The organism is Paenibacillus sp. MER 180, from assembly GCF_023713665.1.
In the GTDB taxonomy this organism is placed as follows: domain Bacteria; phylum Bacillota; class Bacilli; order Paenibacillales; family Paenibacillaceae; genus Paenibacillus_B; species Paenibacillus_B suaedae.
This window is the reverse complement of sequence record NZ_JAMAVT010000004.1, coordinates 346030-403700: the sequence shown is the minus strand read 5'-3', so window position 1 is coordinate 403700 and position 57671 is coordinate 346030. Positions and strand designations below refer to the sequence as shown.

Genomic DNA, 57671 nt, shown 5'->3' with positions numbered 1-57671 from the left:
CGCAAACGGAATGAATCAGCACCTGAAGTGGTGTACGGACAAGGCGATGTGTTCTTCAAAAATGAAGGCAGGTACAAGATTGGCTACACGATGCTGGAAGTGGACGGTCTGCCTGAAGAGTGGGTGCGTCAGTGCAACCGCATGAATGAAGTGTGGGTGCCATCCAGCTTCAATGTAGAAACCTTCCGCAACAGCGGCGTTCATGTTCCGATTCATGTTATCCCATTAGGGGTTGATCCTAACTATTTCAACCCGGATATTCGTGCTTTCCGGTTCTCTGAGAAGTTTACATTCTTAAGTGTATTCGAGTGGGGGGAACGCAAAGCACCGGAGGAAATGCTGCGAACGTTCGCCAATGAATTCGCCTTCGATGATGTGGTGCTCGTCTGCAAAATTACGAACAAAGACCCGGAAGTGAACGTGCGCGCCGAGATTCGCAAGCTGAATCTGAAGCATGCCGAGTCCAAAATCATTATTATCGAAAATCAGACTATTCCTTCCTATTTGCTCGGCAGCTTGTATCGTTCAGCGGATTGCTTTGTGCTGCCTACAAGGGGAGAAGGCTGGGGAATGCCAATTCTGGAATCGATGGCTTGCGGCATTCCTGTTATCGCGACGGATTGGAGTGCGCAGCGGGATTTCTTGAACATCCAAACGGGCTTCCCTATTCAAGTGAAGCGACTGATTCCGGCCGTGGCGAAATGTCCGTATTATACAGGGTTTCAATGGGCGGAGCCGGATTTTGAGCATCTAGCTCATGTCATGCGTTTTGTGTACGAGAATCAAGAAGTGGTGAAAGAGCGAAGTCTGGCGGTATCCAAGCTTGTGTTGTCGCACTGGACGTGGGAGAACTCGGCGAAGAAAATAGCGGAGCGGATTCGCTATCTATAAAGGTATAAGGAAAGCTTAATGAATTTGTATATGAGGAGTGATCAGCATTGCGTTACGTTGTGGGAATTCCGTACGTGAACCGTAAGGATCTGCTGTTTCAGGCTTTGGACAGTATCGAACTGTATTGGAAGCATACTTACGTATTGGATAACTCTCCAGCTCGCGAGTTGAGATACGATTCCGAATTGTCTCGGCGCGTAACCGTATATGAGCCTCCTGTACCGCTGACATTTACCCAATCTATGAATTGGTTCCAGAGAGTGGCTCTCGATCAGGGGGCCGATTCTGTGTTCTATATGCATAACGATGCCGAAGCTCATCCGGGTACGCCTGAAGCGTTCCTGGGAGTGCTTGAGGAGCTGAAGAACAGTGGGCGGAAGTGGGGGCTAGCCTTAACGAACTTCGATGCGCTTGCCGCTTACAATATGGAGGCGTGTAGAGCAGCGGGATCATGGGATACGGTATTCAGCAGTTATTTTGCCGATATAGACTATCATCGCAGGCTTAGGTTGGCAGGCTATGACGAAGTGTTCACGGGTTTGCCCGTTGATCATCATGGAAGCTCAACGAGGAAGTCGGATGCTCATTACAATTTTATCATTGATACGACTTGGCCCTTGTACGAGCGGTATTATGAGCTGAAGTGGGGCGGAAAAATGGCCGAGGAAACCTATAGGATACCGTTCAACCTTACGTAGCGGAGGAGATTGCCTTGCGATTGTCTGATGTAAAAGGCGTATACGATGCCATGTTCAGCCTGGGGTCGAACTGTTATCCGGCTCAACGGCTGGAACGCTATGGCTTGCGGCCGTACAGTGGTGTCGTGGATTGGATGTACACCAATTGGACACCTGGCGTAAGCTTATTGCTTCGCAATCGATTTGCCAAGTTCATGCATCCAGATCATTTAGTGGTGGAGAGCATCGTATTTAATGGTCATAATTACTGCGTGTTAGATCGGGTTTATCGTGCTCAATCTGTCCATGATTTTTTGTACGCGGAACGTCGGAGAGGGATTGCGTTGAAATATCCGAAATTCATTGAGACCATACATCGGAGAATTCATCGGTTTCTAGATAAGGCAGAATATAGCAAGCGTATCTTCTACTTCCGGTTGAACGCATCTTATGACGAGGCGGCGGAACTGGAAGCTACCTTGGCATCTCTTGTGAAGCATCAATTCAGCTTGCTGGTTGTAAATCCTGGAGCCGAGCATCGGATCATCGACAAGGAGTGGCCGCTAGCGAATACATGCGGATTAGAGCTGCCCATTGGATGGGATGCTGCGTGCGATCAAGTATGGAATGAAGTATTTGCCGGCATTCACTATCAAGTGGGAATAAGGAATTAGGATATGCTGCACATAAAGTAAGCCCCGCTCCGAGGTTCGGAGGGGGCTTATTTCATATGCATTCACTGCTGCAATTGAGGCGACACGGCGTGAAATACCGTAAGCAGATTATGCATCACACGCGGCCAATTATAGTGCTGCACTGTTGTCATGGCATTCGTCGTGAGATACGCGGCGAATTGCGGATCGGTTAATATACGCAGGATCCCTTGTGCAACTCCAGCAACATCTCCTTTGTCTACAAGAATGCAATTCCATTCATTATGGCAGAATTCTTCATTTCCTTCCGCCTTCGTGGTCACGACAGGGGCGCCACAAGCCATAGCTTCCAATATCGGAAGCCCAAAGCCTTCGTGATAGGAGGTTTGGACAAATACTCCGCAGTTGGCATATAAGTAGGCAACATGGTGGTCATCAGGGTGAGAGAAATGACCATGAGGAATGCCATGCAGATGGGGAGGCTCCACGCCAAAGGTGACCATAGATGCTTGTGGCAGTCTGGAGCACACATCATTCGCGGCTTGAACCGTGATGTCGAATCCCTTCAAGTGCTGGCTGCGGCGACTGCAGGCAAGGATACGGAATGGGTCATAGTCATGAGTGCGATTCGGCTTATATAGGTCGAAATCAACAGCAATGGAAATGTTGCTTGCATGCTTCTGGAACCGCTCCAGCAATTGTCTGGTCGTCCAATCCGCTATCGTCAGCATATGCACGGGCACACGGTACGTATTACGTACTCGTTCCTGCATATCATTCCAGTTCGGGTAATAGCTCTCCTCAATATCCTGCACCAGATATACCGGAACGCCGTTGCCGCCGCGCTTGCGGTCGCAGCTATGCCATACGGCAGCAAGCGTCTTCCACCAAGTGGCGACCTTAATACAGTTCATTGGCGTCAGGGCACGCATCAAGGCTGGATAATTGCCGAAGCGCCGTACGGGCACCTTGAGCGGGAACCAATTAGGCTGCTTATCGAGTGCGAATAGTTGTACGTTGACCCCCATATCATGCAGGCGGTTGACCTGTTCGAATACGTTGCGGATGCCGCCAGACAATCCGGTCAGTTCAAGCACATATACGACTTCCAGAGGAGCTGTCATCGGATGATTTTCCCTCCCCATTTCATCCAGAATTTTTTTCGAGCTTCCATTTCTTTTTGTCTCCAATATGGATTCTTGTTCGCTTTTGTCGTACCGCGGGTATACCCTTCCGCATGGATGGCACTAGCCGTTCCGCAATACACGACACGGGAGCCGTGCACCTTGGCGCGATAACAGAGGTCAACATCCTCGAAGGCAATGAAGAATTCCTCGGACAATGGCCCAATCTGGTCGAGGAGCTGCTTGCGTATTAGCATTAATGCACCGGTTACGGCATTCATATCTTCTACGGCTAATGCAGGCTCATAATCAGCTGACTGTCGGCGGTAGCGGTGGTCAAAATGCCCCTTCGCTGTCGGGATAACACCGCCATGCTGTATGGTCATATCAGGATAGAGGAGTCTCGCTCCTACGATGCCGATTGCTGCATCACTGTTCATGGTTGCAACCATATGATGGAGCCACCCGGGCTCGTGGAAGAACACGTCATTGTTGACGAGCAGAATATATTGTCCCTTGGCATGCTGGATGCCAGCGTTGACAGTATGGCTGAATCCATGATTATGAGGCTTTGCAATGAATTGCACCTGGAGCGGAGCAGCCCATCGTGCCAGTTCTTCTTGAACCGCGGCAGGACTGCCATCATCGACAACGATGATCTCGTAGGGCAGCTCATGTACGGTATGGATGAAGCTGTGCACACAATGTTTAACCAGATCAGTGTGATGGATCGTAGGAACAATGACGCTGATCATAGCGTTGCCATCTCCCTTTTTAACGCGCGGCTATTTCCGTCAAGCGATGAAGCATGCGGGCTGCGCTTGCTTGCCATGTGAATTGCTCCTTTACTGTGTTTCGACCGAGGGCAGCCTTAGCGGCTGCTTCATCCCGGTTCATATATACATGCCTCATCAGCTGTCTTAGATGCATAGTGTCTGGAATTGCCCACAGCATTCTGGAATTCGTGGGGTGGGCGGGAGCGAACTTTTGGACGGAGATGAGGTATCCGTTCGCATCGTTGACGAAATCAAGATGAGCTGACCAACGCGTTGTAATGACAGGGAGACCGGAGGCCATTGCCTCCATTACGGTTAAGCTCCATCCTTCTCCACGTGTAGGAAGCACATAGCTGTCTGCACTGTTATAGAGCATAGCTAACTGCTGCTCGCTCCAACTGTGAATCGCTGAGATGAGAATGACAGATGAGCGAGACTTTCCGGCTGTCTTGAAGGCGATAGCGTCAATATAGGCTTGCTGTCTGCCGATTTCCTCTTCAGTGGTTGCACGCGTTTTGATAATGAGGCATACATCCTCGGACTCCGCGAACTCTTCAAGGAAGGCGGTAAGTAAGATATCAATGCCTTTGCGGTCATCGAAGGAACAGACGGATAAGAAGGTATAGCTTCGTTGGCCCGGAATAGGGAATGGGGGGTGACCGGGAGCAAACAAGTTCGAATCAATTCCGTAAGGCATGACGTGAATTTTGTGCAGCGGGACTCCAGACCGGTGGAAGGTATCTCGATTGAAGGTGGACGGTACCCATACTTCATCCATATTGCTGCATCTTCGAGACCACATGAACGGCAGTCGGCTGCATTCGTACATCGTCATTCCGATTGAGTAATGGCGAATGTCCTTCACAAATTGGATCGCAGGGTAATGCGTAAATACGATATGGGGCTCTGGCAATGGAGTGTGCGATATCGCCTGCAAGGCCGCCTCGATATCGGGGGTCATGGGAACCCTGACTGTTTCGGAATGAACTGGTGTATAGTGAAACTGCACCCCCAGCTTCATCAATTCAAGCACGACATGACGATTGGCCTTTGCATATCCTGTTGGTTCGTAGATGGTACCGATATTATGAAGAAACATCGAGTCGTATCCACCTTTCTATAAGAACGTGTCGTATCCGCGCTGCTTCAAGTGCTGCACCATCTTTTTTATATCCTGTGTTCGTTCTTTCGGACAGACGAGAACCACATCATCCGTGGCGACGATCACGATGTCTTCAATGCCTACCGTCGCGATTAATTGCTTTGTTGCACCGTAGATAATGCTTCTCTCCGTATCGATCCCCTCATGACGCCCATGAACAATATTCAGGAGCTCATCGGTCTGGTGTATGCGCTCAAGTGCATTCCAGTTGCCGAGATCGTCCCAGCCGTAATGGACAGGAATCATGTAGATGGATTCACATTTTTCGATAACGCCATAATCAATGGATTGCTTCTTGAGACTACTGTATGCGGCTGCGAGCTGTTGTTGACCGTTATGTGAATCGTTTAAGAGTGTCTTCATTTCAAACAAGGAACGATACAGGTCAGGCAGGTGCAGATGGATCAGATGCATGATGGTTGAAGCTTTCCAAATGAACGTCCCTGTATTCCAATAGTGGCAGCCATCAGCAAAAATATTGGTTGCAACAGACAGTTCTGGCTTCTCGATGAATTTCTCAACTGGGGTAAGAGGAGTGTATATATCGGTTGCTTCATTTCCGTTAGTAGGGGTAGGGCTGTTCTGTTGGATACGGATATATCCGTATCCCGTCTCAGGCCGTGTTGGCTTCACCCCCAAAGTAACGACACATCGTTCCTGATCTGCACGATAGACGGCGGTGCGCAGTGCCTCGTGAAAAGCATCAGGATCCGAAATATAATGATCGGAAGGTAAGGTAATCAGAATGGGATCTTCATCGTCTGCACTTAATTGAAGCGCGGAAAGACCGATGCATGCGGCGGTATCTCTCGCCATCGGCTCCACAATAATGTTCTGCAGCGGGAAGGCAGGAAGCTGCTTTCGGATAATAGGGATGTATTCTTCAAGGGATACGATATATATATGATCCAGCGGTAAATATTGAAGCATTCGCTGCACCGTGTCAGCAAGCATCGATTGTTGATGAAGAATCGGCAAAAATTGCTTCGGGTAATCTGCGCGGCTGAAAGGCCAGAAACGAGTTCCAGTTCCGCCAGCTAATATAACTGCCTTAACGGTCGTGATGTGAAACACCTCCTGGGAAACAGACAATGATGACAATCATGGGTTATTACTACATATGTACCTAACGTAAAAAAGGGCACGGCGATTGTCAGAGTGGATTTCTTGGACGGAATGCTATAGTCTTAACAATAGTTCGATATCACGAGAAATTTGTTGCGTGTGATCATGAGATTGTAAGAGACAACAAGAGGTGAGAGGTATGCACGATATTTCATTAGAGCAGTGTATGGCATTGCGGGACAAGGAGGCAACGCTTGTTGATGTGCGTTCGCCAGGAGAATTCGAGGAATTCCGAATACCGGGAAGCATCAATATTCCTTTGTTCACGAATGAAGAACGGGCGGAGATCGGAACGATATACAAGCAAGTAAGTGTAGAAGCGGCCAAGGAACGTGGGTTAGAGATCGCGTCAGCCAAGCTTCCATCATTATATAAGCAGTTCAAGGAGCTCCGAGGGACGACCATCATCTACTGCTGGCGGGGCGGCATGCGAAGCCGTACGATGGCAACTGTGATGTCTTTAATGGGATTGAAGCCATACCGATTGTCAGGGGGAATACGCACCTATCGACAATGGATACAAGAGTCGCTTGTGAACTATGACTGGCGAATACCGTGCATTGTCCTGTCCGGACATACGGGGACAGGGAAGACAGATATGCTTCGGCAGCTTCAAGCGGAAGGGTATCCCGTCCTTGATCTTGAGGAGATGGCGGGACATCGAGGCTCTGTATTTGGGCATATTGGACAAGTCCCGAACAATCAGAAGATGTTCGATGCGATGCTATTCGAGAAGCTGGAGGAGTTAAAGTCTGCGAGAGTTCCATGCCTCCTGTTGGAAGCGGAGAGTCGGCGAATTGGCAAGGTCGTACTGCCAGAATTCTTGATGAATGCGAAGAAGGCGGGAACAGTGCTTGATATCCAGCTGCCGATACAGGTACGGGTTAGAAATATTGTGAAGGAATATGAGCCCTCCAAGCACCCGACTGCGATCCGTGAAGCATTCGCCCGCATTCAGCGGCGCATGCATACCCCGCATGCGAACGCAATTGCAGAAGCACTTCGCCTGGAGAACTATGGAGAAGCGGTGTCGCTCATGCTGGAGCATTACTATGATTCCAGGTATGATCATGCTTCGATGGGCTATGAAGGCCAGATCTATTCCATTAAAGCTGAACATCTGGAAGACGCATTGAAGCAGATTAGGGCACATCTCGGAAGACCGGAGTAATAAAGGTAATAAAATGTGCGGGCATCACCTTCTAGGTAAAGGTGAAGCCCGTTGTACGTGATAGGGCAGTAATGAGATCCTGAGCTGCCTTATCAGGTGAAAAATGAGTGAGCGTATGGTGCATTGCAATTTGACCCTTGTTAGACGCTTCCGCATAATTGGTGACGACATGCCGCATCTGGCTGCGCAGGGCGTCTACAGATGCCTCAGCCCACAGCTGATCACGCTGGTACCCTTGATAATAAGGCTGAGGCCTTACGGGTACGAGGTGGTAGGGGATTAAGTAACTGTTATAATCATTCAAGAAATCAAGATGTCCACCCCAGCCGGTTACAATGATAGGCACTCCTCTCATAGCGGCTTCCAATACGGGATAGCCAACACCTTCTCCACGGCTCGGCAGCACAAATGCATGACTGCTTCGATATAAGGCATCCATCTCCATCTCGCTGCGCAGTTCTAAATCAATATAGACCTGAGCGGGATGATGTGTCAGCTGCAGTTCTCTCTTCCAATGCTCCATCATGTGATATACCTCTGCGGTACCTGCTGTTTTAATAATGAGACATACCGGATCAGCCGCCGTAAATTCACTCCAGAAGGCTTTGAGCAAGATGTCGATTCCTTTGCGATCAATCCAAGAACATACGGACAAAAATCGGAATGGCGGTAAATGATTCACGTACTGCGGTGTATGCTCAGGAGAAGGAGGATGATAGGGTTCGGAGAGACAGGGCCGAACGTAATGCAGCGGTACATTAACGCCGGATTGGCGAAAAACATTGATATTATGAATGCTGGGCAGCAGGATGCCGCTCATTTGATTTGCTTGTTTAATCCAATTATCTGGTATCTTTGACGTTTCCCAGTAGGTAAATCCGAATGAAGCCCGAAGCTTTCTCCGCCAGAGATCCGGAATATAGTGGTATACACTAACGCGCCGGCCGGCGTTGCGACGCTTTCTCAGCAAGTGCTCCAGTACAGAACGTTGATCTGGGGGAAGTCCTACTTGCGGCAGTCCTTGGTAGGTTTCAAGGCTTACATCTACGCCGGCAGCATGCAATGCGAGTACATATTCTCTGGTTGCCTTAGCATATCCAGTGGAATCGAATACTGTGCCATGCCATATAACTTGCGCCATTCTAAATTTCCCCTCCAATCTAGCTATCGTTATTGTACTCGGAAGTATGCTTCATGCGTCACGGCTATTCCCACGAATCTTACTGCGGAATACAGCATAATGATTAACTGATTGCTGCATGCAACGAGATGCTGCTTCCAAGGGAGTGTGGAATATGAGAATAATGATATGGTGCGCAAATTTAATATCGGCGGGCGGTGGAGCGAGATTATTATCCAATATGCTGCCTGCGATGGCTCGGCAGGTGGATATTGATCTCGTCCGATTAGTCATTGCACCTGACACGAAGTTCAAAGAGAGAATCGATACGGTCAGCTACCCGAATATCGACATTGTGTATTTTAACGGAAGCATTCAATCGCCAGAAGCGAGGGTGCTGTTAGCAGATTGCCATGTTGTGTATTTCTTCTGGCCGCATGGGCCTGCTTATGTGAAGGTAGATCTTCCGACGATATGCACCTTTCATGATGCAACTGTCTTTGACTTTGTACCGCCTTATGTGTCAGGCGCCGTTATTGAGCAGGCTTGGCGGGAAGCGAAGGAATGGCTCAGCAACATGACCTCAATTGTCGTATCCTCACGCCATGTACAGACTAGGCTGCTCCATCATTTCGGAGAGGTAGGCAACAGCGCCACCATTATTCCTCACGCCATACTGCCGGCAGATCCGACAAGTCATCTCGTCAGTGATAACGTGAGCCCTGATGTGGCCGTCCGTCTCCCGCCGCAATATGTGGTCTACCCAAGTAATATATCTCCGCACAAAAATCACTATAATCTGCTGTTGGGATATTCCAGGTGCACCGCAGATGGCAAAGTCCCCCTCGTACTGTTTGGACATCATACAGAATTGCTGCGAGTTGTCCCTCCACAATGGCCGGAACAAATGTATGTGCCTACGCTGATTTCTTTATTATCAAGGACAGGGCTTCGCTTGGATGCAGACATCTATCCAATGGGGTTCATTCATGACTCTAATGTGATTCCTCTAGTTCGCAACGCGCAAGCACTTATTATGCCGAGCATGTCGGAGGGGGGAGGAAGCTACCCCGTAGAAGAAGCGCTGCGTCTTGGCGTACCGGTGCTGTGCTCGGATATTCCTGTGATGAGAGAGCATATGGCAAGACATAGCGCGGAGATCATCTGGTTCGATCCAGAATCCCCTGATTCCATCGCACAAGCACTGGATTTATTTTTTGAACATTCTAGTCATTACAAATCGTCTGCCATGCAAGGCATGAATGATCCAACAGATACGTGGGATCATATTGCAAGCCAATATATCCATGTCTTCCGCGTTGCTTATATGAAATATTACGGCATGATTTAGAAGATGAAATGTAAGTTGAAATGCTTGTGCAATCAGGGGATTTAGACTGGGTTCGATATGACATGTTGGAGAAGGGCGTAGTATTCGTTCGCAACATCCGACCAGCTCCGCTGCATTGCTTCTTGAATCACTGCCTGTTGTCCTGGCACTAAGGTATGGCGATATACCCATAGAGCGCGAAGACTGGCTTCGATCTCGTCCACGGAGTAGGGATTGAAGGCCAGGAAGGCGCTCATATTGGGAATAATTTCGTTCGTCACCTCTAAATTGGCTGCAGCGACAGGCGTTCCTACCGTTAAAGATTCAAGAATAGGGAAAGGACAGCTGCCTTCAAACAAGGTAGGCACGATTGTGCCGATTGCATATTTGTAGAGAGAAGGCATGTCGGAGGTCGGAATTCTGCCGATGAACATGAGACTATTTAAAATTTCAGGATCTTGAACATGATGCAGCATGCGCATGACATCGGCTTCTTTTGGACTGCTGGACAATTGATCAGTGAAGACGAGTCGCAGACGCGAATGGTATCCGTCTATCGTTAATCGGAATTGAATAAATGCAGCAAGAAGCCGCTCGAAATTTTTGTGAAGGCGAAGTACGGTTGGAAATACGATATATTCATGATGAAGCTGATATTTCGCTCTAAAATGCTGCTGATCCATAAATGAAAAGGTTTGATACTCGTCACTAGGTGGAGCAAGTCGGATGACATGCGTTTTGTGTGCAGGCAGCCCAGCAATGCCGATTGCATGGTGAGTTCGTACATAATTCGAGTTCGATACAACCGCCGCGGCTTTATGCAAAATATAATAGCCATTTCGATCCACACGGTGACAAAATTCTGGGTAGGTAGAGAAATAAAGCTCTTTAAACTGATGATGAACGAGATCATGCAGACATAAAATATACGGCTTTTTTAAAAACATGGCCAAATCGAGCGAGATAATGGGGACGATCCATATCTCAGCGGGTACATTCGTATTGAAATGCTCTACATTATTGGAATGGTGGATATGAACTCTGCCTGGAAACATGAGTCTTAACGTTGAGAAAGACTGTTCTGCATCGGCGTAATTATAGCCAGTAGCAGCAATATGAATGTGCACATGTCGAAAGTTGGACAACATTCCTCGCGTAAGCCGGTAGAGGAAGCGGCCAATTCCTTCACCATCCATGGCAAGCGGGTGCGGATAAGCTAAGAAAATCCCGATATGCTGAACAGTTCGCGGGGATGCTGTCAGACTGGGAGAAGCGTTGGGATCCGATTTCAACGGTGGATGCGGATGTGCAAGCAATTGTTGAAATTCTGTGGTATTCAAAAATTGCCGAAGCATTAGTTTCTTGCTATGTTTGGCCATTAATCCCTTTAGATGACCTTGCAAGCCCAGTGAGTCTGGATTGCGGCATAACAGTTCATCATATAAGGAATGGATGAAGAAAAAAGGCTCCGCGGCGTAAAAACGCCGAATGAGACCAGCAGCGGAAGTAGCTTCAGTAGGAATAAAACTTGTAGGGGGCCTAAGGTAGTTCTGCTCTGCCTCCTCACTGCACATGACTTGCTCAATAATACTTAGTTTGGTCTGCCGAGAAGTCAACAGTCTCATATAGTGCTGACTCTCTACCGCTCCTGGTTCGCGGTTAAGGAACTGTCGAAACAGCTCGGTGATGAAATGTTGACCATCCTGCCTCCAGATTGCTTGTATGAAATGGATGAGTCGAAATTGCAGATCCAATAATGTCTCCTCCTAACAGCTCATTTGTTCGTCACAGTATATCTTGCAAGGATTGGCAGATATACTGAATATCCTGTTTGGTTAATTCGCCGTGGCTGGGAAGATTCATACCTTGCGATGCAATTCGGTTGGCGATCGGATATTCTTCATATAGCTGACCATCGCGATAGGGAGGAAGGATGTGCATCGGATAGAAGAATGGCCGGGTTTCAATTCCTTTGTCCTTCAGTTGCTGCATGACATGATCTCGCTGCTGCTCGGAACGGCCGTTCAACACAATACTGAACATCCAGAATACATTTTTGGCCCATATTCGTTGTACAGGCAGTGTCAGTCTGCTGTCATGCTGCAAGTAATCATAATAATGCATTGCTACCCGAATTCGCTCTCGAATATGCCACTCAACCTTCTCCAGTTGGGCGCATCCGATAGCGGCTTGAATATTCGTCATCCGATAGTTGTAACCGATGACCGGATGCCAATACTTTTTGTTCTTATCTATCCCTTGGCCTCGCAGCAATCTTATTTTCTCCGCAATGGCTTCGTTATCTGTGGTGACAACACCGCCTTCCCCAGTTGTAATGACTTTATTGCCGAATAGGCTGAATGTCGCTGTATGTCCCAGCGCTCCCGCCATTCTCCCTTTGTACTGCGCCCCAATCGCTTCAGCAGCATCTTCAATGACAAACAGATCATATTTGTGAGCAATCTCCATGATTGGATCCATGTCGGCGGGATGCCCATATAGATGTACCGCGATAATGCCCTTCGTACGGGAAGTGATTTTTTGCTCGATTGCTCGAATGTCCATGTTCCACGTATCGGCTTCAACGTCAACGAATACAGGTAGTGCGCCGCAATACGTCACCGCATTTGCTGTCGCAACGAACGTAAGTGTAGGTACGATGACTTCGTCGCCTGGCCCGACATCATGAGCAAGCAGGGCAAGATGCAGTGCAGTTGTTCCATTGCTGCAGGCGATTGCATGCTTCGATTGGCAGAAGACAGCGAATTGCTGCTCGAATTGATCCAGATATGGGCCGTTGGAAGAGATCCACGTCGTATTCAAACAATCCAGAACATATTTCGTTTCATTTCCATTCAAGACAGGGGTTGCTATAGGGTAGTATTTATTCATGTTATTTCCCTCCAACATTCATGTCTGCAATTAGCTCGATTTAAATGTGAATCTGCTTAATGACGCGAGCTGGAACCCCAACAGCAACACAGGATTCTGGAATATTGCGAATGGCAACAGAACCAGCCCCCAAAATAGACCATGCCCCAATGGTAACCCCGTCGATTACTTTGGAGCCTGTGCCGAGAAAGCTTCCTTCTTTTACATGTACATTCCCAGAGAGTGTGGTGCCAGGAGCAATATGACACGCTCGCTCTATTACGGATTCATGATCGATTGTGGCACCTGTGTTAATGACTGCGTAGTGATGGACTTGAGCTTCTGCATTTATGACTGCGTTGTGCATGATCGCAATTCCTGATCCTAACTGTGAAGAGGGGGCTACATAAGCGAACGGGCTGATGGCATTGATCAGGGTAAAGCCCAGCTTCTCTACTTGAACTGCTATTTTGTAACGCAGCTTGTTGTCTCCGATTGCTACAAAGGCATGGCGTATGTCATCCGCGAATAAAGTAGGCAAGATAGAGTCATCGCCTAATAGGGGAATCCCCATAATCTGCGGCTTCTCCGATTTGTCCGCACATCCAATGATCTCTATCGATGAATCATGCTGCAAAATATCGATAATCACTTTTGCATGTCCGCCTGCACCAATAATTACAGTCTTGTGCTTACTTGACACGAAGCATTTCCTCCTGACCACAGTATCTGTACTGATACATTATGATGATTGTGAGGGGGACGACTTAGGCATAACAAATGATTGCGTCTAAAATGGGTGAAATGCAGACGTTCGCGCCAAAAGAGAGGTCGAGGAGTCTGGCTGCTTTCGACAGAAGGCTGTCCCTGCAAAATAAAGAAAGCCAGGGTTTTATATCCCGGCTAATTCAAGAGTTGTTTAAGCTGGCTATATTAACATCTCCTATTCGATTCCAGCCAGATGAAGCACGTGTCGCAGCTTATTCGCATCCACATACATGTTATCGGCACCTCCAACTGGCTTTGCAGGGTACTCAATGTCGCAGATGATTTCATAATAGTCAAGCCCTGCATGATTGCTTATCTTCCAAAAGTAATCGTCCTTAACGGTATGCGGCGTCAGTTCAATAACCTTCGTTCCGGGATTGCAGAAGGCAAAGTTAATGTTCCCGCTCCCGAAGGGGGCGACGACTGCTTGAGCAGAAGAGTATATCGCGATCTTCTCAGCAGTTGTTAGCGGAGTAAGCACAATTTTGGTAAATCCTTTGGAATGCAACAGTTCCAGCACCTCGTCTTCATTGATCACATAGCGAGCGAAAGCATCCTGTCTAGTGACGTAAATTCGTTCATACCCGCTGATAGGCTGAACCGGATGGTTGTCTTTCAGTTGTCTCCGTATATATTCATATGCCCAGCGAGGACTTTTGCCTGTCATCCATGGTACTGCCGGGACAAGAAGTCTCTCAGCCATGATATGGAATTCATTTCGATCGACCTGAATAAGCCGTTCAAGCGGGATACCCAGCATGTCCAGCGATTCATATTGGAAGGGATGGGTCAGCTTGCCGATCACATATTTGTCAATAGGTATTCCGCTCTGCTGGAGTAAGTGAAATCGCGGCAAAATATCGAAAAACCAATGTCCGAATATGGCTTGTGTGAATACGAGATCCGGAATATTCCATCCCCATACAACGGTAGCAATCGTCCCGGGGTAATATTCTGGCGGAGGCAGAGCTTGAGAAGCGTACGGATAATAATATTCCACGTCAAGCAGCCGTTTCTGATCTGGTGTGACGACATAGCAGCTTCCAGTTATGAGGCGTCCACCCGGAATTGCGGCGACAAAAGCCTCATCATAGCTGCATATAGTAGACCAGCGGATAGGATCGATGCCTTTTGGAGGACGCAGTGCGAGTGATTCTTTCGGATAAATGACTTGGTAAAAGAGTTCAAATGGTAGATGCTGTTGTGCCGCATAGGTGGCAGCCCAGTCACTTGTTTTCTCGTAAAATTGTTCTGGGATGGTTAACATATTCTCTTCCCTCCCTATTATAGATAGAGTTGTGTTCAATCAAGCATTTCCCTTCAGATTCCATTGCTAGCTTACGATATTCTATTCTATGTAGAGAGAGTGGCTTTGAGATACGGCGTATAGGACGGGAAAATTTTTTTCAACGAGTAACATAGAGAGAGCAGCGGTTCTGATACTTTGATAGTTATAGTTTTTACCTATAAAAACAATAGCTTTTATATCTTAGCCAACCTCGTTCATTTGTGATACAACAGGAATAACATTACTTGAACGAGGAGTGGCAGACATGGCAGAAGTGAAGAAGATAGCGATTGTTGCTGGCGATGGTATCGGACCGGAAGTCGTAAGAGAAGCGGAGAAGGTATTGAAGCGTACGGAGGAACTTTTCGGATATTCGTTCGAGACGAGTCATGGACTGTTCGGGGGAGTCGCGATAGACGAGAAGGGAACGCCGCTGCCTGAGGAGACGCTGGCTCTATGCAAGGATGCAGATGCGGTTCTTTTAGGAGCGGTTGGAGGACCGAAGTGGGACAACAATCCGAAGGAGCTTCGTCCTGAGACAGGATTGCTTGGCATTCGCAAGGCGCTTGGTTTATTCTCTAATATTCGCCCTGCAGTCGTATTTGACTGTTTGAAGGATGCATCCACATTGAAGCCTGAAGTGCTTGAAGGTACGGATCTAATTGTCGTACGTGAACTGACAGGCGGGATTTACTTCGGAGAGAAGTTCCGCCGCGAGGGCGAACATGGACAGGAAGCCGTTGATACTTGTGTCTACAATGTACAGGAAGTCGAGCGCATTGTACGCCAAGCATTCGAGGTTGCTCAGAAGCGCCGCAAGAAGCTGTCTTCGGTAGATAAGGCGAACGTGCTTGAGACTTCGCGCTTGTGGAGAGAGACGGTGAACCGCGTTGCACCTGAATATCCAGATGTGGAGCTGGAGCATGTATTGGTGGATAACTGCGCGATGCAGCTGTTGCGTCGTCCGGCTAGCTTCGACGTTATCGTCACCGAGAATATGTTCGGTGATATCTTAAGTGATGAAGCAGCCATGCTCACCGGTTCTATCGGCATGCTATCCTCTGCTTCCTTAGGGGAAGGCAGCTTCGGTCTGTATGAGCCCGTACATGGTTCGGCGCCGGATATTGCAGGGCAAGGAATTGCGAATCCAATTGCGACCATTCTATCGGTTGCTCTCATGTTCCGATTGACATTCGGTTATGAAGATGCGGCACAATCCATTGAAGATGCAGTGAAGGAAGTGCTGGATAGCGGACATCGGACAGGCGATATCGCTACAGATAAGTCTAAGGCGATCGGAACGGAAGCAATGGGCGATCTGATTGTGGCAGCTATGACAAAATAATGGGATGATGATAAGGCCAACTCTTAGAAGGATGAGTTGGCCTTTGCTTTGTTGCCAGTCATTTTGGACAGACATTCCTGGGAATGATCAGCTCTATATGATGACAATAGCTCCAGTAAGCCGTTGATTGCATGCAGGTTGGTTTGGGGCGTGTCATTTTTGAATCGAACGGGTAGAATGATATAATAAATGACAATTCAGTTAGTACTTAGGAGGAATTTAGCTTGGCAGAACGTTTGGTAGGCAGACCTGCTCCAGAATTCAATATGGAAACTGCAAAAGGTGACGGACAAGGATTTGGAGCAGCATCTTTGTCGGATTACCGGGAGAAATGGCTCGTATTTTTCTTTTACCCGCTCGATTTCACATTTGTATGCCCGACCGAGATAACGGCATTGAGCGAAGCTGCGGAAGAGTTCAAAGCATTGAACACGGAAATCTTAGGGGTATCCGTTGATTCCATCCACAGCCACAAAGCATGGATCAATACACCAAGAGAGCTGAATGGTCTTGGCAAAATCAACTTCCCGCTCGCCTCCGATATTACGAAGAATGTTGCACGCGACTATGGTGTCTTAATAGAAGAGGATGGCATTGCACTGCGTGGCTTGTTCATTATTGACCCAGAGGGCGAACTGAAATATCAAGTCGTGAACCATAACAATGTAGGGCGCAGCGTAGAGGAGACGCTTCGTGTGTTGCAGGCGCTGCAGTCCGGCGGATTGTGCCCAATCAATTGGAAGCCGGGAGATAAGAACTTGAACGCCTAGACGGTCTGCCAATTGGTATATAGCAAGGCAAATGAAAGGAAAGCCCCGCAGAAATCTGCGGGGCTTATTCGTGTATGAAAGAGAGATATCGAATTCATCAGCTAGAGGGAATCGAAATTAGAGGTTATTCAAGCTCTAAGTTCAAGATAAACAGGCTGCCTCCAATTGCTTGTATTTCTCAATATACTTCAGAACGGTATGAATGTATGTTGCATGTGACCAAGTTAAGGGTGCAACGGACAATGGTGAGCCATCGAATGGATCCAACTGCTCAGGAAGCAATCCGCTTGCCAGACTGTGTGCTTCCACCCAGCGCAAGGTATCATGTGCGGCTTGCAGTTCCTTCAGGCTGGAGGCGGTATCGATGTCATGGGCTGCGAACCAGAGGGTACAGATGATCCACGGATTTCCGGGAGCAAGGCCCGGATCATTGCTGCGCTGGAAGTAGTAATCCCGCCAGTAGCGCGCAATCCCCCCAGTTTGGCTGCGAATGGACAGCTTACTCTTCAATACGCGAACGGTTGACAGTACCCGCTCATCGTCAGCAGGAAGTACACCGAACATATAAATGGCTAGAATGCTGCTCTCGGGCGTACAATCCTGAGCCCATTTCCCTTCTTTCCGGTACAGTCCGCGTACGAAGCATCCGGCTTCTTCATTCCATAGATGGGCAAGCATCGCTGTCTTGATTTCCTCTGCGGCGCTGCGGAAGCGGTCAGCTCGTTCCTCATCCCCGAACAGAGATGCAAAGTTGGAAGCAGCTACTAAGCCGCTGTAAACAGCTGAAGCGGTGAAGGTGAATATTCCATACCGCTCCTCCCATAGATCATAGCTGGGCAGGGGGAGCTTCAATTCGGGATCGCGGTAGTGAATCATGAACTTGGCAGCCTTGCGGATTAAGGATTGATAGAGTGATTGAGGGAGCTCGATGTCTCGGTGATGTTCGTAATATCTCCACAGTGCCCACAGCACAAGTCCGGTCTCGTCCTCTTGGATCGGCAGTTGCGATTTGCCGTCGCGCAGATAGGGATGCCAGCTGGAACCGACGGTGCCGTCAGGATTATACTTGTGCAGCAAGTATCCTTCCGCAGTCAGCGCATCCGCACAGAAGCGGAAGAAGGGGGCTGTCATCCCATGGTATCCCGCAGCGGACATCGCTTCCGCGACAAGTGCGCCATCCCGAGGCCACATATAGCTGTAATGATCCCGATTGAATTGCATAATGTCCGTATCATTCGCTGCAATGATTGCCCCGTTCACGTCTGTCTGCGTGCGAATGATAAGCAGGCTGAGCTTAAATAGGCGTATCAGCTCGGGCTCCAGATCGGCGAAATCAAGCTGGTGCTGATTCGACCAACGCTTCCAGTAGGTGCTGACACGCTGGATCAGTTGTGCAGGGCCGCTGTCTCTTACATATCGATCAAGTTGTTTCACCTCATCAAGCCGATTACCAACACTGAGCCAATAATAGCTCTCCCGGCTGTCTGAGCCGGGGACGATCGTGCGCAAGCAGATCGTGCTGTCAACAGAGCCTTGGGCGATAGGATTTCCCATAAGATGCCCATCCTCTGCGTCCTTCCACGTTCCCTCTGCCTGATGAAATCGCTTGATGCCTGTCGTGTATTGGTGTATGCCTGCTATTTCACCATGATGCTGGGTGATGCAGCCATTGAACATGAAGTAGCGATCTTTTTTGTAATGAAATAACGTGCCATTGTCAGGGTAATATCCTGCTGTATCGCCAACTTCCGTTTCATTGATGGACAGATCCTGATGGAAAAATAAGCGTACTTCACGTGGGTTTGGATTACCATTCGAGATGACAATCCGCTTCAAGTAGATCGAATCCCGCTGGTGAACGGCATCATTCATATGAAGCACAATACCAAGCCCTTCGTGTGTGGCGGTTACATCGGTAACAAGCGAATCTTCTTGATAAGCCAGGCGAATGTTCCACTCTGGATCGCCTAGCCAGCTGAATTGACCTTCCACCCATACCCCGAGACGGCTGGGATAGCCGGCTGTATGATTCAGTTGACCAACATACGGATAATAGACATCCCTTACATAGGCGTGCTCGTCAAGGTTCACGAGAAATTTGCCATTTCCAACGACTAGATGGCGCGGCACGTCATCACTTCCTTAACGGGGACTGCGTCTGGATTAACCGTCCTGCATATTCATGAGCTAGAATTCGCGCTTTGGTCATACTGTCTGCTTGTGAAATAACGCGGAACAAAGGCTCTTCTTGATCCGGCTGAATAAGAATGGAGCCCTCAGGCGTCTCAATCTTAATTCCATCCAGAAATTCCGCGCGATAGGAGGACTGGCGAACCCACTCGGTCATCTCGCGCATGACACTGCCTTTGTCAGAACGGGGGCAGGTCACTTCTTCAATGGCGGTATGCAGGGTTGGAATATCCGCAACAAGTTCGTGCAGCGGCTGTCCGGTGTCTGCCATAAGCTGCAAAATCAGACTAATCGCATATAAGCGATGTGCCGCAGGCAACAAGGCGATGCCGCTCGTGGCTTCCATCTGGGAGCGAAGCGGCTCCTGCGTCCGTACGATCCTTACCCCGCTGCGACTGACAATTTGCTCTGCTGTAACAGGAGCGCTGATCGGCACCCCAATGCTCGCGTTGACGCCCGTTTGGACAAGCGCCTGCAGCAGCAGCGGAAGCAGATGATTATGATGCATGCTTGTGCCGTCACTCATATAAATGCGGAACCCTTCATCTTCGGTCAGCATGATGCCCATGTCAGCCTGAACATTTCGAATATGCTCAATAACGGCAGCTGGGGACGGCACATCAGATTGGGTATGCAGCAGGATGCCTCCGGTCAGGGAAGACCATTGTTGAACGAGTGCTGCTTCTGCACCTGAGCTCTGAACGATGAGCTTGAAGCTTGCAGATTGAATTAGATTGAAGTCAATGGCCTTGGATAGTGTTGTAAAATAGGAGGTTATCGCGTGTTCTTCGCTTCTTCTGCGCCCCATATATTCGATTGGTGTTCGCGCAAAGTCTTCTTGGAAGTAGGCATTTTCGATCTTACGCTCCAAACTTTTCGCGAATGGCATTCCTCTTGCATCCATCCAGCTCATCACCATTTGTTCGAACTTGGCATCCTCGCTAGCGGACAGTACCTTGAAATGAATGCCGCCATCGGCCTTCAGTGTGGTAACAGCATGCCGCAAGCATTCCAGCGGAGCGTCTCCGATATCAATGATATGAATGCCCTGTGATTGAAGTCCTGCTGCACAGGCATTCTTCATTATGGTGTCAAAAGGATGCGAAGATGCAGCCAGAACAATAGATGATTCCCGATTGAGGATCGATCCATAAGCACAGGCCAGCTTGCCGATAAATTCTGGGGTCAGCTCGCTATTCGGACTTCCGCATATTTTGCTGCCCTTGAACAGTGAGGCAGCTGCATTGCCCCAGATGAGCGTAGCATTCACGATGCTATGTGCTTCAACCTCTTTGTTCGGCCACAGTTTAACTTGAGAACGGATATGGGATTTATCGCCGATCGTACAGCCGCTTCCAATAACGGCGCCTTCTTGAATGTGTACATCACTGCCGATGTTCGTGCGGTGGAGCAGGATCGCATCTTCAATGTCGCAGTGCTTGGCAACGCGGTTTCCGTTCCACAAGATGGAGCGTGTAAGTGAGCTGTGCGGGAACACAATATTGCCGGAGCCGAGAATGGTATATGGTCCGATCGAGCAGGAAGGGTGGAGAATCGAATCTGATCCGATATAGGCAGGTCCGCTCAGTCTAATACGGGAAGGGAGCCTCACGCCTGACTCTACGAATAGACCTGGCATCGGTTCTGCTGCTTGAATGTGCACATCTACGCGGCGATCGAGCATATCGAATTGAGTCTGCCGATATTGCTGTAAGTTTCCAATATCTGACCAGTATCCGGAAGCAGTATATCCGTATAGTCGCTGCTGTTCTTGAAGCAGTCTTGGGAAGAGATGCAGACTGAAGTCATAGCTTTCCCGCTCCGGAATCCAATCTAATATTTCTGGCTCCAATATATAGATGCCAGTATTGACGGTGTCGCTGAATATTTCTCCGTAACTAGGCTTCTCAAGGAAGCGGGAGACCCGGCCCTCTTCATCGGTCATGACCACCCCATATTCGAGAGGCAAACTTACTTGCGTCAGTACCATCGTAGCGATTGCCTGCTTCTCCTTATGATAGTGGATGGCCTGGCGCAGATTGAAGTCGGTCAAGGCATCGCCGCTGATGACGATGAACGATTCATTAAGGAAGGACTCAGCATTCTTAATGCTGCCTGCCGTACCGAGAGGAGCGTCCTCCTCGAAATAATGCAGCTGCACGCCATATTTGGAGCCGTCACCGAAATGGTTGCGAATCACATCGGGCAAATATTGTACGGTAACGGCGATTTGATGAATGTCGTACCTCTTCAACAATTCAATAATGTATTCCATGCACGGACGATTCAATAGGGGAACCATTGGCTTGGGTGTGCCTAGTGTCAACGGGCGAAGCCGTGTACCTTTGCCGCCTGCCATAATCACTGCCTTCATCGAGCGATCACTCCTTCATATACTTGTCTCGTTGACACAGCTATCGTATTCCAGTCGTAGTGCGCTCGAACCTTCTGTTGTGCTTTTGCAGCCATTTGAGCAGCTCGCTCAGGATGGAGGAGGAGATCCGTTACATGCCATGCTAATGATTCAATATGTCCTGGGAGTGCTTTGTATCCATCTACAGCATGATCAATGATTTCAGCGAGTCCACCCGTGTCTGATACGACAACAGGTGTTCCGAACCGCATTGCTTCAAGCGCAACGATTCCGAAGGGTTCATATAGACTGGGGAATACACATACCGATGAGGCTGCAATCCACGCATCCCGTGCCTCATCCTGTACAAATCCAGCGAAGAGGATATGTTCTTGCAGTCCTAGCTGTGTGGCCTGAGCCTCTAATTGCTGTCTCATGGGTCCAGTACCGGCGATAATCAGCTTCGCTTGTGGAACAGACTGTATAATAAGTGGCATTGCCTCAATGAGAATATGGATGCCCTTCTCATAGACAAGGCGGCCAACATAGAAGAGAAGTTGGGAATCTACTAGATCAGTGCGATGTTCTAGGTTGTTGATCGAACCAGCTGGTATAGCTATGTCAATCGCGTCAACCCCATTTGGTATCATGGTAACGCGCTGCCGTGTAAGATCGAATAGAGATGCGACCTCCTGAACCATGGCATGGCTGCACACAATGGTATGGTCGGCCTCTGCTGTCAAGCTTGCTTCCATGTCATGGATTCGCTGCTGAAGCTCGCCGTGCAGCCGGCCATGATTGCGTCCATGCTCGGTGGCATGAATGGTAGCTACCAGCGGCCAATGGTAAGTCTGCTTCAAGTCTGCTGCGGCAGGGTAGACGAGCCAATCATGGGCGTGCATGAGGTCGAAGGTCAGACCGGCATCTATGAGATCATCAACGAGTGATGAAATGGCAGCGTTCATATGGAACACCCAATCCATGAACTCTAGTGGTGAAGCTGTCTGTATAAGTGGGACACGATAGACGTGAACCCCATCCATTAGCTCATAGTCAGGTGCGCCTGGCACTTCGCGAGTGACTACATGAATTTCGCATTGCTTCTTGCTTAAATGGCGGGAGAGATCATATACGGCTCGTGACAGCCCGCCTACAACGAGAGGCGGGAATTCCCAAGCTATCATTAAGATGCGTTTGTTGGAACGATATTGTGGATGATGTGCCAAAATAGGTTGGGGACAGTTGAATGGTATAGTTCGTTTGGTAGGGGGATAGGCTGCATTGAAATGGTACATTCGCTCGATTGAATGCCTAGCTCTGCTGGATAGAAGCCGATAATCAACTGTAGGGAAGCAAGGGTATTCTCCCTCCATCCGCTCGACAAGTACTTGGTCGTACACGCCCCGCTCAATCATGTCCAGCAGGTTGTGGCATCGCTCCAGATGCTGGGTCGTTCGCATCCCAGCATACTCGATCACCGTCCCTGCATCTACGATGAAAGCCCAATCGCTGCTCGCTGCGAGCATCCATTCGGTGATAGCTTGATTGATAATGCGCTCTTGCATGTCATGGAAGCTTGAAGGTGCCTCCTTATCGATATGGGATACAGTGTGCAGGATTCGATCTTCCGTCTCATGAAGACGTGGATACATCCAGTCATTTCCCTGTTGCAGCCAGACATCCGCATATCCGCCGCGTCCCCAACTGCAGAACGATAATTGGGCCTTTTCCTGCTTGGGGTATCGCGATAGGTAATCACTTGGTGTTACGAACTCAATGCGTTGTGTATGATGGCGGGTTCGTTCCGACTGCTCTCGGAATAATGCTTCTATCCATAGCGGGCCTTCGAACCACCAATGTCCGAATAGTTCTGCATCATAGGGGCTGATGGCAATCGGAAGGCGATCCCCATCTACTTGAGCCGCTTCAAGTTGAAGCTCTCTGTTGTTCAAGAAGTGACGTGCGTGTTCCCTAGCTTTGTGCAGGGCCCATTCTGGTCGGTATGGTTCTTTAGGAACGTCATGTACTCCGGTAATTCGATAATATTTGAGTCCTGTATTGATTCGTGCTTCATTATCCAGCAGGTGAGGACGAATATAATCCCATTCATCTGTACTGTTCCAGCCAAGATCGTAGCCGATGTCCCGATAATATTCTCGATAATCATGGTCACCCGGATACCCTTCGTGTGTGCTCCATACTTGTCTTGAGGAATCTGGATCGCGTGCGAAGGCGAATACCCCTCCTCCTGTGTCAATAGGAGCATAATGCATGGCTGTTGGCTGCGGCATTGCATTGACGAATCCATGGTGATCAACAATAAAATATTGAATCCCGCATTCCTGAAGAAGCGGGCTAAGTTCTGGTGCATAGGCGCACTCTGGCAGCCAGATTCCGTTAGGCCGTCTGCCGAGCAGCCGCTCGTGTTCCCGCATCCCCACCTCAATTTGCAGGTAAGCTAGGGATGGCTGCTTAATTAGAGGGAGGAAGGCATGAGTTGCAGCACATGTCATGCATTCCAAGTTCCCTTTTTGGACATAATGCCGATATCCATTAATGACATTGCCTTCGAGCCGAGCGTAGATGGACTTCAATTGATGCCACCGCTCCACATACATTGCAGCGACGTCCTGCAGGTCATTGCGGCCTGCCAATCTCTTTACTTCGGATTCAGCCAAGCCAATTGAACGCTGCAAGTGGGATTCAAACCGCACTTTCATCTCCGCATCGTCCATCATGGACAGCAAAGTCGGGGTTAACGTCATCGTAAGGCGAAACGGGATGTTGTCTCGCTCAAGCTGGCCGAAGGTATGAAGCAGTGGGAGGTACGTCTCCAACATGGCTTCGAAAAACCAGCGTTCTTCCAATGTGCGCTGTACATGCGGGTGGCGCACATAAGGCAAATGTGCATGCAGAACGAGGGATACTAATCCTTGCGTGTGCATGCTGGGATGAGAGCTTACTGGGACAAATGCGTTCATTCACAAACTCCTTCTCGATTTTCATATAACGTATAAGATGAGAATGATGGAAATGGCGATCCAGCTTCTGCTTGCTCCAAATGTATGGCTTGTAAGGCACCCATCTGCTCAGGGAATTCGCCATATGATTGCAAGTAGGGGGTATGAACGAATGTTGAACGTGCAAGTGGTACAAAGGATTGCGATGCCGGAATGATGCCATAATCAGCTATGTATGAACGATTCGGCTTAACAGGCTGCAGATATACGGAGCTCTCATGCGATTCCACGGGATGCAGTAATACTTGGTTAGATGCGCCTAGCTTGCAGTGAGGAAAATCGGCACGCGGTACTTCATACAGCTGTATCGCTTTGGTCATTTCGTTCCAGCCCATTCGATAGTGTCGCTCTACGGCTGCTTGTGTGCGTGCTGTGATGAACCAATAGGCGAATAGGGTAAAGGGGTCTTTAAGTAACAATTGCAAGGCAGAATGTTGACGATAGGATGATGGCGTCCGTGCATCGGCAGCAGGAATAAGCGCTCCTCCTTTCCTGGAAATCACTTCATGCTTCAACCTATACTATCCATGCAATCGGTGTTTCATGTCTGTTCCTTTTATGAATATTTGAAAAAAGGATTGGAACCTTTGAAAATGAAAATGCTTTTACATTTGATTTCAAACTTGGAAATATTGACGCTCACACATGTTCATGACGCTTCTTCAAGCTTCCATTTAACAGACCTTCCGAAAGTTTCATGACATCATCGTATTGATTGTCAGAATGCATTAACTGCTCGAACCAGCTTGACGATATGGATGAAAATGCGTCTTGCTTCCCATCTGCATAGTGCACAACCAATTTGAGGTTTGATTCGTCATAATGTACGTATTGAATTTGCTTCGAGGCGATGAACAGTACATTTGATTTCATAAGTATGCCTCCCGCTTCTTTGTATTATTTACATCTATATGCCCATGGGCACACAGTTATACGCGGGGAGCTTAAGGTAGGACGTTTGAAGGAAGTTTTATCAGAATTAAAGGAATTATTAGAGGGGCTATCGAATACACTACAATAATCTTAGCTTACCGCAGAGCGAGGAGGGAGAACATGAGCTTTTGTTGTGGAGCAAGCATGATCGGGACAACGGGTACCCTGCAGCATTATCGAACACGCATTCATAATGTTCCCCTGCTGCTGTGTCCGGTCTGTCATCGCATTGAAGTCCATTACTTAGTTGAAAGCGAATACGAAATACTGGCGGAATATTCATCAGATGACGGTGCGGAAGAAATTGACTTCCGTGACTATGTACACACGGATGATGAAGGTATGTTCGAGAACTGCATTAATCAAGAGCATGATGATCCGCTAGAACTAGTGAAGACACAAATCGATAATGCGCTTGATTTGCTTGCATTGGCCAAGCAGTGGAAAGATACACAATGGGAAGCGGAGCTGAAGCGTCGATTGGCCTTAATGAGTCGTCGCAGAGCGAAGCTGCTGAAGCAGAAATAGAAGCTGTCTGTCATATAGGATTAGAGGAAGAGGCGGCGGCCGATCGTCAAACAGCGTGCTCCGAGGTACGCTCCATCGTAGGGCGATAGGCGCATGGCGCCTCTTTGTCATGCAATGAGACAGGCATTTTAGCTTACTTTTAAGGGAAATGAGCTTATTTGTCCATTTTCGACATTATCTAGTGTTGACGATTTTGCCAAAAGTTTACTATGATGAAGCTGTTGGGACGAACCTGGATACGGTTACCGTACAAATGAGGTGAGCCACATTGACCACGGACTGCAAGCTGCAAGTGCGAAGTGAGAATGAGTGGATTCAAAGATATTGTAGAGGGCTGTGGAATTATATCATGAACGGGGACGAGAAGGATTTGCATGTAGCGAGGGAATTAGCCATGGAGCTACATTCACTGGAGCTGCAGCAGGATCTTCTTAGCTTGCACGAGGATGCAATGTTCACTGTTCTGGCCCATGTTGACTGGAATGATGGGGTCAAGGCACTTCATCGTTCGTTCCTATATTTCTTAGAGTGGATGATAGCTATAAAGACAGAAGAGAGAGGCAAGGAGGGGATTGCAGTGGCGCTGAACCCGATACGTGAGCCTTGGATTCAGTCCGCACAAGCTTTATTTTCCACCAAGAGCGTTCGTGACAAATACGAGAACGTGCTTCAGCATATGGATAGCGGAATCGTATTATTTGACTGTAGTGGCGTACTGTCTTTCATTAATGTGGAGACGGCCAAACTGCTGGATGTACCACGCAAAGCACTTGTAGGTTGTTCCTTGCGTGAAATGCTTTTTCATCCTTTACTCAAAAGGGACAAGCGTAAAATGCTCCTCCGTCTATATAAAGACACTATCCTCCAAAGAAAGCGCTATCACGAATTCTCCGATCGTCTGGATCGACATTATCTTGTCACCGTCACCTACGGGGATCAGATGGATGGCGATTATTTATTTAGCATTAAAGATGTATCTGACTTCAAGCGCATCGAACAAACGGCATATCAAAATGACAAGCTAGCTATTCTTGGTAAAATCGCCGCAGCTATTGCGCATGAAATACGCAACCCATTAACCTCGATTCGCGGCTTCATTCAATTGCTCAGGCCGCATCTGATGCAGCTTGGCAAGGAAGAGTATGCGAAGATTATTCTCGCAGAAATTGATCGTGCCAATGATATCATCTTTGAATTTCTGAATTCCTCCAAACCATCAGCTCCTATGACCTCAGAAGTTCCTGTCTCATCCCTTCTACGAGAGGTTGTCCTCCTAACCGAAAGCGATGCTGTTATGAAAGGCTGCGAGATCGAATTGGTCGACAACTCCGCTTCGGGCTCATTATTTGTATCCATTGATGTGAAGCAGATTAAGCAGGTTATATTGAATATGATACGCAATGCGATTGACGCGATTGATGATGTGGCCGCTGTACGGAAAGGGCATATCCGCATCGTGACGGAGCGGGACGGTCGGTTCGCGAAGATACATATTCGGGACAACGGAAGAGGGATGTCCCTGAAGACGATGGAGCGCTTATTCGATCCATTCTTCACAACGAAGGCCGATGGTACTGGACTCGGGTTGTCTGTCAGTTATCGAATTATTAAAAATCACGGCGGGTTAATTGAGGTGGATAGCCAAGAGGGAGAATGGACGCTGTTTACGATTCGATTGCCGCTCGCATAAATACTTGTAAGGGCAAGAAGCCTCACCAACGCAGCCGATGTCTGCCGTTATGAAGCCACAACGATCAGGGTTGTGGTACAATAAGGGAGACATTGGCATTCATCATTTTTTAATACAAAGGAATGATCACATTATGAAACTAGCAAATGCAACATGGATGAATGATGTACAAATTCAAGCTCAAGCACTTGCATCTGCTCAGATTGAGGCAGACGCTGTTGTAGTAATTGGTACAAAAGCTGAATTCGAGAATGCATCTGGATTCCCAGGGGCCGAAGCCTGTGCGGCAGCGGTTCGTAGCGGATTGTTCGAGGCAGATTGCTGCAAGGCTTATGTAGTAGCTACAGGAGAAGAGAAGACTCCTGTTCTGATTGCAGTAGGACGCAAGGAAGAAGCGTTGACAGAGAAGCAAGTACGTCTTAGTCTTGCTGAGGCTGCTCGTGTAGCGGTTAAGCATCGCCTGAGCCGTGTAGCGGTTATCGTACCGGAACAGCTTGTACAGGCTGATGCGGCAGCAGCGCAATCGTTCGCACATATGATGGTGGAAGGCTTCCTCTTGGGGGCTTATCAGCGCGTTACCTATAAGAAAGATGCGAAGCCAGCTCATACCTTTGCATCCCTGAATCTGTACGCAGCGGAACTGGCGACAGAAGCATGGAACGAAGGCATTAAGACGGGTCAAGCTTATGCGCTCGGTACAACGTATGCGCGTGACCTGACGAACTTGCCAGGGAACGTGCTAGTTCCCAGCACACTCGCAGAACAAGCGTTGGAACTGGCTGAACAGTTCGGCTTCGAAGCACATGTGCTCGATGAGAAGCAGATCGAAGAGAAGGGCATGGGGGGTCTGCTCGGCGTTGGCAAGGGCAGCGTGAATCCTCCACGCATGATTGTTCTGAAATACCAAGGCACGGACGAGTGGACAGATGTTTATGGCATCGTCGGCAAGGGGATTACGTTCGATACAGGCGGTATTTCCTTGAAGCCTTCTGCGAAAATGGATGAAATGATCTGTGATATGGGCGGCGCAGCTGCAATGCTCGGCACGATGTCCGTAATCGGACGTCTTCGTCCACAGAAGAACGTGATCTGCGTGATTGCTTCGGCGGAAAATATGCCTGCTGGCAATGCGTTGAAGCCAGGTGATGTGATTACATCCTACAGCGGACGTACCATTGAAGTGCTCAACACAGATGCGGAAGGACGCCTTGTACTGGCTGACGGCATGACGTATGCGAAGGAGCTTGGCGCAAGCAAGCTGATCGATGCAGCAACGTTGACTGGTGCTGTCGGGGTCGCGCTCGGTTCGATTACAACAGGTGTTGTAACGAATGATGATGCCTTCTACGATACGCTCAAAGCGGCTGCATCTCGTACGAATGAACTCGTATGGCAGCTTCCTTCCAATCAAGAGTATTGGGATATGCTGAAAAGCGACGTTGCAGATCTGCGCAATGCTATACCAGGTGGAGCAGGAACGATTACAGCTGGCTTGTTCGTCGGAACATTCGCTGACGAATTGCCTTGGATTCATTTGGATATTGCAGGAACTGCATTCCTAGCATCCAGCCGTGGCGTTGATCCGAAGGGCGGAACTGGAGTTATGGTTCGGACAATTGCTGAGACAATTCTGTCGTAATTTACAATTATTGTTATTTAAAGGTGTGCCGCTTGCGCGGTACACCTTTTTATTCGTTCGGGGCCTACGTTGGTTCGTGCAAAGGAATGGATTAACCTGTTGATGCATGGGAACGCTTCTTCGGAAGACGGCTTCGCAAATCGGCAGTTGATTTGGCTGTCTCAGTGTCCGCATCTTGCGATGCACGGCGGCTCAACAGATTGTTCACGATTAGAGCGCTGACGATAAGCAGTGTGCCGAACCACTCTGCTGACGATACCTCATAACCCTGTATGACGGAGATAATGAACGTCGTTGCAGGCACGAAGTTAATGAACAGCATGCCATTAATCGGCTTCAACAATTGAACCCCCTGAATCCAGCTCAGCAAGGCGAGCAGACCAGCTACGAGAATCATGAAGCTCATCTCCGGCGCAATCGATACAACCGTGCTCACAGATGGAGCATCGACGATGCCTAGAGCAGTCATGACGAGAACGATAGCCAGTGTTGTAAATCCGCCGTACAGCGAGCTCAAGGTAGAGAAACGAAGTGCAGACCATCCAGCGAACTGTCCGCTGCTAACGGTGTAAATGACCCACCCCGTAATCCCTGCAAATACAGACAAGAGTGGAAGCAGCTTCAGTCCTCCATTTGCAAGGGAGTGAAGATCGCCTTTCGTCACGACGAAGATAACTCCAATAAATGCGGTGATCACACAAGCAAGTGTTGACATCTTTGGCATTTTGCGCGTTACGAGCCATACGAACAGTACAGCCAGCATCGGCATGAACGATTCCATGATAGAGGCAAGCAGAACTCCTGATTTGCCGAGCTGCTGTTGTCCCCAGAATACGCCGAAGTTATAAATAGTGAACCCGAACAGACCAAGCAGCCATATTTTGAAGGTTTGTCCCTTTGTATTGAATGCTGCCTTGCCTTCCTTGAACAATAACAGTGCAGCTAGTAATAGGCCGACGATACTGTATCGAATTCCGGAGAACCAGAACGGATCGATATGATGCAGCGCACTCTCGGCAATCGGGAACATTGCCCCCCATGCTACTGCTGCAAAGAGGCAAAACATAGCTCCCTGCCAAAAATGTTTCTTACTCATGATGCCACTCACTCCCACTCCACACGATGCCAAGCGTTATCTGTATCTGTAATAGAGATTGCTTAACAATTCCGTTTATAGTAACGTTCGATAACAACTGAAATTCATATTATGACTTTTCTGATATCTTGTAAAATAATTGAAAGTGATTTAAGATATCACTAATAATGATATCTAACATAGAGTGTGAAGGAGTTATTAGGATGGACTTGAGTGACATTCATATTTTCATGTCCGTCGTAGAGCATGGAAGTGTCAGCCGTGCGGCTGAAGAGATGGGGTATGTGCAGTCGAACGTAACGGCTCGCATCCGTGCATTGGAGCAGGAGGTTGGGCATCCGCTGTTTCATCGCCATCGCAGGGGCATGACCTTGAATGCGGAAGGCCGCAAGCTGCTCTATTATGCAGAGCGGATGTCAATGCTCATGAGTGAAATGAGGAAGGCGTTCCAAGACAGTGAGGATCCTGTTGGCAACCTGCTGATCGGTTCAGTAGAGACGGTCGTGGGATTGCCTGATATATTAAGTCTGTTCTATCAGAAATATTCGAAGGTCGACCTGTCGCTAATGGCGGGGGTAACGGACAAGCTGACGGAAGAAGTGCTGGAATACAAGCTGGATGGGGCATTCGTATCCGGTCCGGTAACGGTATCGAACGTAGAACAGTACCCAGTGTTCGATGAGGAATTGGTGCTCGTATGCGGCAAATGTGCCGTAGACGGGAAGCAGCCGTTATTCCATGTGCGGGAATTGCTGCACCGCCCGCTGCTTGTCTTCCGCAAAGGCTGCGGATATCGAGCGAAACTGGAGCAGTGGATGCAGCTTGAGGGGATTTCGCCAACGAAGGTGATGGAATTCGGGACACTAGAGACGATTATCGGAACGGTTGTAGCTGGGCTCGGCATAACGGTTGTCCCTCGGGCCGCAGTAAGACGTCTAGAGAAAGAAGGCGAACTGCAAGTATTCGCCATACCGAAACCGTTCAATATGGTATCCGTTGTCTATATTCGCCGCAGTGATACGTATATGGGGGAAGCGGAGCGCCGCTTTATGGAAACAATGGAGGAAGTGCGCGAGAAGCGCCGGGTGTAGGAGCATTTGCCTGTATAAGAGTAGCTGGAAACTTGAAATTAGTAGTTTATTTCAATTGATTAGTGGCGGCAATCAGGTATAATATGTAATAAGAGCGATACAATAAATAAGGAACGGACTGCCATCCGTTCCCAGTACAAACATCTTGAGTGGATTTTCCCCTCCATAAATTTCATACGCTATAGAGAAGTAACCCACGGCGGCTAACCATGAGTGGTTACTTCTTTTTTCTATCCATGTACGTCAGTAGCGCGACGAGAAACGTAGCGAACATGATAACATCGGAGAAGGAGAAGTTCATAGACTCACCTCCTTTCCGGAGGGAGCCAACCACTCAAGGTGTGTTGTACATATCTATTATACAAGCTAGAGGAATAAATTGTAATCTATGATTGCGATGAAAATAAGAAAAGGGATGGTGCTATGGCACAATCCCTTTTCTTGATATACAAGGACATTTTGAAGCTGCTGCTCCAATCGGCACTCTGAATCAGCCTCGCAGATTTTTATCCGTACTGCTGCTTGTATGCAGTCGTCCTGCAATAAAGAATGGAAGATACAAGACAATGAACATTCCCAGTGCAACACCCTCGAGTGATAGAAGATACCACGGGTAAGGCCCCAGCACATCCAATAAGGAAGCAGTCTCCGGCTTGTGAGCCAAGAACATGTAGTTGCCGCCTGTTATATAGTTGACACCCCCAACTACAACGAGCAGAACGTTAAGGAACAGCATCGCATAACCGATTGATTTCCACGTAGGCCTCACATTTTCTATCCAGACCATATACAGCACCGCGAGGATGATTGCGATATGGGCAATGAAGAACTGGACGAATCGGAAATGGGGGAACGGATAGTCTAGAGCTGGCGTTAGCAGTGCCTGGAGCGCTCCCCCGATACCAGTAAAATAAACAATATGGAATATCTTCTTGCTTCGGAACAGGAGCATGAGCACACACATGTATAAGGAGATGCTGCATAGCTCGAACGGGAGTGTATCCGCCGCACGGAATATCCCTGTTGCCACATACCATATATTCAAGGTTACTTCAGATAGGACGAGCAAACTTATTAGGACGCATCTGCCGTATCGGTTATGTTTCTCCTGTCGAAACCAATGACGCCATCGATATAAGAGGAGCACTGTCACGATAAATAGAAACAGTGCCCCCATATGTGCAGATGAGAATGCCTTGAACGTGTCTGTTACCTGTGGAGAGAACCAAGACATGGAGATGCCATCCTCCTTTTCACATGGAATTCTTGCTAGATTTCTTTATGCTGATAAAGCATGAGTTGTGGTAGAGCCAGTTGTAAGTTGTGAGCAGTGAGAAGTGAGTAGAGCAATCCACTAGGAACTGATCAGTTCCTCCTTCGGTACTTCCCCCTTTGGTACTTCCTCCGTAGAGGACTGCTCGCCTTGCCAGAGCAGCTGCATTTCTGCACATGTTGCGAGCAGCTCATGCAGTGTCCCTTCTGCCTCGATTCGGCCATCCTTCATTACGATAATATGATCAGCCCTGCTTAAGGCAGCGCGGCGGTGCGACACGGCAATGCAGGTGACATCACGCTCGGTGAATAATCGCTCCCAGAGCAGCTGCTCGGTCTCCACATCAAGGGCGCTGGACAGATCGTCGAACAAATACAGATCAGATTGTGTCATCATCATCCTTGCAGTTGCCGCCCGTTGAATTTGTCCGCCGGAGAGCATTACCCCGCGAGGCCCTACATACGTATCAAGACCATTTTCAAGCTGTTCCATATCCCGCTCCATGACTGCTAGACGAATGGCGTGCTCCAATGCATCTTTCTCTCGATCATGACTGCCCATAATGATATTTTCCCGAAGCGGGTCGCTGAATAAGCGAGGCACCTGCGGCGTATAGGCCGCTTTGGGCGGGGTGAGAAATGATGCAGGATCAATCTCCTTCCCGTTCCAGCGTATCGTTCCTTCTGATTTTTTCAGCAGACCAAGCAATGTACGCATCAGCGTGGATTTCCCCGAACCGATCCTACCGGTAATGACGAGGAACTCGCCTCGATTCACGCGAAATTGAATATCGTGAATGCCATGTTCAGAATCCGGATAGGTGAATGATACCTGATCAACCTCCAAGGATTGCAGCCGTTCTGAATCATTAAGGGTGCGAACGGGTGGTGCCGGAGGATCTTCATCCAGATAAATCTGGCTGTGCTCCACGACACGATCCTCTTCTCCCGGCTGGAACAAGATGCGCATTCGATCGAGAGATACTTGTAGGCGCTTATGTTGAAAAACCATATAGCCGAACAAGGATATGCTAAAGGCAAAGTTCGTCAGGTAGGAGGTAAATAGGGCGAAGTCTCCTACAGAGAACCGTCCTGCCTGCATTTCTGTTGCGCACATCAACAGAATTCCGCCTGTGCTGATAGTAAGTACATGCTGATTCAACGACTTCATCCATTGCGTGAATAGCGTATCCTTAAGGGCAGCTTGACGACGATCCTCGTTCAACTTGACGAAGCGCTGGTGCACATGACGTTCAGCCTGCCCAAGCTTCAGTGCTTGCACTGCCCCGAATATCTCCGCGATGAAGCCCGTAATCTTCGATGTTGCTTCTCGATTCTGCTGACTATAGCGCCGTGCACGATTGCCCGACAGGTTGTTCAGCACGGTAACAGCAAGCAGTGGCAGGATTGCAACTACGGTAATTTGCCAATTGATGTTGGCCATAATGATGATGGATACGATGGTGAAGGCCAATCGCCCCCAGAAGTCGACCCATGATTCCACGTAATTCACGACTTCATTCACATCGTCGCGGAAGCGGCTGGCAGCATCTCCGGGGGAAGCCGGAAGATGGCGTCCCGGCCAGCGCATAATTCCTGCCAGCATGTTGGTGCGCAGTACTGCTTGGATATGGTAGATATAAGTGACCCACTGGTAGAATGCTGCAAAAAACACGCCAACCCGCAGTATGCGTACAAGTGCGATAACAATTAACGGAACCGCAAGCCACATATAATCATGAGATTGGGTAGTAGCGCGATCAAAAAACCACTGCATGCCGAGCCCGACGAGCAGGGGGATTGCGTGAAACATGCCCCACATGATTCCGTTTACAAGAAAGAGTATCGGTCGGAACTGGAACAAGCGAGTGATAAAGCGCGTTACGGTCATGCCAATTCCTCCTCCATTCCTGTTCGAAGCAGTCTCGCATAATGCGAGGAGGGGGTGTTTGCAAGCTCTTCGCGCAAGCCTAGCTCGACAATTCGTCCATGCTGTAACACCATGATCGTATCGACCTGTTCGAGCGTTGCCAAGCGATGGGCGATGACAATGCCCGTACACTGTTCCATCAGTTGATCGACTGCAACTTGCAGCATTGCTTCTGTTGCGGCATCCAGCCGTGATGAAGGCTCATCAAGCACAATAATGCTTGGATTGGTCAGAAATACACGTGTCAAGGCGAACAGTTGAGCTTCACCTGCAGACAACGAAGTTCCACCCGAGGACAAATGGGTATCGAGTCCATTAGACAGTCCATCGATCCATTGCCGCAGCCCGAGCCTCGCGGTTGTCTCCAAGATGCTCTCGTCCGAAACATTCGGATCGAATAAGGTTAGATTGTCGCGCAGCGTTCCGTCAAAGAGCTGCACGTCTTGCGTCACCATTCCTACGCGGCGGTACAGCGTCTCCAGCTTCAAGCTGCGAATATCCTCGCCGCCAATTTGGATTGTTCCGCTGTTGATGTTGTATAGACGAAGCAGCAGACGGCTGATGCTGGACTTGCCGCTTCCCGTACGGCCAATGATGCCCAGTCGCTGGCCTGGCTGAACGTCGAAAGTGATGTCGTGAAGCACGACTTTATCTTCGTTATAACCGAAGGTAACCTGTTTGAACTCCAGACCGAGTGCCCCATCCGGAAGTTGCGTCTTCGTTCCATCTTCAATCTCACTGCGAAGGGAGAGAAGTTCGCGAGCGCGAAGCATGCCGGATTTGGCCTTTTGGAATTCCTGAATTTGATCCCCCAGCTGCTCAATAGGTGTATTCAACATTTGCGTATATTGGAAAATGAGAAACAGCGTTCCGAGCGATATTTGACCGATTAAATAGTAATGGACGCCCAATAACAGTACAACCGTCACTGCGATCGAAAAGAGTACGACTGTGCTATTCCATGGAATAACCCGCAGCATCCAAGCTTTGCGGCCGGATAAGAATACCTTCCGCATCGCACCATGGAATCGATTCATGACATAGGGCACAGCCCCATTCGCTTGCACATCCTCGATACCCGCGATTCGTTCCTCAATCAAGCCGAATAAGGCGGCGCTTGCAGAACGTTCGTCCTTGGAGCTATTCACGCCCATGTTGCGAATAAATACCATAGAGCCGATGGAGAGAAGCGTAAATACAGTCATGACAGCTGCAATCGGCCAATTAACGGTGAACATGTAGCCAAGAATACCGATGAGCAGGATGAAGCTGCCGATGACTTGCGCAATGAACATGGCGAAGAAGTTGGACATGCCGGTTACATCGCCGTCTATTCGCTCAATCATCTCGCCAGGCGTCTTGCGGTTATGGAAATGCATATCCAATCCGAGGCAATGCCGCAAGAGATCTCCGCGCAATGTATTGGTTGCGCGCCATGAGATATCATTGCCAACATAGCTTATCGCAACCGTAATAAACTGGGTGAAAACAGCAATGAGCAGATAAATGCCTGCAAGTGTGAGAAGGGTGGATATTGCACCTTGAGCTGCGGCTGTATCGATGAATTGCTGCACAAGCTGAGGATTAATGAGCTGACATGCAGTGGATACGAGCAGCATAATCAGCAGCAGCAGCAGCCGGCCCCTTACCGGATATAGATACCGAAGCAGCCAAGTCATTGATATGGATGTGTTCTGGGACATAAGATGACCTCCGATCTGTGAACGACATGAGGCTTCTACGTCATGCGAAGGAAGAAGCGTCGAATGAAATAATTTCTATCATACACTAAATAATGGCAGCTGCAAGATAAAAAATGAATTAAGAAGTTTATTCTCTGACTATTCCGTAGGGGCGTCCGGGATTCGCATCGAGTAGAAGGTTTCAAATATAAGAAGACTACAAAAATGAACATGATTTTACCAGAAAAGGTAATGCGAAACCGCTTATGATGTAAGCGTTTTACCACTACAATGTGGAGGCAATCATTACTGTAACGAGAAGGTCAAAGGGGGGTGAACATACACACGTGAGTGCTATGCGTGTATCAGCGCATAGATCCTAAATTGTTCTCCTGAAAGGTGGTAATCGTAATGAGATACATCTTGCTGAGACCGTTGTCCATCTGGCTTGTTGCCGTTCTCCTTTTCTCCACGCTGCTGCAGGCCGTGCCTAATTATGCGCAGGCTGAGGCGGATCTGCCCCCAATCGAACAACTGCTTCTTCCATCGGCTGAGGCAGACCCTGTCACCATCGTCTCGCAGGATGCAACGCAGTCGCTTGTAATTAGCGATATTAATTCCCCCGGGGATTCATTAGCGAACAAAACCGATTACTTGGCCTTATATACGAGTGGAGCCGGTGTGACGAATACGGTGTACGGCAATGAAGTGTTCGTCAAAAAATATGATGTGGCCCTCGTGGTTAATCGTCACAGTGTTATAGAAGCTGTATATGGCCCTGATGCTGATCCTCCGGTGTCATGGGATGACGACATAAGTATTGCAATTCCAGAGGAGGGCTATATCGTGCTCTCTGGTGGAACCACTTGGGACTCTTCGATTTATCAAAAACCACTATTCCATCATTACAGCGTTGGAGATCACATTCGATTAATGAGAGGCGGCAAGGAAGTGACGGCAGCTGATTTCCGCAATCAGAAGCCTGAGCCTGAACTGAAGCCTGAACTGCATCTCATTACCCCTTCGGATTCAATGGTAACGGTACCCATGATTGCGGTCAAAGGCTATGTTGCGAATTATCGAGAGAACCAGAATATCCAGGTTGTCATCGGTGGGAAGCAGGCGAGTATTACCGCGAACGGCAGCTTTCTGCAGCAAGTGTATCTGACCTTAGGTGCTAACCTTATCACGGTGCGCTTGTTGCAAGGCGATACAGAGCTGGCAGTGTCCAACATCACCGCGACCTATGAACGCTCCGGGCAGGGCTCAGACTATATCGAGGTTGAGGCTGCTCCAATCGATGTCACAATCGAAATTCAAGGGCCTCGGCATAAAATTGATGCTGTTGACGAAGACATCGCCGCACACGGAAATGTAGTTGCCTTATTTACACGTGATTATGGCTCCTCGCTTGTCGTTCCTCAATACAATGTTGCTGTTCAAGTAGACGAACATAATCGTGTTCTTCGTGTCGTCAATCCTTCTATTAATGGCAAGCCTCCTGTCTGGACGGGGCCAACTACTCTGGAAATCCCAGATGGCGGTTATGTATTAATGGCACAGGACGACAGCTATGCGACGAACTTCATCAAACGGTATCTAGCGGTTCATTTCAAGGCGGGGGATCAAATCAAGCTTCGCAAAAACGGAGAGGTAGTCTCTGTTAAGGATGTGAGAAGCGGCAATGGAGCGATTGCAAGACTGATGCTTGATAATGAGTTGATGTATACCGTAACAGACAACCAGACGGTGGTTACTGGGCGGATTATGAATATCGATCATCCGGAATCGACGGCATTATTGATCCATGGGAAGCAGGAGACTTTCGCTGCGGATGGTACCTTCTCAGTTCCCGTTACGCTGAGCAGGGGTACGAACTATGTAGATATTGTGGTTATGAAAAACGGGAAGGAACAGGATAAGCGAAATATGGTCGTGTTCAGCAGACCGGGATTTGCACCTGAGAAGGACATCATTCTATGGGTCGATCAGGCAGCGAATGCTCGGAAGTTCCAATCCAGCGAGCAAGTGCTGGCCTTCCTGAAGAAGGCAAAGGACTTAGGCGTGACGACAGTCGTCTTCGATGTGAAAGGGGTAGAGGGGTTCGTATCCTATAAGAAGAACGATCTGACCGGAAGACCGTACGTGAGTGAGATAAAAGCGCCGGAGAAGGCAGGCTCGAATCCGAATCTCGACCTGCTGCAGGAATTTATTACGCATGGCCATGCGCTTGGCTTAAAGGTGCACGCATCCCTGAATGTATTCGCGGAAGGTTCGATCGCCCATAACGAATACGCAGTGCTCGATCAGCACTTGAATTGGGAGGAGCGTATCTACGTTCCAGAAAACAACGGGGAGATCAAACGTCTTCGGGAAAGCGCGAAAAAGGGGCTCGTTGCATTCGTCAATCCTTCAGACGATGAGGTGAGAGCATATCAATTAAAAACGTTCGAAGAAGTGATCAAAAACTACGATGTCGATGGAGTCGTCCATGATCGGGGGAGATATGATAACGAAACGGCTGATTTCAGTGACGTCACTCGGATCAAATTCGAGCAGTTCCTGCAAGCAAGGGGCAAGCAGTTGCAGAACTGGCCGGCCGATATTTACCGATATGAGCAGAACGTCCGGGTATACGGGCCATTGATTCAAGACTGGTGGGAATTCCGTTCCGGGACGATCAAGAGCTTCTTCGCTGAAGTGAAGTCGCTTGTCGATTCCTATGAAGCCTCGTCAGGTCGGACGATCCAAGTATCCTCCTATGTAGGCTCTTGGTATGAAACGTATTATTTAAACGGTGTCAATTGGGGGAGCCGTAATTTCCGCTATGACGCACGCTTAGGGCTGCCTGATCAATCTGTCTATACGCCGGAATATTATGATACAGGCTACATTGAATACTTAGACTTCTTAATGATCGGCGCCTATCAGACGACCAGCAAGGAAGTGAAGAAATACATTACGCTTGGCAATATTGTGACAAATGGTGAGATTCCGCTGTATGCGGGGATATCCCTTGTCAATGTGCAGACTCCGTCTGTACAGCGAGAGGTATTTCAGGCAGGATTGGCTACCACGAATGGCCTGATGTTGTTCGATGCCTCCCAGATCAACTGGCCTATTGCTTCGGCGGCCCTCCGGGATGAGGAATATGTGAAGGATTATCAGCTTGGCATCAGCTTGCCAGGCAGCCCGGATTCATTCATGGAAGGGAACTATTATAATGTGAACCGAGTCGAGGGCAATGTGAATGTGCTGACCGACGCGTTCGGTTATTCAACGGGCACAAATCAATTCGGGGTCGAGGTTGTTGTAGATGCCGGCGGTAAAGTGACGAATGTGGTCAATCGTAAACAAGCGATCCAATGGAACTGGGCTGTACCGGAGCAGAACAACAGTGTCATTCCGCAGGGGGGATTCGTCATTACAACCGTCGATCCTTCTGGGACGCGAACGCTGCGCCAGCTTGTGGCGAACGCGTATGACGTGGGTAACTCGATACGGGCAGCTGTGCTTAGCGGATGGCAAGACGATGAAGGGCGGCAGACATCGAACCGCGAGATAGTGGTGGAGGGTCAGGTTGAGGTGCTGGGCACAGGGACGGCTGAGGTGTTTTTGAATGGTAAGCCAGCGATCATTGATGCAAGCGGCGGCTTCAAATCCAACATCCCGCTATCGATTGGCCGCAACAGCGTAACGATTACTGTGTTTGTAGATAAATATAAGACGAACAGTCGGACGATTGACATCATCCGCACCGATTCAGGCGGCACGGGTTCGAATCCAGGAGGTTCGAATCCATCTAGCGGTTCGGGAGCTGTCTCGCAGCAGCCTGCGACACCGAACAAACTAGAGCGGCTGTCCATTGCTTATCGACAAGATCAGGATGGTCGTCAAGTGACCGCAGCGAAGGTAAATCTTGCTCCGATGCAGGAAGAGATCGAACAGTTCAAGAAACAAGCCTCATCATTGTCTAACCCTATTCTGAAATATTCGATTGCGAGTGTGCAGGATGTGCTTGAAATTAGCATTCCCGTGCTAGGCGTGGTGCAAGCTGCGGAGGAGCTTCCACAATCCAGCATTGCCATCGAATCGCCGCAAGGTGTCCTGAAGCTGCCGCTTCACGCGATGAAGTCCGCCCTGACAGGCATCAGTAATCAGAAGTCTGGGGAGCTTCAGATTCGTATCGGGACGTTGTTGCAAGAACAGGATAGAGCACTCCAGCAACGATTATTGCAGGATGGATCCAAGAAGATAGGGGCAGCGCTCGAAATTGGATTGGTCGTGAAGGAGGGGGAAGAAGAGAAGGCGATTGCATTCAAGGGGGAACGGGCGGAATATCGATTCAAGCTTCCAGCGATTGCAGCTGATCGAAATCGAATGACGGCAATCGATTATGATGGGAAGTCAGGAGGGTACGCGTTCATCCCTGCCTTATTTGAATCTCGTGAAGGGGATTTGGAAGTGCTGCTCAAGCTATCGGAGACGGGGATATACGGCACTGTAGAAGTGCAGCCCCCAATGTTCACGGACATACGGGGACACTGGGCAGAGCAAGATATCTTATTGCTTGCATCCAAGCTAATAGTGAAGGGAACGAGTGACACCCGCTTCTCTCCGGGAGCGACGTTGACGCGTGCCCAATTTACAGCGATGCTTGTGCGAGCGCTCGGCATGAAGGAGAAGGCAGGTGTGATGCCATTCGTCGATGTCCAGTCGCAAGATTGGTATGCGGGTGCAATAGGAGCAGCGGTAGAGCAGGGACTGATTCAAGGTACGGACAGCAGCCACTTCAGCCCGAATGCGCTGCTCACGCGTGAGCAGATGAGTGTACTCATTCTACGAGCTGCTGAGATTGCTGGGGTAAAGGATACCGATGTGAATACGGAGGCAGTTCTCCAATTCTTTAGGGATCAGAATGAGATTGCCGCATGGTCTAAGGATGCTGTAGCTGCGGTCGTGAGCAAAGGACTTATGGAAGGGCGCAATACAAACTCTTTTGTCCCGAATGGAACTGCTACGCGCGCTGAAGGCGTCGTTGTGCTGAAGAGACTGCTGCAGCAATCTGCATATATCAATCGTTTGTAATAGGGAATGAGTTAGGATCGATTCCTTCCCGAACCGTTTCATGATGTGGAATTGAAAAGGAGCCCTTCACCCTAGGTTGCAAATTAGCTGGTGTGGAGGGCTTTCATGGAGGGAATTCGAACCTCCAACAGGCGGCCTTTATAATCAATCTCGATTCGCAAGGAGGGAGGAATCGTAGTAGAATAACAGTATGCACAACTACCACTTTTGGGAAAAGGAGCGATGGACGAATGGCGAGGCAAGCAACGCGTATGAAACGATCAGAAGTCCCTCTGGAAGCGACATGGAGATTGGAGGATTTATTCGAATCCGAAGCAAAATGGCTTGAGGAATTGCAAGCGATTACAGCTGATTTGAGTTCAGTCACCCGCTTCACAGGCAAATTGCATGAGGGTGCTGGTACATTGCTGGCTTGTCTGGAAGCAATGGATGTCATTTGGAGCCGTGCGCAGTTATGCGGCAGTTATGCACATTTGCGGTTGACGGAAGACAGCACCAATCCAGTGAATCAGGGAAATAATAGCCGTGCGCAGGATATGATGGCTGAAGTGTCCGTTGCCCTATCCTTCTTCGAGTCTGAACTTAGTGACATGAGCGACGATGCATTGCCCGCATATTATGAAGAAGAACCTAAGCTTCTGGAGTTCAAGCCCTATTTGGATCAGATTGCAAGCAAGAAGCCATATCGGCTGAGCAGCGAGACGGAATTGACGCTCGCAGCACTTGACAACGTCTTAGGAGCTCCGTACAAAATTTATAATCAGATCAAGCTTTCGGACATGGCGTTTGAACCCGTTACCGATCAGGAGGGTAAGTCCTATCCCCTGTCTTTTGCTCTATTTGAGAATCGATATGTGGAGTCTCCGAATACATACTTGCGAAGAGAAGCGTTCCGATCATTTTCCGAAACGCTGCATGCATATCGCAACGGGGTTGCGGCTTCATATGCAACAGAAGTGAAGAAGCAGGTCGTGCTTGCGAAGCTTCGCGGATATGATCATGTAACCGATATGCTGCTGCATAAACAGCAAGTGACACAGCAGATGTATCACGCAATCCTAGATACAATTCAAGCCGAGCTGGCTCCACACATGCGGAAATGGGCAAAGCTCAAAAAGCGTGTTCTCGGTCTGGAGGAACTCCGCTTTAGTGATCTGAAGGCGCCATTCGACCCTGAATACGATCCGGAAGTTTCGTTCGAGACAGCAGCGCAGCAGGTAGTAGAGGCGCTGCAGGTCATGGGGCCGGAGTACACGGCAATTATGCAGGATGCCATCCAAAATCGTTGGATTGACTATGCGGATAATGTAGGCAAGTCAACAGGGGCATTCTGCTCATCAATTTATGATTCCCATTCCTACATATTGATGACATGGACGGGAAGCATGCGAGGGGCATTCACTCTAGCTCATGAGTTAGGCCATGCAGGGCACTTCATGCTGGCACATAAGCATCAGCGGATATCCAACACACGTCCATCGCTTTATTTTATCGAGGCTCCGTCCACAATGAATGAGATGCTGCTGGCAGACCACTTGTTCCGTCAATCGTCGAATGACCCTCGGATGAGACGCTGGATTATTACGCAGCTGCTGAATACGTATTATCATAATTTTGTAACGCATTTGCTCGAAGGTGAGATGCAGCGCAGGGTATATGAGCTTGCTTCACAGGGAGAGCCGCTTACCGCTGATCTGCTGTCACAGCTGAAGGGGCAAGTCCAGAGCGATTTCTGGGGCGATGCCGTTGTGATGGATCCAGGTTCGGAACTGACTTGGATGCGTCAGCCGCATTATTACATGTCCTTATATCCATACACGTACTCAGCAGGTTTAACAGCATCGACGGCAGCAGCCAAGCGCATCCGCGAGGAGGGACAGCCGGCAGTAGAACGTTGGCTGACGGCGCTGAAGGCAGGCGGCTCCCTGCCTCCATTGGAGCTGATGAAGCTGGCTGGTGTGGATATGTCTGATACGAATACGATCCGCGAAGCTGTAGGATATGTAGGCGAGCTCGTTGATGAATTGATAAGCTTGTACGAGTAATCGAGTTTTTATTGTGGTAGAGAGTAAGAATGGTAACAGCTATCTTCGCACGAGGTGTATGCTGCCGAATTGGGGGCTGGGCATGGAGCGAGGAGCATGCAGCAATTATAGATGTAAACAACAAAGAACAGTAGCACGAGGTTCATCTCGACTACTGTTCTTTTCATTTCAGCTATTAGTCAGCGTCAGCTTCATTTGGATGTGGTTGTGTGGAGCATCCGGATGAGCAGGAGCGGTTCAATGCGCATGAAGCACAAGCTCCTTGCTTCGACTTACGCACGTGGCGTACAACCATCCACAGTGCATACGCAAATATGATCATTACAATTCCAATTTCCGGCCACGACATGCGATTCACCACCTGTTCTATGAAAATCCGAGAAGTCTACCGACTCCCGTAATGATGAGAGCGACAACATAGGCGATAAGTAGGGCATAGCCGATGGAGAACCATGTCCAGCGCCACGATGCGGTTTCTTTCTTAATAATGCCCACCGTTGCAAGACAAGGGACATACAGCAGCACGAAGGCACAAAAGGCATACGCAGACAACGGGGTGAATGCCCCTGCGATCTGGGATTCAAGCATAGCTGTGTCTGGTGCGTGATAAATAATATTCATCGTGGACACAACGACTTCCTTGGCTAGAAACCCGGTAATTAGAGAAGCACCCGCTTGCCATGTGGCGAAGCCGAGCGGGGCGAACAATGGTGCAAGCACGCCGCCAATCATCGCCAGGAAGGAGTCGTCCATCTCAACTCCGAATCCGCCTGGCCCAGCATACGTCATGAGCCAGATGAGCACGGAGCCTCCAAGAATGAAGGTACCTGCTTTGCGTACGAATCCTTTCCCTTTCTCCCATGTACTGCGGAACAAAGTCTGCCATTGTGGCAGACGGTAAGGTGGCAGCTCAATAACGAAAATGCTCTGCTCCTCCTTCATCATCCGCTTGGTGAACAGCTTGGCTAGCAGCAGGGAGAGTACAATTCCCATCACATAGAGGGACAGCACGACAAGTGCTTGATGACTCTTGAAAAAGACACCGGCAAACAAGGCATAAACGGACAAGCGGGCAGAGCATGACATCAGTGGAACGAGCAAAGTAGTGACAAGCCGTTCGCGCGGCTGCTCAATCGTACGAGCGGCCATAATCCCAGGCACGTTGCACCCGAAGCCGATGACAAATGGAATGAATGCCTTGCCGTTCAGACCAACGGCTTCCATAAGCCGATCCATGACGATGGTCACACGAGCCATATATCCCGAATCCTCAATAAAGGAAATGAATAAGAACAGGATGAAGATTTGCGGGACGAATACGAGTACGCCGCCAACACCCGCAATAATCCCTTCTTCGATCAGCGCATGGGTAAATGGTGACACGCCAATCGCATTCAATATGGATGCTGCGCTGTCCGTTACGGGGCCGGAGAAGAAGGCATCCAATGCATCCGACGTTGGAGTTCCAATCCATTCGAATGTCGCCTTGAACATGAGGAACATAATGCCGAGAAAGATCGGAATGCCTAGCCAGCGATTTGTAACAATGGCATCGATGCGCTCCGTCAAGGTTACGGATTTCTCCTTCGTACTATTAACTGCTTCTGCACAGACCTCACGAATAAAGGCAGTGCGCACCGCACGAATGTGCTGTGCCATGTGCAGCGCGATGCCCTGCTGTTGTAGCTGCTGTTCTGCTGCACTGCATATATGCAGGAGCTTATCGTTCATCTCCTGATTCAATCCGCTGTGAACCCATTCACGAACGGTATTATTCTGTTCCAGATACTGCAGCGCAATCCATCTTGAAGGTACCCCATCTTTAGGTGGTAAGTACTCCGACATACGCTGAATAGCGAGTTCAGTAATTTCCCCATAGTCGAGTTGGAACGGATCTCCGTCTTCCCTCGCTGCTTCTTGGGCGGGGTGATTGATATGCTGCAAAATATCGTGAATTCCTTGCTTGCGTCTAGCATTGACGGGAAGTAAGGGGGCATGAAGTGCCTTGGACAGCTTCTGCGTATGAATGTGAATGCCGCGGCCCTGTGCCACGTCGTTCATATTCAGCGCAATGTGCACGGGAAGCCCATATTCCAGTAATTGTATGGTTAAATATAAGTTGCGTTCGAGCTGTGAAGCATCGACAACATTCAAGATCGTATCTGGCCGTTCGTGGAGCAGGTAGCTTACAGCGACGCTCTCGTCACGCGACATCGGCTGCAGCGAGTAGATGCCGGGAAGGTCGATGAGCGTGCCTGAATTGCGATGCAGGTGGCCGACCTTCTTCTCTACCGTTACGCCAGTCCAGTTGCCTACATATTCGTAAGAGCGGGTGAGAGCATTGAATAAGGAAGTCTTACCAGTATTCGGATTGCCTACGAGTGCGGTGGTACAAGTACTCATGCGCCATTCACCCCGATAGAGCGAGCCTCGTTTTGGCGAATGCCGAACAATTGGCCGTTAGCTTCTAGGGTAAGCGGACCGCCGAACAAGCTGGTACGCTTCAGCTCTACATGGGTTCCTTCTGTAATGCCCAGATCACGCAGGCGATGGCAGACCGATGCATGGACTTTGGACAAATCACAAATACATGCACGCTGCCCAGGCTTCAATTCGCATAAGGAGGTATTCTGTCCGAGCATCTCACAATTAGTTGGGCGCATGTTAATCCTTCTTTCTTCAACATATCAATTTCAGCTATGATTAACTATTAACTCGTTATGTTCTTATTTATAATGATAATCGGTATCAATTGGATTTACATTGAATGTAGCACAATGGAAGAAAAATTACATGTGATTTTTTTCATAGAAAAAGGATTAAATTGTAGATAATTTATCGAAATCTATGAAAACGACACGAAAATGAAGCTTTTTTGCTTTGCTTTATGAGTTTGTTTCCATTAGAATGGAGAGAAAACATTTGGCAAAGGAGATAGCGGAATGAAAACGAATCACTGCAAAATTGTCGACTGTACAATTCGCGATGGTGGTCTAGTAAACAATTGGGACTTCAGCGTCGAGTTCGTGCAAAGCTTATACGCATCATTGAATGATGCTGGCGTCGACTATATGGAAATCGGCTACAAAAATTCGCCTAAACTGCTCAAAGGCGCTGACGAAGCAGGCCCTTGGCGATTTTTGAATGACGATTTTTTACGTACTGTCATTCCGCAGAAGGGTACTACGAAGCTATCCGCACTTGTAGATATCGGCCGTGTGGATGAGAACGACATTCTACCGCGCAACGAGAGTATGTTGGACTTAATCCGGGTTGCTTGCTACATCAAGGATGTGGACAAGGCGCTGGATTTGGTACGCACGTTCCATGATCGCGGATATGAAACAACGATCAATATTATGGCGCTGTCAAATGTGATGGAGAATGACCTTATCGAAGCATTTGCGATGATCAAAGAGAGTGTCGTTGATGTGGTATACGTCGTAGATTCCTACGGCAGCCTTGATCATAATGATATTCATTTTCTCGTGAATAAATTTAAAGAGCATTTGCCGAACAAGCGAATCGGTGTTCATACGCATAATAATATGCAGCTTGCTTTCTCGAATACGCTTGTTGCTGCAGAGCTTGGGGTTGAAATGCTGGATGCTTCCATATACGGGATGGGGCGTGGAGCGGGCAACTGTCCGACAGAAGCTCTATTGACTCATTTGAAGAACAGCAAATACCAGCTTCGATCCGTACTTGGGTTCCTTGAGAAATACATGATTCCGATGCGTGAAAAGTGGGAATGGGGCTACCTGATTCCATACTTGATTACAGGTACGCTTGATGAACATCCTCGTTCTGCCATGGCGCTGCTTGCTTCTGATGATCGGGACAAATACCTGGACTTCTATGATCAAATGACGACACCTGAGGTATCGATTCATAAGAAAAATTCGTAAAGGAATGTGAGAGCTCCTTCACGATAAGAACATACAAAGACCGCTCCAGCTATGGCTGAGCGGTCTTTCTTATGTTGAAATGAATGAGGAACAGGCTACGATTGCATGCGAACGTACTTGCGTTCGCCTGTCTTCGGGTTGTAATACACTTGATATTTTAAACCATCTCTCGGATCGATAAAGATCTCTTTCGTTGGCATAAAGTCGCCTGAGACACCGATGGCATCCAACGGATTATCGTATTGCTTATAGCGCTTGTCGAAATATTTCTTGCCGATCACGATCAGGATGACAAGGCCGATCAGGGGCAGGCCGTACACCACAAGAGCGATTTTGAAGAAATGTACAACCTCATCCATTAGGAATGCACCGCTCTCAACTTAACAACCGTTCCGTAAGCTACAATTTCACTCATGTTCTGGCCGACATCGCCGCTATCGAAGCGCATCATGATGATTCCGTCTCCACCCATTGCGTGCGCATTCTCGATCATGCGATCCATTGCTTGTCGGCGAGCATCCTCGATCATTTGTGTGTACTGCTTGACTTCACCGCCCACGAGACCTTTCAAAGATGCCATAATGTCCCCGCCGATACCCCGTGCTCGAACAACAACGCCAAAGGCTGTTCCCAGTACTTCGGATACTTCATAATTTGCAATGCGTTCGGTCGTTACTACGATCATGAATGCCAGCTCCTTTTGAACACTTTTCTAGAGTTGAAGGGGATTATCAATCCCTTTTAGTATTATTCATACGGGAATTTTCTTTATTCGTTTCATAAAGAAGTTCAATCCGTAACAAGAAGGGCCGTCCATAGCTAAAGATTTACTAAAAAAGGCGTTAAATGGCGGATATCACAGTAGTTTTAATGGAATAACGCTTTAAAGTTAGTTATGATGGTTACATAGAGATTTGTGCCTTTCCATATCTAATGATCGATCATGAGGGGAGAAGGATATGAAGGTCAGTATATTTGATGTGGCTAAGAAGTCAGGTTTATCTGTAGTGACGGTATCCCGTGTCCTAAATAACGCGAAGACGGTTCGAGAAAAGAATCGGGTCAAGGTTCTTCAGGCGATGAAGGATCTGGATTACCACCCGAACGCAGCAGCTCGAAGCCTTGCGAAGGGGAAAACAGGTGTCATAGGGATGATTGTCACTACCTTGCAGGATTCATTTCTGGATAGTATCGTGCAATCGGTGTACTCACTGCTAAAGGATCATGGTTATTACTTAGCACTATCGGTTGCATCAGAGCCGATGGAACAAGGGGTGGGTACGGACTTAATTCAAGAGGATCGCGTGGATGGAATGCTGATTCTATCTGCGGTACATGAGGAACCTTACGTGGTAGAACTAAAAAAACGTAAAATCCCGTTCGTACTCATCGACAATCAGACAATCCAGCCTTCTGTGACCAACGTGAATGTGGATAATTATAAAGGTGGATATGATGCAACGAAGCATCTCATTGATTTGGGGCATCGCTCGATCGCTCATATTCGCGGGCCGAAGTTCTTCTTAAGTGCACTGGAGCGTGAAAGGGGTTTCAGGGATGCAATGAGGGACGCAGGCCTCGAACCTTTTGCAATTGAGGATGGTAAGTTCTGCATTCAATCCGGCTATGATGCTGTACAGCGATGGCTGCATGCAGGTTGTATGCCGACGGCGCTGTTCGCGGCTGATGATTTCACGGCGATTGGCGCCATCAATGCACTCTGGCAGGCTGGTTACAAGGTGCCAGATGATATGTCTGTAATTGGCTATGATGATCAAGTCATCGCCTCCCAACTGCGTCCGAAGTTGACAACGATGCGACAGCCAGCTCACCAAATCGGCAAAGTTGCTGTTGATTTGCTTATGAAGCAGATTAATGGAACGAATAAGCGTAGTATCAGTGCTCGTCTAGAGTCGGATATCGTGATTCGAGAATCAACGAGCGCACCGAAATTATTGCAATCGTAATATGATGAATAGGTAAGACAGATAGGCGTGCGGTTATGAACTGGTGACCGCATGCTTTTTTCATTACAATAGGAATAGATGCGAATGGAAGATACCGAACATAGAATGGAGCGAAAACTATCTTGAAGGATCGTACGATTAAACATCTGATTCTATGGATCCCTACGATTACAATTGGATTGTGGGAATATATGCGCCACTCGTTCCTGCTCCCTTACGTTTCCATGGAGGTTGGGAACTGGCTTGCCCCTGCCATTGTTTTTATCGTGTCGGCCACGCTATTGACTCGCCTATTCAAGCTGCTGGATGATACGAATAAGAAGCTGCAGCATGAGCAGCAGACGAAGGCGGCCTTGGAGGAGAGGAGGAAATTGGCGCAAGAGTTGCATGATGGAATTTCACAATCATTGTTCATGCTATCGGTGAAGATTGATCGGCTGGAGACAGCTTCGACCGAACAGCAGCCAGAGCAGCTGGACAAGCTCCGGCAGACGGTTCGTCATGTATATGATGATGTGCGCCTGTCCATTGCTAATTTGCAAACTGTCCCTGAGGAGATGAATGTATGCTGGTCGGATCAACTCGTTACAATGATCGAGGATATTCGAAAGGATACGGATTGGACACTGGACGTGAAGTGGGAGCTGCCCGAAGATCAATTGTCATTGAAAGAGAAAATCGCGCTGTTGTCGGCTGTCCGCGAGGCGCTGCTGAATGTGCGCAAGCATGCAGAGGCGAAACGAGTATGGATCATAGCGCAGCCTGTGGCTGAAGGATTCGTCTGCGACATTCGGGACGATGGAATCGGATTTGCAGGAGAGCCTTTTGCACAGAAAGGGAAGTATGGATTGAAGATGGTACGCGACCGCACGACCAATATGGGGTGGAGCTTGTCTTTGGAACGAGATGGCGACGTGACGGTAGTGCGTATTGCAAGTTAATGAAATTGGCGGAAGGAGAGGAAACTAGCGTGAATGCGGAACATGGGGTGGAGAAGCAGCATTGTTTTCGGGTGTTAATCGCCGACGATAATGCCCATGCGCGTGAGGGGATGCGGGATATTTTAGCGATTGATCCTGCATTCGTCGTTGTAGGTGAGGCTGTGAACGGAGAAGATGCACTTCGTATGACGGATCAAGTCATGCCGGATTTGATACTGATGGATATTTCCATGCCTGTTATGGATGGATTGGAAGCTACCAAGCGGATCAAAGAGCAGTTCCCCTATGTAAAAATCGTGATGGTGACGGTATCGGATGATATTACTCATTTATTCGAGGCATTGAAAAAAGGGGCACAGGGCTATTTGCTCAAAAATTTACAGCCTTCTGCATGGCATGAGTATTTGCGTGCGATTGCCATTGATGAGGCACCGATGTCGAAGGAACTAGCGTTTCGCTTATTGCAGGAGTTTTCCGTGAAGAGTGAGAGCAAGATTCCGTCATCGACTCCGTTGACGACTCGTGAGCGTGAAATCTTGGAGCGTGTAGCGAAGGGAGAATCGAACCGGATCATTGCGGGACAGTTGTCCCTATCTGAGCATACCGTGAAGAATCATCTAAAAAACATTATGCAGAAGCTGCATTTGGAGAATCGTGTGCAGCTTACGCGATATGCACTGAAGCATGGCATTGTAGATAACTAGAACCCTATGATGATGAATTATTGATCGAAAATAATTATGATTTCGAAGGTGAAAAACGTATTGCGCAACAGAATGGGCTGTGCTATATTAATTCTTGTCACTTGATGTGACGTGCAATATATGTCGGGACGTAGCTCAGCTTGGTAGAGCACCTGGTTTGGGACCAGGGGGTCGCATGTTCAAATCGTGTCGTCCCGACCATCTTATTACACTCCTATCAGGTACTCTGGAACGAGTGTTTTTTCGTATATGCGGGTGTAGTTCAATGGTAGAACAGCGGCTTCCCAAGCCGCCGGCGTGGGTTCGATTCCCATCACCCGCTCCAATTAAGAAAAGTGCGCCGCAGGGCGCTTTTTTTGTTATGGAGCGTAGAAAGGATGGGAAGCGAACCCCAAGGGTTCGACCGTCCGTAAAGACATCGAGGAGATACATGAGTAGGACGAGCGTCAACATGAACAATAAACCACTGGAGCCGGAAGGCTCCATTTTTAAATCAGACATGTTGAGTACCGCGCTGCAATGCTACTGTGAAATACGAATCAGCGCGAGCGTCCGGCATAAACGAGAGCCACCTCGAAAGTGTGGCGGAGGTAGCCGGAGTATTCCCATCACCCGCTCCAAATAAAAAAAGTGCGCCGCAAGGCGCTTTTTTATTTGGGACGGAAAATGAGATGGGTAGCGAACCCCAGGGTTCGACCGTCCGTAAAGACATCGAGGAGATACATGAGTAGGACGCGCGTCCGGCATAAACGAGAGCCAGCACGGAAGTGTGGCGTAAGTGGCCGGAGTATTCCCATCACCCGCTCCATAACAAATGAAATGCGCCGAAGGGCGCTTTTTTTTGTTATGGAGCGTAGAAAGGATGGGAAGAGAACCCTAGGGTTCGACCGTCTGTAAAGACATCGAGGAAATACATGAGTAGGACGCGCGTCAGCATGAACAATAAACCATTGGAGCCGGAAGGCTCCACTTTTCAATCAGACATGTTGAGTACCGCGCTGCAATGCTACTGTGAAATACGAATCAGCGCGAGCGTCCGGCATAAACGAGAGCCGCCACGGAAGTGTGGCAGAAGTGGCCGGAGTATTCCCATCACCCGCTACATTTGACGATATTATCTCGTTATATCAACGTTTGTCAGGCGTTGAATGCATCGGTAGGCATAACGATAGGCTAACGGCCTCCGTATAATTCGAAAGGTGAACGTTGGGTTCTTTCGATAGGGAACCGTCGGTCATCACGCGAGTACATAACGAACCTCTTACGAACTAACGTAGGAGGTTTTTCTAATATGAGCGATCCAAGGTGTGGGAAACGAACCGTAACGGGAAAGAGGTAAACTACCGCTCGCCAACGAGTAGACTATGACCTGGACAATGCGTTTGAACTATTCTACAACGTTTAAGTAATCTGAAAGGATGCGCGAGCGAATGTTGTCCAACTATAAGACTCATTTGGGGTACCCCTTTTCAATGTCACTGAATTCTAATATGATTGGAAATTTAAGAAACTTATAGTGTCTATTCATTTTTAATTTATTTTATCCGAATAAACACTATGGAAGGAGGGGATAAAAGTTGAGAATTGCTTTAGCGATATTCTCGGTGCTAGTTAGTATTGGTCTTGGATCGATTAGTTTTGCTTTAGTCATAAATATTTTAATTAGTTTCGAGAAACCCGCCGGATTTAAAGTCTATGATCCAGGACCCAGAGGAGTACAGTGTTTTTTATTATTGATTATTATTATTGCATATAGTGTTTATTTGTTTCTTTTAAACAGGAACAAGAAGAACTATTATCTAGTTATGGCTGCTCTCTGTAGTTTCTTATTCTCATTTATTGTAACACCATTTATTATTACTTACTCTGCGGACATACATGATTTCTTTGTAAAACCCACTCACAGAACGCAGATGTCTATACAGAAAGAGATTCAAAAAATTATTCTAGAAAATGATGTACCATATACATTAGATTCGAAAGAAAGTGAAAAACAAACAACAGATGATGTTATTGTAATTATTTTGAGAAAAAATAATAGCGATAAAATTCAACAAAAAGAAGTTGAATTAATTATTAAAAATAGTCTACCTAGAAAGCTTATTTTCATTTTTTATGACCGTGATCAAAAAGAATCTGTTTCGGTTATCCTTAACAAAGATAAAAGTGATGTTAGATGTGATCCAATTGAGTTTTGTAAGTGAAACGAACAAAAGGGTGCGAGTGTTCGACAGACAACCGAGAGTTACCTCGGAAGTGTGGCAGAAGCGACCGGAGTATTCCCATCGCCCGCTACAAATCAAAAGAATTGTGACAAAAGGCACTTTATTTGCTCTGGAGTGAAAGGAGCATCATAAGAGCGCTTGAGGAATAAATTGTAATATGCTAATATAACAGGGGATCGTGCTGGAACACGATCCCCGTGACAACTACCGCTATAAGAGCGGGGGCGTTTAGGTAGGAAGTAACCTGCGGCTATGGAAAGAGGCGGACGGGTTACTTCTTTTTATGGAAGGACAGCATCAGGATAACAAATGTTCCGAATGACAGCATTAATGTCAATGCTTCATACATTGTCATGGCACTCACCTCCTCGAAAGAAAATGATGGACCTTCTTTCTCTGAAGATGGCGCCTCCTGCCCTTAAACCGTTTTCGTTGTCCTAGTGATTATACCATATTTTACTATATGAAAAGAGCCCTGTTAAACGGCTCTTTTTCTTTTTTTACTTATCTTTAGGTTTGCATGGTTTGGTATTTAACTTCTCAAACTAATCACCATGTTGACAATGTTAGCGATGAGTGGCAAACTTATTATGTCACCATGTTGACTAAAAAGGAGGCTCCTATGAATAGCAACGATCTGTTGAAAGAACTGCATGTGATGCAGCAAAGCTACGCGACATTGTTCTCGGTAGTCAATAAAGTTCAAATCCGGGGAGATGAGAACCTAGGGGTGTTGACTTCTAGACAACATATGGCACTCGTCGCTATTGCTCACCTGCCACTGGAACAGACAACTCTGGTGAACATTGCTAAGAAACTTGGCACTTCCAAGCAAACCGCAAATAAATTGATCTCGGGACTTGAGAAAAAGGGATACATCGAAACTCTGCCAAGCCGCTTGGACAAGCGTGCTATCAATGTCAGAATCACACCTAAAGGTGAGGAGGCGCTGATTGTATGCTCTGAGAAATCCACCTATTTTTTAGCGGATATGTTCCATGAGTTCAACGCCGAAGAACTTCATACGTTTTGGAGATTGCTGCGTAAGCTATACCGATTTGACGGTGAGGAACAGGATGGATTTGAAGAGCATGCAAATCTGGAAGTAGGCGAGGTATCGGAACCTATGGATAGCTTTCAAGAAAGGGTATTATCGGAATTTTCCAAACGGCGGTATGGTGGCGCCAATACCTGTGAGTAGTAGTAGCAATTTGTAACTCCTTCATATCAATCTAGTAGTCTCATAATGCACATCTGGGATTGGAGCCTGACGTACATGTTCAACGTATCTTCTTATACAACTTCATTAATTGAGAAATACACGAAAAACAAAAAGCATATGAAACTTACTGTTGGAGTTTTATCAAAGGGAGAAAAATTTGTCCACGTCTACGGAGTAAATGGAGAACGGCTGGAAGAAGTCATCTACCATTACGAAATAGGATCGATCACGAAAACCTTCACTGCGGCTTTATTAGCCAAATATGTGAGTGATGGCATCGTATCTCTTGATGACTCGATTGATCGCTATATTGAATTGCCCTCGACTGGCAATTATCCGAGCTTACGCAGCCTGGCCACTCATACCTCTGGTTATTCCGCCTTGCTGCCTTTCACGATCGGAAGCTATGTGGGGACGATCTTTAAAGTGTTGAATGGAACCTTGGCTGGAAATCCTTTGGCTGGTCGCATTGACGAAACACGATTGATTGAAATCATCCAAACAACCAAACGCAAGCAAAAAGAGTACACATATAGCTACTCTAACTTCGGAATAAGTGTGCTTGGCTACATTTTGGGGAACATCTCAGGCAAAGGGTACTGGGAGATGATGAATGATTTTATTGCGAACGACCTACATTTGCTTCATACCCGGCTAGGCATCCTACCTAATAATATTCATGGTTTTAACAGAAAGGATGAAGACTGCGGCAATTGGGAATGGGATCACAATGAACCTTTTGCTGCTGCGGGTGGACTTTCATCTACAGTAGAAGATCTGCTTGCATACGCTGAGCTCAATATGTCGCGGGATAACGAATATTTCGGCCTGTGTCGTATAAAGCATGCTAAGGGGAATCGGAACTTCGACATGGGATTAGGTTGGGAGCTCCAAAAAGGAACAAATTTGATTTATAAGGATGGAGGGGCGGGGGCACTTACTTCTTTTATTGGTTTTGATCAAACAAAGCATGTTGCTGCCGTCGTAATGGCCAACTACACCACTCCAGCAATTGCGAAGATTGGTCAGTCCCTATTACAAGATATATAACAATGGAAGCAGCGGCGACTCTCTTAATGAGGCTCGCCGCTGCACGGTAATGACTATGTACGGTGTTTAGAATACCATTTATACTTCTTTGAAATGAAGGACAAATCCGGGTCTTCCGGCATTCTCCACGTGGCATTTATACACGACATCATCAATTGAAATAACGGCAGGTCGATCATATTCAATAAACTTGTAGTTGACTTTCTCTTGTACGCAATAACGCTCAATTTCATCTAAAAACTGTTGCTTGTTTTGTGGAAGTTGATCGAGCTCAACCGAAAAGCCTTTCTTCATTAGCTTCTTCCAAACATTCTTCATGATGCTTGTCCTCCTCTGCATAAATAAATAGATGATTCCTTTCCTTATCCTCTATTCTACCATATTCATCCGTTCCATATGGAACGAAGAGAAAGAATATGCGACCGACCTCAGTGGACGGATGAAGCGGTCGCATCGGCTTATGGCGGGGGCTTGCAACTAGTCTATACGCGCTCGCGCCAGTAGTTCAGCAAGTCTTCGAGGGTATGATCGAGAGGAATTTCTGGCTTCCAGCCTGTATGTTCTGTAAATTTCGAATGATCGCCAAGCAGAATCTCGACGTCGGATGGACGCATGCGGCTCGGATCTGGCACAATGTCGATCGTAATATCCGATTTAGCCAGCAGCATATCGAGCATTTCCCGAATCGTGACGCAAGAGCCGGATGCAATATTATAGCAGTCTCCAGCTTCAGCGCGCTCCAGCGCGAGCCAATAAGCGCGGACAATATCGCGTACGTCGGTAAAATCGCGCTTCGCTTCCAAATTGCCCACATGGACAGTAGGCGGACGAACGCCCTTTTCAATTTCAGCGATTTGCTTCGCGAAGTTGGACGTAACGAATTGTTCACCACGGCGTGGACCCGTATGGTTGAAGGTTCTCGTCCGGATGACATGGAGACCGTAGCTCTTATGATATTGATAGCCAAGGTAGTCTTGAGCTGCTTTGCTCACGGCATATGGACTTAACGGACGGAGGGGGTTTTCTTCACGTATCGGAGTTTCGTGCGGCTCTACATGACCGTATTCCTCACTGGAGCAGGCAATTTGAATTTTACAATCCAGATCAATGCGCCTTACCGCTTCGAAGATATTTAATTGACCCGCAACGTTGTTGTAGATTGTATCTGCAGGCGAGTTCCAGGAGGTAGGGACGAAGCTCTGAGCGGCCAAATGAAAAATAAGATCCGGCTTCTCATTTGTAATGAGCGTTTCTACAGAGAATGCATCGCGGAGCTCACATTCTGCCAGATGAATATCGGGCAGAATGTGGCGAATGTGTTCTAGGCGGCTGCGATTGCGAATCGTGCCGATTACCTCTACATTTTTGTCCAGCAAAAATTCCGCCATATGACTTCCTACGAATCCGGAGATCCCGGTGACAAGTGCCTTCATGTAACTGATCTCACCTCTCAGGTTGATAACATACACCCATAGTTCGGCATTACCCTATACTATGTGGAGTAGGCTGAAATTGGTGACGGCATTCGTACCGATTTATTCTTGCTCCGAATCTGTAGGAAGGAACCTAGCTAGTTCAGCTGGAATATCATTGCGCGCACAGTACATCTCCCGGGTTTCCCCCAGCAAGCACTCTTGATCATGCAGCAGCAGAAGCAGAGCGAACTGATTGGCTTGGCGCTCGAACTTGCCAACATGGAACAGCGTATGCTGTTCGGTAAAGAAATGCCCGATGCCTTTATGTAGTCTGTCATGAGCGAGCTCGTGAGCGCACACGAATCGCTGCCATTCGAACGGCAATTCCGAATTAATGACAATATAGCGGCGTCGGAGCTTATGGAAGTAGAGGCCGCGCGTTGATTTCCCGAGATCAGCTGTTCGTACTTGAATGTTCAAATATTGCGCAAGCTGAAAAGGACAGTTCGTTTTATATTTTCGAATTAATGATCGTACAATCTTCTCTACATCCATGAGATGCACCTCGCGGATAGGTTAGTCATTGAGCTATGTTCAGCCCCGGGGCTTGC

48 protein-coding genes and 2 tRNA genes (2 of these 50 only partly in view) are annotated in these 57671 nt (G+C 48.2%); 22 read left to right on the top strand and 28 right to left on the bottom strand.

Annotated features, from left to right (window positions below):
* The 3 genes in view from M3661_RS09125 to M3661_RS09115 are tightly spaced (at most 47 nt apart) and all read left to right on the top strand, a layout consistent with a single transcriptional unit that may run on beyond the window.
* Nucleotides 1-891, top strand: the 3' end of a protein-coding gene (locus M3661_RS09125; RefSeq protein ID WP_251483913.1) for a DUF4214 domain-containing protein. 1485 nt of this gene lie to the left of the window's left edge; 891 of the gene's 2376 nt are visible here — the last part of the coding sequence; the start codon falls outside the window, past its left edge; its stop codon occupies nt 889-891.
* 47 nt (nt 892-938) lie between these two features.
* On the top strand, nt 939-1589 hold the full coding sequence (locus M3661_RS09120) for a glycosyltransferase family 2 protein (RefSeq protein ID WP_251483910.1): 651 nt from the start codon (nt 939-941) through the stop codon (nt 1587-1589).
* A 20-nt stretch (nt 1590-1609) separates the two neighbouring features.
* A complete protein-coding gene (locus M3661_RS09115; protein ID WP_251483908.1) occupies nt 1610-2242 on the top strand; it encodes a DUF1796 family putative cysteine peptidase in 633 nt (210 codons plus the stop codon).
* A gap of 62 nt (nt 2243-2304) precedes the next feature.
* Here the strand turns inward: M3661_RS09115 and M3661_RS09110 are convergent, their stop codons facing one another.
* The 4 genes from M3661_RS09110 to M3661_RS09095 are packed head-to-tail and all read right to left on the bottom strand — an operon-like array spanning nt 2305 to nt 6375.
* Nucleotides 2305-3345, bottom strand: a complete 1041-nt coding sequence (locus M3661_RS09110) for a glycosyltransferase family 4 protein (RefSeq protein WP_251483906.1) — start codon at nt 3343-3345, stop codon at nt 2305-2307.
* The gene (locus M3661_RS09105; RefSeq protein WP_251483894.1) at nt 3342-4100 is read right to left on the bottom strand and encodes a glycosyltransferase family 2 protein; all 759 of its coding nucleotides are present in this window, start codon (nt 4098-4100) and stop codon (nt 3342-3344) included. Before M3661_RS09105 ends, M3661_RS09110 begins: the two co-directional genes overlap by 4 nt.
* A gap of 19 nt (nt 4101-4119) precedes the next feature.
* Entirely contained in the window at nt 4120-5220 is a 1101-nt protein-coding gene (locus M3661_RS09100; RefSeq protein ID WP_251483892.1) for a glycosyltransferase, read from the bottom strand.
* Between the two features lie 18 nt (nt 5221-5238).
* Nucleotides 5239-6375, bottom strand: a complete 1137-nt coding sequence (locus tag M3661_RS09095) for a mannose-1-phosphate guanylyltransferase (RefSeq protein WP_251483890.1) — start codon at nt 6373-6375, stop codon at nt 5239-5241.
* A 172-nt stretch (nt 6376-6547) separates the two neighbouring features.
* Between M3661_RS09095 and mnmH the strand changes: the two genes are divergently transcribed.
* A complete protein-coding gene (mnmH, locus tag M3661_RS09090; RefSeq protein WP_251483888.1) occupies nt 6548-7579 on the top strand; it encodes a tRNA 2-selenouridine(34) synthase MnmH in 1032 nt (343 codons plus the stop codon).
* A gap of 31 nt (nt 7580-7610) precedes the next feature.
* Here mnmH and M3661_RS09085 read toward each other — a convergent pair whose 3' ends face one another.
* Nucleotides 7611-8720, bottom strand: a complete 1110-nt coding sequence (locus M3661_RS09085; protein WP_251483884.1) for a glycosyltransferase family 4 protein — start codon at nt 8718-8720, stop codon at nt 7611-7613.
* A 154-nt stretch (nt 8721-8874) separates the two neighbouring features.
* Between M3661_RS09085 and M3661_RS09080 the strand changes: the two genes are divergently transcribed.
* Nucleotides 8875-10050: a glycosyltransferase gene (locus tag M3661_RS09080; RefSeq protein WP_065290408.1), complete on the top strand. Its 1176-nt coding sequence runs from the start codon at nt 8875-8877 to the stop codon at nt 10048-10050.
* Nucleotides 10051-10091: 41 nt separating this feature from the next.
* Here M3661_RS09080 and M3661_RS09075 read toward each other — a convergent pair whose 3' ends face one another.
* From M3661_RS09075 to M3661_RS09060, 4 genes are all read right to left on the bottom strand, one after another.
* Nucleotides 10092-11783: a DUF4214 domain-containing protein gene (locus tag M3661_RS09075; RefSeq protein ID WP_251483881.1), complete on the bottom strand. Its 1692-nt coding sequence runs from the start codon at nt 11781-11783 to the stop codon at nt 10092-10094.
* Between the two features lie 31 nt (nt 11784-11814).
* On the bottom strand, nt 11815-12921 hold the full coding sequence (locus M3661_RS09070) for a DegT/DnrJ/EryC1/StrS family aminotransferase (protein WP_251483878.1): 1107 nt from the start codon (nt 12919-12921) through the stop codon (nt 11815-11817).
* A gap of 40 nt (nt 12922-12961) precedes the next feature.
* Nucleotides 12962-13603 (bottom strand): acetyltransferase, encoded by a 642-nt coding sequence (locus M3661_RS09065; protein WP_251483874.1) that lies wholly within the window; start codon nt 13601-13603, stop codon nt 12962-12964.
* A 240-nt stretch (nt 13604-13843) separates the two neighbouring features.
* The gene (locus tag M3661_RS09060; protein WP_251483872.1) at nt 13844-14935 is read right to left on the bottom strand and encodes a glycosyltransferase family 61 protein; all 1092 of its coding nucleotides are present in this window, start codon (nt 14933-14935) and stop codon (nt 13844-13846) included.
* 286 nt (nt 14936-15221) lie between these two features.
* Here M3661_RS09060 and leuB point away from each other — a divergent pair, with 286 nt between their 5' ends.
* Both leuB and M3661_RS09050 read left to right on the top strand, forming a co-directional pair.
* Entirely contained in the window at nt 15222-16301 is a 1080-nt protein-coding gene (leuB, locus tag M3661_RS09055) for a 3-isopropylmalate dehydrogenase (protein WP_251483869.1), read from the top strand.
* Between the two features lie 224 nt (nt 16302-16525).
* The gene (locus M3661_RS09050; protein ID WP_021254513.1) at nt 16526-17071 is read left to right on the top strand and encodes a peroxiredoxin; all 546 of its coding nucleotides are present in this window, start codon (nt 16526-16528) and stop codon (nt 17069-17071) included.
* Between the two features lie 141 nt (nt 17072-17212).
* Here M3661_RS09050 and M3661_RS09045 read toward each other — a convergent pair whose 3' ends face one another.
* From M3661_RS09045 to M3661_RS09025, 5 genes are all read right to left on the bottom strand, one after another.
* Nucleotides 17213-19201, bottom strand: a complete 1989-nt coding sequence (locus M3661_RS09045) for a glycoside hydrolase family 15 protein (protein ID WP_251483867.1) — start codon at nt 19199-19201, stop codon at nt 17213-17215.
* A gap of 4 nt (nt 19202-19205) precedes the next feature.
* Nucleotides 19206-21635 (bottom strand): sugar phosphate nucleotidyltransferase, encoded by a 2430-nt coding sequence (locus tag M3661_RS09040; protein ID WP_251483865.1) that lies wholly within the window; start codon nt 21633-21635, stop codon nt 19206-19208.
* On the bottom strand, nt 21632-24595 hold the full coding sequence (locus tag M3661_RS09035; RefSeq protein ID WP_251483863.1) for a 1,4-alpha-glucan branching protein domain-containing protein: 2964 nt from the start codon (nt 24593-24595) through the stop codon (nt 21632-21634). Before M3661_RS09035 ends, M3661_RS09040 begins: the two co-directional genes overlap by 4 nt.
* A complete protein-coding gene (locus tag M3661_RS09030; RefSeq protein WP_251483861.1) occupies nt 24592-25137 on the bottom strand; it encodes a DUF4912 domain-containing protein in 546 nt (181 codons plus the stop codon). The genes M3661_RS09035 and M3661_RS09030 overlap by 4 nt, the downstream gene beginning before the upstream one ends.
* A 136-nt stretch (nt 25138-25273) precedes the next feature.
* Nucleotides 25274-25507, bottom strand: coding sequence for a KTSC domain-containing protein (locus tag M3661_RS09025; RefSeq protein WP_065290416.1), 234 nt, complete (start codon nt 25505-25507; stop codon nt 25274-25276).
* A gap of 180 nt (nt 25508-25687) precedes the next feature.
* On the opposite strand from M3661_RS09025, the gene M3661_RS09020 reads away from it, so the two are divergent.
* The 3 genes from M3661_RS09020 to M3661_RS09010 all read left to right on the top strand — a co-directional run bounded on the left by M3661_RS09020 (nt 25688) and on the right by M3661_RS09010 (nt 29424).
* Nucleotides 25688-26095 (top strand): hypothetical protein, encoded by a 408-nt coding sequence (locus M3661_RS09020; protein WP_021254519.1) that lies wholly within the window; start codon nt 25688-25690, stop codon nt 26093-26095.
* Nucleotides 26096-26363: 268 nt separating this feature from the next.
* Nucleotides 26364-27785, top strand: coding sequence for an ATP-binding protein (locus M3661_RS09015; protein ID WP_251483859.1), 1422 nt, complete (start codon nt 26364-26366; stop codon nt 27783-27785).
* A 133-nt stretch (nt 27786-27918) separates the two neighbouring features.
* Complete coding sequence (locus M3661_RS09010; protein WP_065290418.1) at nt 27919-29424, top strand: leucyl aminopeptidase; 1506 nt, start codon at nt 27919-27921, stop codon at nt 29422-29424.
* A 91-nt stretch (nt 29425-29515) separates the two neighbouring features.
* Here the strand turns inward: M3661_RS09010 and M3661_RS09005 are convergent, their stop codons facing one another.
* A complete protein-coding gene (locus M3661_RS09005; protein ID WP_251483857.1) occupies nt 29516-30520 on the bottom strand; it encodes a DMT family transporter in 1005 nt (334 codons plus the stop codon).
* A 203-nt stretch (nt 30521-30723) separates the two neighbouring features.
* On the opposite strand from M3661_RS09005, the gene M3661_RS09000 reads away from it, so the two are divergent.
* Nucleotides 30724-31611, top strand: coding sequence for a LysR family transcriptional regulator (locus tag M3661_RS09000; RefSeq protein ID WP_065290420.1), 888 nt, complete (start codon nt 30724-30726; stop codon nt 31609-31611).
* Nucleotides 31612-32101: 490 nt separating this feature from the next.
* Here M3661_RS09000 and M3661_RS08995 read toward each other — a convergent pair whose 3' ends face one another.
* The 3 genes from M3661_RS08995 to M3661_RS08985 form a co-directional block, all read right to left on the bottom strand.
* Nucleotides 32102-32845 (bottom strand): YwaF family protein, encoded by a 744-nt coding sequence (locus M3661_RS08995; RefSeq protein ID WP_251483855.1) that lies wholly within the window; start codon nt 32843-32845, stop codon nt 32102-32104.
* Between the two features lie 120 nt (nt 32846-32965).
* Complete coding sequence (locus tag M3661_RS08990; protein WP_251483853.1) at nt 32966-34774, bottom strand: ABC transporter ATP-binding protein; 1809 nt, start codon at nt 34772-34774, stop codon at nt 32966-32968.
* Entirely contained in the window at nt 34771-36516 is a 1746-nt protein-coding gene (locus M3661_RS08985) for an ABC transporter ATP-binding protein (protein WP_251483850.1), read from the bottom strand. The genes M3661_RS08990 and M3661_RS08985 overlap by 4 nt, the downstream gene beginning before the upstream one ends.
* 390 nt (nt 36517-36906) lie before the next feature.
* Here M3661_RS08985 and M3661_RS08980 point away from each other — a divergent pair, with 390 nt between their 5' ends.
* Both M3661_RS08980 and pepF read left to right on the top strand, forming a co-directional pair.
* Entirely contained in the window at nt 36907-41583 is a 4677-nt protein-coding gene (locus M3661_RS08980; protein ID WP_251483847.1) for an S-layer homology domain-containing protein, read from the top strand.
* A gap of 230 nt (nt 41584-41813) precedes the next feature.
* Nucleotides 41814-43628 (top strand): oligoendopeptidase F, encoded by a 1815-nt coding sequence (gene pepF, locus M3661_RS08975; RefSeq protein WP_251483843.1) that lies wholly within the window; start codon nt 41814-41816, stop codon nt 43626-43628.
* A 175-nt stretch (nt 43629-43803) separates the two neighbouring features.
* Here pepF and M3661_RS08970 read toward each other — a convergent pair whose 3' ends face one another.
* The 3 genes from M3661_RS08970 to M3661_RS08960 are packed head-to-tail and all read right to left on the bottom strand — an operon-like array spanning nt 43804 to nt 46291.
* Nucleotides 43804-43977 carry a FeoB-associated Cys-rich membrane protein gene (locus M3661_RS08970; RefSeq protein WP_083189050.1) on the bottom strand — a complete coding sequence of 58 codons (174 nt, stop codon included), beginning with the start codon at nt 43975-43977 and terminating at the stop codon, nt 43804-43806.
* 17 nt (nt 43978-43994) lie between these two features.
* Nucleotides 43995-46031, bottom strand: coding sequence for a ferrous iron transport protein B (gene feoB / locus M3661_RS08965; RefSeq protein WP_065290425.1), 2037 nt, complete (start codon nt 46029-46031; stop codon nt 43995-43997).
* On the bottom strand, nt 46028-46291 hold the full coding sequence (locus M3661_RS08960; protein WP_021254531.1) for a FeoA family protein: 264 nt from the start codon (nt 46289-46291) through the stop codon (nt 46028-46030). The genes feoB and M3661_RS08960 overlap by 4 nt, the downstream gene beginning before the upstream one ends.
* Nucleotides 46292-46570: 279 nt before the next feature.
* On the opposite strand from M3661_RS08960, the gene M3661_RS08955 reads away from it, so the two are divergent.
* Entirely contained in the window at nt 46571-47536 is a 966-nt protein-coding gene (locus M3661_RS08955) for an aldolase catalytic domain-containing protein (RefSeq protein ID WP_021254532.1), read from the top strand.
* A gap of 95 nt (nt 47537-47631) precedes the next feature.
* Here the strand turns inward: M3661_RS08955 and M3661_RS08950 are convergent, their stop codons facing one another.
* Nucleotides 47632-47895 (bottom strand): hypothetical protein, encoded by a 264-nt coding sequence (locus M3661_RS08950; protein WP_021262043.1) that lies wholly within the window; start codon nt 47893-47895, stop codon nt 47632-47634.
* Complete coding sequence (locus M3661_RS08945) at nt 47895-48221, bottom strand: YbjQ family protein (RefSeq protein ID WP_021254534.1); 327 nt, start codon at nt 48219-48221, stop codon at nt 47895-47897. The genes M3661_RS08950 and M3661_RS08945 overlap by 1 nt, the downstream gene beginning before the upstream one ends.
* Nucleotides 48222-48495: 274 nt before the next feature.
* On the opposite strand from M3661_RS08945, the gene M3661_RS08940 reads away from it, so the two are divergent.
* The 6 genes from M3661_RS08940 to M3661_RS08915 all read left to right on the top strand — a co-directional run bounded on the left by M3661_RS08940 (nt 48496) and on the right by M3661_RS08915 (nt 53352).
* Nucleotides 48496-49503, top strand: a complete 1008-nt coding sequence (locus M3661_RS08940) for a LacI family DNA-binding transcriptional regulator (protein ID WP_251483840.1) — start codon at nt 48496-48498, stop codon at nt 49501-49503.
* A 122-nt stretch (nt 49504-49625) separates the two neighbouring features.
* Nucleotides 49626-50444 carry a sensor histidine kinase gene (locus M3661_RS08935; protein ID WP_251483837.1) on the top strand — a complete coding sequence of 273 codons (819 nt, stop codon included), beginning with the start codon at nt 49626-49628 and terminating at the stop codon, nt 50442-50444.
* 29 nt (nt 50445-50473) lie between these two features.
* Nucleotides 50474-51148: a response regulator gene (locus tag M3661_RS08930; RefSeq protein ID WP_083189051.1), complete on the top strand. Its 675-nt coding sequence runs from the start codon at nt 50474-50476 to the stop codon at nt 51146-51148.
* 124 nt (nt 51149-51272) lie between these two features.
* Nucleotides 51273-51349: transfer RNA gene (locus M3661_RS08925), tRNA-Pro, on the top strand.
* 50 nt (nt 51350-51399) lie between these two features.
* A tRNA-Gly gene (locus M3661_RS08920) sits at nt 51400-51473 on the top strand.
* A gap of 1252 nt (nt 51474-52725) precedes the next feature.
* Nucleotides 52726-53352 carry a hypothetical protein gene (locus M3661_RS08915; RefSeq protein ID WP_251483834.1) on the top strand — a complete coding sequence of 209 codons (627 nt, stop codon included), beginning with the start codon at nt 52726-52728 and terminating at the stop codon, nt 53350-53352.
* 292 nt (nt 53353-53644) lie between these two features.
* Here M3661_RS08915 and M3661_RS30710 read toward each other — a convergent pair whose 3' ends face one another.
* Nucleotides 53645-53722, bottom strand: a complete 78-nt coding sequence (locus M3661_RS30710; protein ID WP_227774339.1) for a putative holin-like toxin — start codon at nt 53720-53722, stop codon at nt 53645-53647.
* Nucleotides 53723-53995: 273 nt separating this feature from the next.
* Between M3661_RS30710 and M3661_RS08910 the strand changes: the two genes are divergently transcribed.
* Entirely contained in the window at nt 53996-54574 is a 579-nt protein-coding gene (locus M3661_RS08910) for a MarR family winged helix-turn-helix transcriptional regulator (protein ID WP_251483831.1), read from the top strand.
* A gap of 75 nt (nt 54575-54649) precedes the next feature.
* The gene (locus tag M3661_RS08905; protein WP_251483828.1) at nt 54650-55645 is read left to right on the top strand and encodes a serine hydrolase domain-containing protein; all 996 of its coding nucleotides are present in this window, start codon (nt 54650-54652) and stop codon (nt 55643-55645) included.
* A 78-nt stretch (nt 55646-55723) separates the two neighbouring features.
* On the opposite strand, the gene M3661_RS08900 is transcribed toward M3661_RS08905, so the two are convergent.
* The 4 genes from M3661_RS08900 to M3661_RS08885 all read right to left on the bottom strand — a co-directional run.
* Nucleotides 55724-55963, bottom strand: coding sequence for a DUF4318 domain-containing protein (locus M3661_RS08900; protein ID WP_083544736.1), 240 nt, complete (start codon nt 55961-55963; stop codon nt 55724-55726).
* Nucleotides 55964-56127: 164 nt separating this feature from the next.
* Nucleotides 56128-57078: a GDP-mannose 4,6-dehydratase gene (locus M3661_RS08895; RefSeq protein ID WP_251483826.1), complete on the bottom strand. Its 951-nt coding sequence runs from the start codon at nt 57076-57078 to the stop codon at nt 56128-56130.
* 102 nt (nt 57079-57180) lie between these two features.
* Nucleotides 57181-57615 (bottom strand): ImmA/IrrE family metallo-endopeptidase, encoded by a 435-nt coding sequence (locus M3661_RS08890; RefSeq protein ID WP_021254540.1) that lies wholly within the window; start codon nt 57613-57615, stop codon nt 57181-57183.
* A 39-nt stretch (nt 57616-57654) separates the two neighbouring features.
* Nucleotides 57655-57671 carry the final stretch of a helix-turn-helix domain-containing protein gene (locus tag M3661_RS08885; RefSeq protein ID WP_251483823.1) on the bottom strand. 415 nt of this gene lie beyond the right edge of the window, so only the last 17 of its 432 coding nucleotides appear in the window; its start codon lies beyond the right edge, outside the window — the gene reads right to left on this strand; the stop codon is at nt 57655-57657.

Coding starts and splice junctions, on each gene's coding strand:
- M3661_RS08995 (WP_251483855.1), bottom strand. CDS start 32,845: ATGTCTTGGTTCTCTCCACAGGTAACAGACACGTTCAAGGCATTCTCA.
- M3661_RS08950 (WP_021262043.1), bottom strand. CDS start 47,895: ATGGATGAGGTTGTACATTTCTTCAAAATCGCTCTTGTGGTGTACGGC.
- M3661_RS09035 (WP_251483863.1), bottom strand. CDS start 24,595: ATGAACGCATTTGTCCCAGTAAGCTCTCATCCCAGCATGCACACGCAA.
- M3661_RS08985 (WP_251483850.1), bottom strand. CDS start 36,516: ATGTCCCAGAACACATCCATATCAATGACTTGGCTGCTTCGGTATCTA.
- M3661_RS08910 (WP_251483831.1), top strand. CDS start 53,996: ATGAATAGCAACGATCTGTTGAAAGAACTGCATGTGATGCAGCAAAGC.
- M3661_RS08890 (WP_021254540.1), bottom strand. CDS start 57,615: ATGGATGTAGAGAAGATTGTACGATCATTAATTCGAAAATATAAAACG.
- M3661_RS09110 (WP_251483906.1), bottom strand. CDS start 3,345: ATGACAGCTCCTCTGGAAGTCGTATATGTGCTTGAACTGACCGGATTG.
- feoB (WP_065290425.1), bottom strand. CDS start 46,031: ATGAGTACTTGTACCACCGCACTCGTAGGCAATCCGAATACTGGTAAG.
- M3661_RS08905 (WP_251483828.1), top strand. CDS start 54,650: ATGTTCAACGTATCTTCTTATACAACTTCATTAATTGAGAAATACACG.
- M3661_RS08955 (WP_021254532.1), top strand. CDS start 46,571: ATGAAAACGAATCACTGCAAAATTGTCGACTGTACAATTCGCGATGGT.
- M3661_RS09060 (WP_251483872.1), bottom strand. CDS start 14,935: ATGTTAACCATCCCAGAACAATTTTACGAGAAAACAAGTGACTGGGCT.
- M3661_RS09040 (WP_251483865.1), bottom strand. CDS start 21,635: ATGAAGGCAGTGATTATGGCAGGCGGCAAAGGTACACGGCTTCGCCCG.
- M3661_RS09020 (WP_021254519.1), top strand. CDS start 25,688: ATGAGCTTTTGTTGTGGAGCAAGCATGATCGGGACAACGGGTACCCTG.
- M3661_RS09100 (WP_251483892.1), bottom strand. CDS start 5,220: ATGTTTCTTCATAATATCGGTACCATCTACGAACCAACAGGATATGCA.
- M3661_RS09000 (WP_065290420.1), top strand. CDS start 30,724: ATGGACTTGAGTGACATTCATATTTTCATGTCCGTCGTAGAGCATGGA.
- M3661_RS08990 (WP_251483853.1), bottom strand. CDS start 34,774: ATGACCGTAACGCGCTTTATCACTCGCTTGTTCCAGTTCCGACCGATA.
- M3661_RS08895 (WP_251483826.1), bottom strand. CDS start 57,078: ATGAAGGCACTTGTCACCGGGATCTCCGGATTCGTAGGAAGTCATATG.
- M3661_RS09010 (WP_065290418.1), top strand. CDS start 27,919: ATGAAACTAGCAAATGCAACATGGATGAATGATGTACAAATTCAAGCT.
- mnmH (WP_251483888.1), top strand. CDS start 6,548: ATGCACGATATTTCATTAGAGCAGTGTATGGCATTGCGGGACAAGGAG.
- M3661_RS09085 (WP_251483884.1), bottom strand. CDS start 8,720: ATGGCGCAAGTTATATGGCATGGCACAGTATTCGATTCCACTGGATAT.
- M3661_RS09080 (WP_065290408.1), top strand. CDS start 8,875: ATGAGAATAATGATATGGTGCGCAAATTTAATATCGGCGGGCGGTGGA.
- pepF (WP_251483843.1), top strand. CDS start 41,814: ATGGCGAGGCAAGCAACGCGTATGAAACGATCAGAAGTCCCTCTGGAA.
- M3661_RS30710 (WP_227774339.1), bottom strand. CDS start 53,722: ATGTATGAAGCATTGACATTAATGCTGTCATTCGGAACATTTGTTATC.
- M3661_RS09005 (WP_251483857.1), bottom strand. CDS start 30,520: ATGAGTAAGAAACATTTTTGGCAGGGAGCTATGTTTTGCCTCTTTGCA.
- M3661_RS08900 (WP_083544736.1), bottom strand. CDS start 55,963: ATGAAGAATGTTTGGAAGAAGCTAATGAAGAAAGGCTTTTCGGTTGAG.
- M3661_RS08970 (WP_083189050.1), bottom strand. CDS start 43,977: ATGTCGTGGCCGGAAATTGGAATTGTAATGATCATATTTGCGTATGCA.
- M3661_RS09025 (WP_065290416.1), bottom strand. CDS start 25,507: ATGAAATCAAATGTACTGTTCATCGCCTCGAAGCAAATTCAATACGTA.
- M3661_RS09070 (WP_251483878.1), bottom strand. CDS start 12,921: ATGAATAAATACTACCCTATAGCAACCCCTGTCTTGAATGGAAATGAA.
- M3661_RS08940 (WP_251483840.1), top strand. CDS start 48,496: ATGAAGGTCAGTATATTTGATGTGGCTAAGAAGTCAGGTTTATCTGTA.
- leuB (WP_251483869.1), top strand. CDS start 15,222: ATGGCAGAAGTGAAGAAGATAGCGATTGTTGCTGGCGATGGTATCGGA.
- M3661_RS08945 (WP_021254534.1), bottom strand. CDS start 48,221: ATGATCGTAGTAACGACCGAACGCATTGCAAATTATGAAGTATCCGAA.
- M3661_RS08980 (WP_251483847.1), top strand. CDS start 36,907: ATGAGATACATCTTGCTGAGACCGTTGTCCATCTGGCTTGTTGCCGTT.
- M3661_RS09105 (WP_251483894.1), bottom strand. CDS start 4,100: ATGATCAGCGTCATTGTTCCTACGATCCATCACACTGATCTGGTTAAA.
- M3661_RS08960 (WP_021254531.1), bottom strand. CDS start 46,291: ATGCGCCCAACTAATTGTGAGATGCTCGGACAGAATACCTCCTTATGC.